This is a genomic window from Streptomyces sp. NPDC028711, assembly GCF_055565415.1.
The window spans coordinates 114195-171865 of record NZ_JBVHUJ010000010.1 but is presented as its reverse complement, the minus strand read 5'-3'; the positions used below and the strand labels follow the sequence as shown (position 1 = coordinate 171865).

Below are 57671 nucleotides of genomic sequence, written 5' to 3'. Positions count from 1 at the left end.
CTCGTCGGCAGCGGGACCCTGTCCGCCGACAACCCCCGGCTGCTCGTGAACGACCCCGCGCTTCGCGCCGGGCGCCGGGAGTCCGGCCGGCCCGAGCATCCGCTGAAGGTGACCCTCACGTCCCGGCACCGGCTCGACCCGGGCCTGCGGTTCTGGCACACGGGCGGGCGGAAGGTCGTGTACACCACCGACGCCGCACGTCCGGAGCTGAGCCGGACGCTGTGCGACCGCGCGGACGTCGTCGGGACCGGACCCGCGGTGGAGCTCGGACCGCTCCTCGACGACCTGGGCGCACGGGGTGTCCGGCGGCTCATGGTGGAGGGCGGCGGCACCGTCCACACCCGCTTCCTCGCCGAAGGCCTCGCGGACGAGGTCCACATGGCCGTCGCCCCGCTCCTCGTCGGCCACCGGTCGGCGCCCCGCTTCCTCAACCCGGCCGAGTTCCCCGGCGGCCCCGGCCGACGGCTGCGCCTCCTCGGCACCACCACGCTCGGGGACGTCGTCGTCCTCCGCTACGCCGCCAAGGAGTCTGCCCGATGACCTCTTCCGTGTCCCCCTCCTCCTCCCCGTCCCCCTCGCCGTACACCGAGGCCGATGTCCACTGGCTGCGTCGTGCCGTCGACCTCGCGTACGCCTGCCCGCCGTCGGCCACCGCCTTCTCCGTCGGCGCCGTCATCGTCGGCGCCGACGGCCGGGAGCTGGCCTCCGGCCACAGCCGGCAGCTCGCGCCCGACCTCCACGCCGAGGAGTGTGCGCTCGCCGGAGTGCCCGATACGGCTCTCCTGGCCGGCGCCACCCTCTACAGCTCCCTCGAACCCTGCTCCCGCCGAAGCTCCCGGCCCACCCCCTGCAGCGAGCTCGTCATCGCCTCCGGCATCCGGCGGGTCGTCATGGCCTGGCGCGAGCCGGACGTGTTCGTGGCCGACTGTCAGGGGGTGCGGCTGATGGCCGGGGCGGGCGTGGACGTGATCGAGATCCCCGCCCTTGCCGAGTCCGCCCGGGCGGCCAACGCCCATCTGCGCTTCTGAGAGGCCTCCGTTGAAGACAACGCCCCGCACCACCCCCCGTACGCCCGACGCCGTGGACACCGACGCCCTGATCGAGGACCTGAGGACCCTGGTCGAGGTCGAGTCGCCGTCACGGGACCTGGAGGCCCTGACCGCCTCCGCGAAGGCCGTCGCCGGTGTCGTCGAGAGCCGTCTCGGCGGGCAGGCCGTGCTCGTCGAGAGCCCGTCGGGGCCCCATGTCCGCTGGTCGGGCGGCGGCACCCCGAGGGTCCTCCTGCTCGGGCACCACGACACGGTGTTCCCGCTCGGGACCCTCGCGCGCCGCCCGTTCACCGTCGAGGACGGGCGCGCCACCGGCCCCGGGGTCTTCGACATGCTGGGCGGCATCGTGCAGGCCGTGCACGGCGTGGCGCTCCTCGACGACCCCTCGGGCGTCGAGCTCCTGGTGACCTGCGACGAGGAGGTCGGATCCCCGTCCTCCCGGGCGCTCATCGAGGAACGGGCCCTGGCCTGCGGGGCCGTGCTCGTCCTCGAGGGCGCGGCGGAGGGCGGGGCCCTGAAGACGGGCCGCAAGGGCTGCGGCACGTTCGAGGTCACCGTCAGGGGTGTCGCGTCCCACGCGGGCCTCGAACCCGAAGCGGGCGTCAACGCCCTGGTGGAGGCCGCGTACCAGGTGCTCGACATCGTGGCGCTCGGGCGGCCCGAGGCCGGCACGTCCGTCACCCCGACCGTCTCGTGGGCGGGCACCGTGGAGAACGTCGTGCCCGCCGAGGCGAGCGTCGTCGTCGACGTCCGGGTCGTCACCGCCGACGAGAAGGACCGCGTCGAGGCGGCGTTCGCGGCCCTGACGCCGCACCTCGAAGGGGCGGAGCTCTCCGTGCGGGGCGGCATCGGCCGTCCTCCGATGCCCGAGTCCGCGTCGGCGGATCTCTTCGCGCTGGCGAGGACGCTCCTGCCCGGCCTCGAAGGCAAGGCCGTCGGCGGGGGCAGCGACGGCAACTTCACGGCCGCCCTCGGGGTGCCGACCCTCGACGGTCTGGGAGCGGTCGGCGGCGGCGCGCACGCCGACCACGAGTACCTGATGGTCGAAGCCATGGCCGAGCGGGCGCACCTCGTCGCGGGCCTCATCGAGGCGGTCCGCGCCTCGTAACTCCCCCTGTCCCTCCCTCCTTCTGTCCCGGCCTCCCCGGGTGAAAGGTGACCAGCCATGAACGTCTTGTCCGTCCACGTCAAGAACAACCTGCTACCGGACCACGTCCGCACCGCCCCGGAGATCGGCCACCTCACGGTCATCACCGAGCCCGGTCACGCGCAGCGGTACGGCCCCGAGGTCGACGTCCGTCTCGTCGAGAGCGTCGAGAACCCCGAACTGCTACGCCTCGAAGTCCTGAAGCTGCTCCGGGAGCGCCGTATCGACCGGATCTTCGCCCCGTTCGAACGGGGCCAGGCGCAGGCCGGTCACGTCCGCGCGTACTTCGGCATCCCCGGCACCGGCCCCGAGGTCGCCCACGCGTTCTCCAGCAAGTACGCGATGAAGCAGCAGATGCTCACGGCCGGCCTTCCGGTCGCGGGCTTCCGCCTTGCGGCGGGCCTCGACCAGGTGGCGGAGGCCGCGGCCGAGCTCGGCTGGCCGGTCGTCGCCAAGCCCATGGTCGGCGGCGGGTCCATGGACGTCTGCGTCTTCGCCTCCGCCGAGCGGTTCGAGGAGTTCTCCGCCTCGCCCGAGGCCGACCCGATCCGGGCGCTGAACTGCCCGCTGATCGTCGAGGAGTTCGTCGACATCGAGGCCGAGTACCACTGCGACGGTGTGGTGAAGGACGGCCAGGTCGTCTTCGCCGCCTCCTCCCGCTATCTGGCGCCGGTCCTGGGCCGCGGCACGGTGTTCGGCTCGATGACGCTGCCGGCCGGTGATCCGGTACGCGCGCGCATGGAGGAGCTGCACACCGAGGCGGTCGCCGCCCTCGGTCTCGTCGACGGCGTCACGCACATGGAGTTCCTCGACACCGCCGACGGGCTCGTCGTGGGCGAGATCGCCTGCCGCGCCGCGGGTGGCGGCATCCCGCACGCCCTGGACCTGCACAGCGGTGTCGACGTGTGGCGGGCGAGCCTCCTGCTCGCGCTCGGCCTCGACCCGAAGGTGGACCCCGTCCCCGAGCGGGGCGTCACCGCGCACTGCTACCTGCCGCTCCGGCCCGGCCGGATCGTCGCCCTGTCCGGGGCCGACGAGCTGCGCGCCCTGCCGTCCGTCATCGACGTGAAGATACTCAGCCGGGTCGGTGACGTCGTGCCCGAGCGCCTCAGCTCCGGTGCCGCGAGCGCCCTGGTCTTCCTGCGGGCGGACTCCGCAGAGGAGGCCGAGGCGGCCGTGGCCCGCGTGTACGAGGCGTTCCGCATCGAGATCGAGGCCCTGTGACCATGAACTACCTGATCCTGAACCGCAGTCCGCTCGCCACCCGGCCCTACCGCGAGTGGATCGGCGAGGGGCACCGGCTCGTCCTCCTCACGGACCCCGCCCGCGCGCTGAGCACCGACGACTCCGTCCGGGCGGAGCAGCTCGCCTCCTTCGACGCGGCGGTCGCGCTCGACGACTTCCACGACAGCGTCACGGTGGAGCGGGAAGCGCTGCGTCTGCACGCCGAGTTCGGCTTCGACGAGATCATCGCGATGTCGGAGTTCGACCTGCTGCGCGCGGCCCGGCTACGGGACCTGCTCGGGCTGCGCGGGCAGTCCGAGGAGAGCGCCACGGCCTTCCGCGACAAGCTGGTGATGAAGGACCTGCTGCGGGACTCCGGTCTGCCGCTCGCGCCGTACGCGGCGGTGTCGGACGCCACCTCCCTGGTCCGCTTCACCCGGGAACACGGCTTCCCCGTCGTGGTCAAGCCACGCCGTGGGGGCGGCTCCATGGGCGTCGAAGTCCTGCGTGACGAGGACGAGCTGTGGGAGTACGCGGCCCGCTTCCACGGCCTCGGCGGAGACGACGAGTCCCCGCTCCTCGTCGAGAGGTACGTCGAACACGAGCTCTTCCACATCGACGGCCTCATGGTCGACGGTGAGATCCGCCTCATGTGGCCGTCCTCCCAGGGCACCACCACCTGCCTCGGCATGCTGGAGGGGCAGATGCTCCACAGCGCCATGCTCGACACCGACGACCCCCGCCTCGACGACCTCCGCAAGCTCACCACCACCGCCCTGGAGACACTCCCCACCCCCGAGACCACGATCTTCCACGCCGAGATCTTCGGCACCCCCCACGGCCTCGTCTTCAACGAGATCGCCTGCCGCATGGCCGGCGGCCGCATCGAAGAACAGATCCGCCTCGGCTTCGGCGTCCACCTGCCCGAGCTGTACGTCCGCGCCCTCACCGGCGGCCCCCTCCCCCGCATCCCCTCCGAACCGGCCAGAATCGGCGGACTCGCCCTCTTCCCACCCCGCCCCGGCCTCCTGCGCGCCGTCCCCGGCGCATGCCGCATCCCCGGCGTCACCGATGTCAGGGTGTCCGCGCGCGCCGGGACCGTGCTGGGTCCGGCGCACACGAGCGTGGAGAACTTCGCCTCGGCTCTGGTGGTGGGCGGGACACGGGCGGAGGCGGTACGGACGATCGGGGAGCTGAGGGCCTGGATCGAGGCGGAGACCGTCATCGAACCGCTGCCGGAGCCGGACACCGCGCCGCCCGGGGACTAAGGCATCGATGTGAAAGGGCCCCTTCCGCTCGTAGGCGGAAGGGGCCCTTTGCCGTGGGTGTTCAGACCCCGGCCGGTACGCGCAGGGAGGCGAAGGTGGTGACGTGGTCGGCGAGGTCGCCGATCCGCCGCCGCGCCGGGGCCTCCGGGCCGCCGGGCGTACCGATGTCCAGGGACCCCAGAAGCCGCTCCTCCGGGGCCAGGCCGAGGAGTTCGTACGCGGCGGGGCTCTCGCACAGCCGGCCGGTACGCCAGATGCTGCCGTACCCGCGCGCGTGGAGCAGCAGCATCAGCCCGTACGCCACGGAGCTGGCGGCGGCCATCTGCTCCCACTCGGGAACCTTGTGGCCGACGGCGGGACGGAACACGAGCGCCGCCATCAGAGGTGCCCGCAGGGTCTTCTCGGCGACGCGGTCGCGCTGCTCCGGCGGCACCTCGCTCGCCAGGCTCGCGCCGAGCGCCTCCCGGTCCTCCCCGCGCAGCAGGATCCAGCGCCACGGCCGGATGTTCCCGTGGTCGGGCGCCGCCGCCGCGCCGCCGAGGAGGTAGGCGAACTCGGCGTCGCCCGGGGCCGGTTCCCGCAGCACGTGCCGGCTGCGACGGGTCAGGACAGCGGTCATGACGTCCATGGTGAGACTCCTTGAATGATCGGTGTCATGGAGAGCCCGGGCCACCGGCGCCCCTCGCGCGCGGCGGTGCCCCCGGGCGGGAGGTCCTCAGGGGTACGGGGGTCAGAGCAGGGTCTCGCCCTCCGCGATGATGACCGCCGGTCCCCGCAGATACGTGGAGTCGGCGGCAAGGATGACCGTGAGCGCTCCGCCGGGCACGCGTACCTCCCACTCGCCGCGGTCCTCGCCCGCGGCGCGCGCGGCGGCGACGGCGGAGGCGACCACGCCGGTCCCGCACGACGACGTCGTGCCCACGCCCCGTTCGTGGACCCGCATCTCGACGGCACGGCGGCCGACCATGCGGATGACCTCGACGTTGACGCCCTCGGGGAACCGTTTCGTGTCCACCTCCGGTGCCACGCTCAGGTCGAACGCGGCCACGGGGTGCTCGACCACGCACGCCAGATGCGGGTTCCCGGTCGCCACGTGCAGGCCGGGCACCCGCCGGTCGCCGATCCCCGCGGTGGAGGTGCCGAGGACCTCGGCGGGCCCCATGTCCGCGGTCACGCTGCCTCGCCGGCCGAGCTCCACAGTCCTGAGCCCGGCCCGGGTCGCGACGTCGAACCGTCCGGGGGCGGCGAGCCCCTGGTCGACCAGATAGCGGGCGAAGACCCGCAGCCCGTTGCCACACATCTCGGCGACACTGCCGTCGGCGTTGCGGTAGTCCATGAACCACTCGGCGTCCTCGCCGCGCACCACGCGCAGCACGCCGTCCGCTCCGATCCCCGTGTACCGGTTGCACAGCGCGGCCACGCGCGCGGGCGGCAGGTCGAGCCGGCCCTCCGGATCGGGAACGATCACGAAGTCGTTCTCGGTTCCGTGTCCTTTTGAAAACTTCACCAATTTCCCCTTACGGGCAGGGCCGGCGCGGGGGCCCGCCACCCGCCGGGGGTGCGGGCCCCCCGGCCGGCGGCGGGACCGGGTCAGCGGACCCCGGCGGGACGGCGTACGGGACGTCCGGACGCGTCCGACACCTCGGACGGGTCCGCGGGCACGACGACGTCCGCACCGGCGACGACGTCCGCACCGGCCACAGCACCCCCGGCCTGCACGCCGTCAACAGCTTTCACGCCGTCCACGGCATCCGCCGCGTCCGCCGCGTCCGCCGGAGGCGCCGTCGGCTCCTCCTCGGAGCGGCCCCGGCGGATCAGGTCGAGCGCCGGCGAGGTCACGGCCGTGGTCAGCAGCGCCATCAGGACGAGGATCGAGAAGAGATCCGGACCGATCACGCCCAGGCTCAATCCGACGTTCAGGACGACCAGTTCCGTGAGCCCCCGGCAGTTCATCAGCGCGCCGATGGACAGCGCGTCGCGCCGGTTCTGGCCCGCGAGGCCGGCCGCGCCCGCGGCGCCGCCCCACTTGGCCAGGACGGCCACCGCGATGACCGCGGCCGCCCACAGCCACTGCCGGGGATCGCTCGCCAGCAGGGTCAGGTCGGTCTTCAGGCCCGTCGTCACGAAGAACAACGGCAGCAGCACCGGCACGGTGAACGCCCGGAGGCGCGCGGCCTGGCGCTCGACGACCCGGCTTCCCCGCGGTGTCACGACGCCGAAGAGGAAGGCGCCGAAGAGGGCGTGCACCCCGATCTCGTCCGTGGCGAACGCGGACAGGCACAGACCGCTGAACAGCACGATGAGCACCAGGCTCTCGGTGTACGCCCGTTCGGCCCGGCGCGCCCACCGGGCGAGGAGCGGACGCACCCCGTAGTACATCGCCAGCGTGAAGGCCAGGGCCGCGAGCGCGGTCGTCACGGCCTCGAAGGGCGAGCTGCTCTGCGCCGCGGCGACCACCACGGCGAGCAGGCACCAGGCGGTGACGTCGTCCACGGCGGCGCAGGCCATCGCGAGCGCGCCCACCCGGGTCCGGTACAGCCCCCGGTCGGTGAGGATCCGGGCAAGGACGGGGAAGGCGGTGATGCTCATCGACACCGCGATGAACATGATGAACTGTGGTTTCCCCACGCCCTCGGGCGCGAAGGAGCCGTACATGCCGAGCGCGAGCAGCGAGCCGAGGACCAGCGGCACGGCGATGCTCGCCTGGCTCACCGCCACCGCGGTCCTGCTGTGGCCGCGCAGCGAGCCGAGGTCGAGTTCGAGACCGACCAGGAACATGAAGGCCAGCAGGCCGAGGTTGCCCAGCACCCCGACGTACGGCAGCACCGATTCGGGGAACAGCCAAGCCTCGGCCTGGGGCCAGAGCCAGCCGAGGAGCGAGGGACCGAGCAGGATGCCGACCGCGATCTCGCCCACCACGGGCGGCTGGCCGATGCGGCGTACCAGCTGGGCGCCGGCCTTGCAGGCCAGGATCACGACGGGCAGGGCGATAAGGATGTCGGGAAGGGGGTCACGTAGGGCACTCGTTGCCATCGGCTCTCCAGGAGAGGAAGGGTCGGGGGATTCGGACGCGGATTCCGGGCGGTCCTGCGGCGGATCCATCGGGTTCGTCGGATTCGGCTCGAACTCGATACGGCGCGAAGGCGAATCGATGCGTTACGCCGCGCGTTGGGCTCGGCTCGGCATCTACTCGACCTCGGCTCGGTCTCGACTCAATGCGACGCCGATGGCATTGCCGTCGCACGGGAGGTTCACGACCGGAAAGGGTTCTCGTCGGGAAATGGGTTCACGACGGAAGGCGGCTCACGACGCGAAGGGGCGTCGCATGCCGAAGGCGGGCGGCCCGTTCGCGAGCCACCCGCCTTTCAGGGTCCGGAAATCCGTCCGTGGCGACGGCACGGGGATCTCCGGTGGTACGGCGGAGGCCGACCGGAGCACCGGTGGCCGTTTCCCCCTGTCCGGACAGGGGGAACGACCGGATTCCGGAACGCTGTTCCCGCACAGGCGCGCGGACGTCGGCCGCGGCGCGCCGTCCGGGGAACGCGGGGCTGCTCCGGATGGCGGGTGCCTCAGACGGCCTCGCGGGCCAGCGTGCGGGCCTCGCGGGTCTCGTCGAAGTAGGAGCTGGCGTACACCTGCTCGCCGTCGACCGAGGCGACCCGCTCGTTGTAGTCGCTGGGGACGGTGTAGTTGAAGACCGCGCGCGGGTAGGCGAGCTGCTCGACGCGGTTCTTGTCGTACTTGGCGTCGACCGCGGAGAACCGCAGCACGTAGGCGAGGCGGGACGGGATCGGCCCGTCGCCCAGCGGGACGCTGCTGTGGAGGACGTACTTGTCGAAGAGCAGGACGTCGCCCGGCTCGAAGGAGTCCTCGACCGCGAAGTGGTCCAGGAGGGACATCATCTCGGGAGAGTTGATCAGGCCGTTCTTCATGGCGCTGAAGTGCTCGTACGTGAGCTCGTGGCCGGCCTCGATCTGGTCCTTGAGGTACTCCGGCACCAGGTTGATCTGCTGGTACACGAACTCACCGGACAGCAGGTCCTTGGAGACGTACTTCATGCCGCCGCGCTGGTCGGCGGGGTCGATGCGGCACAGCGGCGTCCAGACCGTGTAGCCCATGTCCTCGCGGCGCTGGTAGCCGAAGCTCTGGCTGCCGACGTGCCAGGGGGCGCCGGTGCTCTTGTTCTTCTCCAGCTCGAAGCCGAGGCCCTGGGTGAAGAAGACCTGGTGGTCGATGAGCTGGGCCATGATCTCGGCGAAGGCCGGCTCGCCCATCAGCGAGAGAATGGTCGGGTCGTCGTTGCACATGTCGTACTTCAGCCGGCTGAAGCCCGCGCCGTAGTTGTCGGACGGCGCGCTGACCTGCGAGGTGCCCAGCTTCCGCATGTGCTCGATGAGCTCGGGCGTGAAGATGTTCCGGAGCTTCACGAAGCCGTGCTTCTTGAAGTGCTGCACATCTTCTTCAGTGACAGAGAAATTCGGGTTGATCACGTGGAATCCCAGATCGTTGCAAACTGTCGAGACAGCGCACCGCACCATCTCCTGAACATGAGGAATCAACGGGCGCGGAGCTGACTTCTGCGGCGGGAACCGGAAGTCAGCCCCACTGCGAGTCGTCCGTCAGCGCGCTCGTGGCGACGGTCCCGTCCGCAATGCCCCCACCGTTGTTCACGGAGACTCCGAGAGCCACAAGGAAAGTGACTGCGAGCGCTCCGAGAATGCGATGGAGAGTGTTCTTCTTCTGCATTTCGTCCCCCTGAACGGCTGGTCGGCCAACTCGTTTCGGCCCGTGACATGAATCATGCGCCCCGTTCCGCGCCGCACCCAGCGAGATGAAGGATCATGATCCAGCAACGCAGGGATCTGAAGGATGAACAGATGTGTAAAAAATCAGACATAGGGACAGGAACCATTGCTTCCGAAGTCTGCGAAGAGGGCCTGCTCTTCTACTCCGAGGCCTGGGCGGCGACCCCGTCCGCCGAGGAATGTCCTGAATGTCTGCTGACCCTGGGACTCCTCCAGCGGGCGCCCGACGGCACCCTCGTCCCCATCCCTCCGGGGCTCGCGGCCGACACCCTGATGCGCCCCCTGGAAGCGGTCATCGCGGAGAAGCAGCGCACCCTCGCGGCGGCCCGGGCGTCCATCCACCGGGCCGAGGAGATCTACCGCTCCGGCTACCGCACCAGCAGCGCACCGGTCCGCGAGATCATCGGCGCCTCGGTCATCAGCGCGGCCCTGGCATCGGCCGTCGGCTCCGCACAGGAGGAGCTCCTCACGGCACAGCCCGGGGGCGGCCGCCCCCGGGAACTCCTGGAGAAGGCCCTGGCCAGCGATCTGCTCGCGCTCGGCCGCGGGGTACGCCAGCGGACCATCTACCAGCACACCGTCCGCTCCCACGGCCCGACGCTGTCCTACGTCGAGCGGGTCCTGGAGGCCGGCGGTGAAGTCCGTACGCTCAACGAGGTCTTCGACCGGCTCATCGTGATCGACCGGAAGATCGCCTTCATCCCCGACCCCGCCCAGGAACGCCACACGGTCGCCCTCGCCATCGAGCACCCCGGCACGATCCGCTACCTCGTCGGTATCTTCGAGCACGCCTGGGAGCGCGCCACGGCCCTCGCCCACGCCCCCACCGAGCACCGGCCGCCGCTGCTCACCGACGAGACCCGCCGGGCGATCCTCCAGCTGATGGTGAACGGCTACACCGACGAGTCCATCGCCGCCCGCCTGGGCATGAGCACCCGGACCGTGGCGAACCACGTACGCAAGGCCTCGGAGCTCCTGGGCAGCAGGAGCCGCGCCCAACTCGCCTATCTGGTGGGCAGGACGGGGCTCCTCAACGCCGGCCCGGAGGAACCCACCGTCTGACGGTGCCGCCCGGCCTCAGGCGTCCTGCGCACTCTCGACGGCAGGTTCCTCCGCGCCGGCGGGCACGCCCGACGAGGGCAGCAGCTGCGGGATGCCGTCGACGATGGGGTAGCTCCGGCGCAGGCGCGGGTTGTGGAGAGCGTCCCCTCGTTCGTCGAGGAGCAGCGGCCCCTTGTCGAGCGGGCAGGCGAGGATCTTCAGCAGCGGGCTGTCTGGCTTCATGGCCGGGTTCCTTCGGATGTGGGGGTGTTCTCGTCGTGTCGCGGCAGGGTGAGCAGGACCGTCAGGGCGAGCACGGTGCCGCCGAGGCGCAGTAACAGCCGCAACGGGTCGTCGGGCAGCGGCTCGTCGAACGCGATCGTGCCGCTCACGATGGTGAAGACGCAGGTCACCGTCGAGCACACGGGGACGATCAGCGACGCACGGCAGCGCTGCAGGGCGGTCTGCGACAGCACGAGGCCGCTGACCCCTGTGAGCAGCAGGAGGTACGGGTACGGGGAGGCGAGCACCGCGGGCGCTGAGCCCAGGAGGTCGGCGGTGTCCAGATGCCCGGAGACGCCCTTGACCGCGAGCGAGCTGACGCCGTAGATCAGACCGACCGCGACCGCGTAGGCCACTCCGGTGGTCGGCTGCCGGTGGCGCCGGCGGGCGCGCCGCTCCGCGGCGGCGTAGAGCACGAGACCGGCCGCGAGGGTCGGCAGGCTCAGTGCGAGCAGGATGCCCGTGGGAGCCGTACGGCTGATCTCCTCGCTCGTCTCGTACAGCGAGGCCACCACCATCACGAGCGCCAGACCGATGACGGCCACCACACGCCGCTCGTGGCCGGAGGGGCGCTCGCCGAGCACCACCGACGAGAGCACGAGCAGGAGGACGAGACCGGACAGGAACAGGCCCTGCGCGGCGGCGATCGGCAGGGTGCGGTAGACGGCCAGCTGCGCGGCGAACCCCAGCGCGAGCGCCACGGCCCCGCAGATCCACAGGGGCCGGGCGGCGAGCAGGAGGAGGGCCCGGCCCGGCTGGGCGGCACTCAGCGGTGGCATGCCGGCGAGTGCCCGCTTCTCCAGGACGAAGCCGGTGCTGTACAGGACGTTCGCCACAAGCGCCGCGACCACACCCCACACCACGGGTCACACCCTTCTCGCGTGCACGAGGAGGATGGAGGCGAGCGACGGCACCCCGCAGGCCAGCCGGTCCAGGGGACGGAGCGGGCGCGGGACTCCGTGGAACGGCGCACCGGCGACCTTCACCACCTCGAACCCGGACGCCGCCACGAACTCGCGGAGCGCGCGCGCCGTGTACAGCCGCAGATGGCCCACGACCTCGCTGCCCGGTCGGCCGTGGATGCGGCGCAGGCTCACCTCGGAGAACACCGGCTGCACTCCGGCGAGCAGCAGGGCGCGGTTGTACCAGGCGGCGAGGTTCGGCGTCGAGAGCATGAGATGCCCGCCGGGTCGCAGGACCCTGCGCAGTTCGTCGAGGGCGCTGTCCGGGTCGACGAGGTGCTCGACGACCTCACTGAACAGCACGGCGTCGGCGCTTCCGGAGGCGAACGGCAGTCCGCCGCCGGTGAGTTCGCCACGGACGACCTGGCTCAGGCGCGGCGCCGCCCGGCGCAGGGCGTCCTGCGACCAGTCGATCCCCACGACGCGGTGCCCGTCGAGCACACGGGCGGCGATCGCGCCCGCCGAGCCGTCCCCGCAGCCCACGTCGAGCACGGTCGCGGCCGGGCGGCCGGGCCCCACGGGTCCGAGCGCGTCGGCCAGCATCCGGGCCTGCCGCAGGGTCCGGGCCTCCCCGGAGGCGACGGGCACGGCGGGGTTCTCGTAGAAGTCCCGCAGCCCGGGGACGCGCCGGCCGGGCGACGCCACCGCGGCCTCGGACGCCTCACCGGATACGGCCGAGCCGGTGGCTGAGCGAGTCATGAGGGCCTCTTGTGGTTGTCCTGGGTGGAGCGGGTCCCCGCCGTGGTCGTGTCGGGACGCGGTGTGCCGCGGTGGTACGTCCGGTCCGGGCGCTCGGCGACGCCCTTCCGGCTGTTCCCGGCCGAGGCCTCCCCGCCCGCACCCGGCGACGTCCTCCGCAGCGACTCCGCGAACAGGTCCGCCAGTTCCTCGCCGGCCTCGTCGCCGAGCAGCGCCCGCGACCAGCGCAGCGTCACGTGCAGTCGCCCACCCGTGGAAGCCGCCGCCACACTCAGACCGCGCGGCATCCGCGCCGGTGCGGAGAACCACACGGCCGTCGCCCGGCCGGCGTCGCCGAAGTCCAGTGCGTACGGCACGCGTCCGATGTTGGTGACCAGCACCGTCGACGTCCAGGACGCCGCCGCCCGCCGTGCGCCACGGGTGAGCACACCCCGGACACCGACCGGCAGCAGCGGTGCGGTCAGCAGACCCGCCCCGGCGCCCATGGGGGCACCCCGGGCCGACTTCAGCACGCGGGTGCGGCGTGCGGTGAGGCGCAGCAGCCGGGCCACGGCCTCCGGGTCCGGCACGTCCCCGAGCAGCAGCTCCGTGTCGCACGGGTCCTCGGAGGTCATGGCCACCTCGACGAGCCGGGTGCCGTTGCCCATCGGCATCTCCGTGCCGCGCGGACGGTCGTCCACGGGCATCGTGATCCGCACCGGACCGGCCGGCCGCCCGCGCGAGACGTTCCAGCGGCCCACCATCAGGGATGTGGCGACAAGGAGTTGGTCGTTGACGGTCCAGGCCGGCAGGTCCCCGTTCCGCGCCGCACGCACCGGAACGGGCAGGTCCGCCTGCACCATGCCGTTGCCCACGGCGCGGGCGCGTACGGGGCCGGGACGGGAGTCCGGCGCGACCCGTACGGGCCGCGACCGCAGGGTGCGGCCGGTCCCGCTCGCGGCCGGACCCGGGCTCCCCGGCCGGACCCGCCCGGCGACCGGGAGGGCCGCCGTGCCGCCGTACTCCTCTGCGGTCGTGGCGAGCACCCGCAGCCCCGACGGCGCGTCGAGCGCCGTGTGATGCGTCGTCAGGAGCAGCACGGTCCCGGTCCCGGAGGGCGTTTCCGAGGGCTCCGGTCCCGCGGTTCCCCCGTCCACCCGGACGACGTCCAGGCGCATCGGCGGTGACTGGCTGAGCGGCGGGCATTCCGTCAGGGCGCGGGCTCGGGCCCGCGCCAGGGCGTCAGGTCCCGGCGCCGCGAAGTTCACCGGGTCGGTGTCCGGCCGACCGGTCAGCTCCCAGGCGAAGGACCGCCGGTGCCCCCGGTCCGGTACCTCCCGTGCCAGCACCCTGGGGTGGGTGAGCAGCGCCCGCCCGAACGCGGCCCGGAGACGTTCCGGGTCCGGCGTTCCGGGCAGGTGGACCTCGATGTGCACGGTCTCCGGTTCGTCGTCGCTGAGGCAGTGCCGCGACACCTCGTCGACGGTCGGAAAGGGAATCCGTACCCCGCCGGGAGGGGTGGCGGATCCCCTCCCGGCGGCGGTCCGCGGCGCGGTCACGAGGGGCCACCGCCTTCCGGCTGCCAGAGGGGCGTCCCGGCCCGGTGCCCGTCGCCGGTTCCGCGCGGCCTGGCCGTGACCACAGGACCGGCTTCCGGCGCGTCGGAACCGTCGTCGGCTCCGCGCCCGTCGTCGCCTTCCCGCCCGTCGTCGTCCCCGCGCCCGGCGCCCGCGGCCGTCGGCCGTACCGCCGTCACCAGCGCGGCGGACAGGGCCACAAGGGTGAGCACCTGCGCCAGACCACCGAACGCTCCCACCCCGTCGGCGACCGGTTCCCCGGCGCCGAGGGCAGCGACAAGCCCGGCGCCGGCCATCGCCGCCGCCGCTGTCGGCATCAGCACCGCCGGCCGGAACCGCGCCGCCACGGCGAGTACGGGCACGATCAGGGCCAGCGGTCCCGCCGCCACCGCGACGACCGCGGTCAGCGCGAGGGTGCCGAGCAGCATCCCCGGGGCCGCCGGTTCGGGCAGCTCCTCCGCGGCGTCGGCGTCGTCGCGCCGGCGGCCCACGAAGGCCAGGGCGGCCAGGGCGACAAGGGCGAACGCACCGCCGATGAGGGCCGCTCGGTACGACGTGGAGGGCTCGAACTCCATGGTGACCGTGCCGGACGCGCCGGCGGGGATCACCCAGGCCTGCTGCCAGCCGTCGAGGCGCACCGGCTCGAGTTCCGTGCCGTCCAGGGTCGCCTTCCAGCCGTCGTTGGCGTTCTCGTAGGTCCGCAGGTACGCGGCCTCGCCGGCGCCCGCCGACACCGAGACGGTCCGGCTGTCGTCGGCCCACCGGGTGACGGTGGCCTCACGGCCCGCCGCTCCGTCCAGGGCCCGCGGGGTGCCGCGGACCAGCGTGACGTCGGTGATCGTCAGCGGGCCCGCCTCGGCCGCCTCCACCTCGTGGTCGCCTGACGGAAGCTCCAGGGTGCCGTCCTTCTCCTCGCCCGCGCAGAGGGTGACGGTGACGGGGCGCCGCTCGGTGAGGTCCCGGACGAGTCCGGAGGCCTTCGTCTTGTGCAGGACGCCGCCCACGGCCAGGTCCGGGCCCTCGCCGCACGGCAGCGAGAAGCGCGCGGTCGGCTTCGGCCGCGGCACGCGGAGATCGGCCAGTGCGGGAACGTGCACCTCGCTCAGTCCGACGGGCAGCTGCAACTGCGCGTTCGCCACCGGGTTGTGGACGGTGAGCGGAGCGACCCTGGTGATCGTGATGTCGAGCCGGTTCGTCTCGATCGCCGGGAAGTGGACCCGCCCGTTCTCGTCCACGTCGGCCACGGCGGCGCCGTGCGGGGAGCTGATCATCACCTGCTCGGGCCGGGAGGACACGCCGCCCGCCGCCGCGAGGATGATCTCGTCGATCTTCTTCATCCCGGGCCAGCTCAGGTGGACGACCGGCCGGTCGCCCGCGATCCACGCGGTCGTCAGATCGCCGTCGACCAGGTTGCGGGCGCCGAGCGAGGCGCCGTTGCGGCTGATGGAGTCCACGGCGGCGGTCAGCCGGTTCCTGGATCCGGGGGCCGAGCGGTCGAGCAGTTCGTCAAGCGCGCCGCCGGGCACGGCGACGGCTCGCGCCGACACCCGGTACTCGCCCGATTCCTTGGTGCTGAACTGTCGGTGGAGTCCCACCTCGGCCGAGGCGGGCGACAGGCCGCCCGCGTCGGTACCGCGGTGCAGGGAGTACACGGTCGCCGCCGCGTCGGTCTGCTCCGCGTCGGCGGGCAGCACCAGCATGCGCGTCACCTGCACGCCGGGAATCGACACCTCGGAGAAGCCCGCCCCGGAGAGACTGGGGCGCGCCTGCTGCGCGGCGAGGACGGTGATCTTCATCCAGGAGGCCTCGCCGGCGGGGGCCTTGACGGTCTGCGGCTGGCCGTTCGTCTGCAGGGGGCTGTCGGCCGAACCACGGTCGGTCTCGATCCGCACCTGTGTGGGCGCTGCGCGCATGGCGTCGCCGGGCAGGGGCGTCAGCTGGAGTGAGGCCGGGATGTCGGTCGGCCGGGAGAAGTCCACGCGGAGCCACTGTCCGACCGGCCTGCCCGGGCTGCCCTCGGCCCACGCGGTCTCCGGGTTGCCGTCGAAGGCGTTCACCGGGTCGTACTGCGGCAGGTGGAACAGCCAGTTGCCGCTGGTGGAAGCCGTCACGGCCTCGGCGCCGCGCAGCACCGCCGTCGTCTGGTGGTCGGTGCCCTCCGACGGCAGGATCTGCTTCGGCTTCTCGCCCGGGTTCTGCATGCTGCCGGAGTGGTTGCGCTCGTCGGCGGTGTAGGTGTACGAGGTGTTGTTGTTGACCAGACCGAACCGGGTGTCGGCCCTGCGCAGCCCGTCCGCGACCGCCTTCACCGGTGCGACGACGCCCTTGGGCAGCCTGTCCCCTGCCAGTACGGCCGGTCGCCCGGCCATCGAGGCGTCGGCGGACAGCTGGAGCAGCGCCTCGGGTCCGCCGCTGACCACGGCCGTGTCGGCCACGGCCGTGACACCGACCCTGCCGGGCCGCGCGCCCTGGTCCTCCGGCTCGTAGATCTCCACGGCCTGGAGCCGCGGATAGAGGCCCTGCACCTGGAGCGGGGTGTCGGCCGCGATGCGTCCGCCGGTCACCAGCGGGCCGAACCCCGTGACCTTGCGGTAGCCGGACGACTCCAGGGTCCGCTTCACCGTCTGCGGCGGGACGTAGCCGATCTGGTCGGGGTCGAGGTCGTTGCGGACGACCACCTCGTGCATGCCGGCCCGTGCGAGGTACTCCCGCAGGCCCGGTACTTCGGTGCCGGACAGCAGCGCCTGCTCGACGGCATCCGTCATTCGGCGTGCTCCGGGAGTGCCGAAGGGGACGAAGTCCCGCTGCGCCCACGGGGTTTCGGCCAGGACGTCGAAGGGCTGGTCGATGGGGGAACCCCAGGTGTAGATGCCGTGCGCCGTCGCGGGGACGACCAGTGCCCGGCTGTCCGGGGCGTTCTTCTCGAGCCAGCCGGCGGCCTGCTCCCAGTGGGTGGGCAGCTTGGTGAACGCCCCGGGCTGGAGGATCGAGCCGTTGACGTACGGGAGCGCCAGACCGGGCAGGACGAGCACCGCGGCGGTCACGGGCACCCAGCGGCGGCCGCGGAGTGCGCGCGAGCCTCTGCTCTCGGACAGGACGGCTGTCAGGTGGACAAGGCCGAGGGTGAGCGCGAGGGCAAGACCCGGCTGGAACTTGTAGATGTTGCGGAAGGGCTTCAGCGGACCGTTCAGCCAGTCCTGGACGACGCCGTGGAACGGGCCGCCGAAGGCTCCGCCGTATCCGGCCAGCGCGATCAGGACGACGGCCAGGACGGTGAGGAGCAGCCAGCGGCGCTCCGGCAGGTCCCGCCGGGCCAGGCCCGCCAGGCCGAGGGCCGCGGCGAACGCCGAGCCGAGGACGGCGACGACGGAGGTCGCGACGGTCCAGCCGGCCGGCAGCCACGCCTCGCCGAAGTTCAGATAGGCCACCCAGTTGCCGGCGCCTCGCAGCAGCTCGGTCGCGGACATGGTGGCGGTGGTGGTGTCGGCCTGCTCGACGTACGGCATGAAGTTCTCGCCGTACGCGCCGAGCAGGAGCAGCGGCACCACCCACCACACGGTGGCGAGGACGACGCCCGGTATCCACCAGCCGAGCAGCGCGCGCCGGCGCCGGCCGGGCGGGCGGCTCAGGAGGTACAGGCCGACGGGCAGCAGCGCGGCCAGTGTCGAAGCGGCGTTCACGCCGCCCATGAACGGGATGAGGAGGGCCGAGCGGGCGGCGGCCTTCCGGGGGCTGAGCGCCGTGGAGGTCAGCGGCAGCAGCACCCAGGGCAGCAGGGCGCCGGGCAGCGCGGCGGCGGAGGTCGACCCGATGACGATCGTGAAGGTGGGCCAGAGGGCGTAGACCACGGCGCCGAGGACCCGGGTCGCGGGCGTCCCCACGCGCAGCCGCTCGGCGAGGCGGAGCGCGCCCCAGAAGGCGGCGGTCACGATGACCGAGAGCCAGAGCCGTTCGGCCAGCCAGACCGGGACCTGCAGCAGGTCCATGAGCCCGTAGTAGGGCAGGGCCGGGAAGGCGTAGCCGACGTACTGGTTGGCGATGCCGCCGAGGCCGACGTTCCCGTTCCACAGCGAACCGAGATCGCCGAGGAAGCGCCAGGGGTCGAGGGCGACGCCGAGTTTGGTCTCGAACGTCATCTTCCCGGGTGACACCGCGAGGAACGCGGCGAGGACGACGGCCCAGAAGCCGAACAAGAGGCGTCGTCCGCGCGGCTCGCCGGACGCGTCCGACGGCGTCGGGCCGGGCTGCGGCACCCAGGTGGGCGCCTGGACCGTAGTGGTCATGACCGTTCCTCGCTTCGCATGCTCATGGGCTTCGCCTGAGAATCAGCAGCAGATTCCAGGTGGCGATCTCGCGGAGTCCCGGCACCCGGGTGATCGTGCTCGCGAGGAACGGCCAGTAGCGTGACCGCGCCGTCACGACCTGCACGTCGTCGCGACCGCGGACGTGCCGCAGGGTGGGACCGATGTGGACGGGGAAGAGGTTCTCGCCGACCGTGTGCTTGGCCGCGCGGCCGGTGCGCCGTTCGTACCGCGCACGCGCCCGCTCCGCCCCGAGGTAGTGCCACGGCGCGGTCTCGTGACCTCCCCAGGGCGACAGCCAGTTGGTGAACGACAGGTAGATCAGTCCGCCGGGGCGGGTGACCCGTGCCATTTCGCTGATGAACGTCTGCGGGTCCGCCACGTGCTCGAGCACGTTGGACGAGAAGCACACGTCGGCGGCGCCGTCGGCGAGCGGCAGCAGATACCCGTCGGCGAGGACCGCGTCCTCGGTGACGGTGCCACGGGCGCTCAGCTCCCGCGGGTCGGGCTCGAAGAGGTAGCTCTGCGCGCCACGGCGGCGGAACTCCTCGGTGAAGTGGCCGCTGCCGCCGCCGATGTCGACGACGATCTTGCCGGCCAGGTCGACATGGCGTGCGACCTGTGCGACCGAGTCACGGGCCAGCAGGGTGTAGCACCGCTCGGGATCGCGGGGTTCGCTCATGAACGCCCGGAAGAGGGCGGCCGATCGCCTCAGCGAGGGATCCTTGAACGCGCGGTCGGGGAGGTCGGCCGACGGATCCTCGCATCCGCGGCCGGTGATGTCGGTCGGCGGATCCTCGAATCCTGGGTCGGGGATATCGGCCGACGGATCCTTGAGGCCGCGGTCGGTGGTCTCAGCCACGGCCGTCCCTTACGCGTCCCGGGGTCGCGGCGCGGGCCGCGGCCTCGGCGGCGACCGCCCGGAACTGACGGACCGTCGCGCTCCAGCGGAAGCGCTCGGCCCGCTGGGCGGCCGCGCGCCCCATGGCCGCGCGCCGGTCGGCACTGAGGGACAGGGTGCACCAGGCCGCGGCGAACGAACTCTCGCCCCGGGCGAGCACCCCGGTCCTCCCGTCCTCGATGGAGTCACGCAGGCCGGGTATGTCGAATCCGATCGCGGGGGTGGCCCGCGCGGCCGCCTCGGTGACGACGAGCCCCCAGCCCTCGACGAGGGAGGGGTGCAGCAGCAGCCAGGCCTCGCACATCAGCCGGTGCTTCTCGGCCTCCGACACCCGGCCGGCGAACGTCACGGCGGGGCCTGCCATGGCTTCGAGCCGTTCCCTTTCGGGTCCGTCGCCCACGATGACGAGCCGGCCGCCGGTGACGGGGCGGACCCGCTCCCACAGGCGGAGGAGCAGGTCGACGCGCTTGTACTCGACCAGTCGGCCGACGGCCAGGAACAGCGGTTCCTTCGCCTCGGGCAGCAGGGGCCCGGGGTCTTCGACGCCGTTGTTGACGATCCGGATGCGGTCCGCGGCCACGCCGATGTCGCGCAGCTCGGAGGCGGTCGACTCGGAGACGGCCACCATCAGGTTGTCCCGGTGGATGCCGGTCAGTGCCCAGTGCTCCAGTCTTCGTCCGAGGCGCGCCGCCGGGCCCGGGTAGCGCATCTGCCAGAGATCCGTGTGTACGTGGTTGACCAGGCACAACGTCGCTCCGCGGTGCCACAGCGGCGCCAGGTACGGCATGCCGTTGCACACCTCGACCAGCAGGTCGCAGCTGCCGACCTCGCGGGCGAAGGTCGCCCTGGCGCGTGGGAAGTGACTCGCGTCGCCCCCGGCGGAGACCACCCGGTAGTCGCGTGTGGCGGCCGGGCCGCCGCAGAGGAGTGTGACCTCGTGGCCGTCGGCGGTCAGACCGTCGGCTATCCGGTCGATGAGCAGTTCTGAGCCGCCTGCGGCCTCGTTGGCCAGGTCGCGACGGGCGAGGAAGGTGATGCGACGCGGCGCGGGCGCCCCGAAGGGCGCGACGTGCGGGTCATGGGCGAGCGGGTCGGTGACGTGGCTGCCGGTGCGGGCTTGCGCGGGGACGGAACGGGAGTCCTTCTGGCCCGGGGCCAGAGCGGACGAGCGCTGGGGCATAGAGGTGCTCCAACTCGGCGGCTGCGGGTGGGTGACGCATGAGGGTGTGCCGGGCTTCCGGGGATGAAGCGCTGGGCTGGCTCGTACTGCGGGTGGGTCGGGCACTGCGGGGTGCCGCGGTGGCGGGCTGCCGGGGTGGCAGCCGACCAGGCGGGAAACACGGGCCTTACCGCGGGGTAACATCAGTCTTCGTTCAAGGATTCGTTCCGGCTACTCACCCGGATGACAATTTCGGGACTTTGGGCGACCCCGTATTCCTCACTCTGTTGAGTGTTCGGTCCGCCGGGAGCGGCGGATCAGCAGTACGGCGCCGGCGACGGCGAGCAGACCGCCCGCGAGGCCGCCCCAGAGCGGCGCGACCTCGCCGAGCAGCTTCAGCCGGCCGCTGTCCTCGGAGGCCAGCTCGACCTGCTCGCGCCGGGTCTCCTCGGTGAACTCCAGCCCCTCGCTGGCCAGCAGGGTGACCGCGTCCTTCGGTGAACCCGGGGCGCGCAGCGTCTTCTTGGGCGCGATCAGGGCGTTCATGATCCGCCCCGTGCGCTGGTCCACGGTCAGCTCGATCCGCGCGTTGGAGTACCACTCCTCGGCCAGCACCTGGCCGGGCTTCGAACTGCCCACCAGGACGCCGGGCACCAGCCGGGTGCCGGTCGGGGTGGCCTCGACGCTGCCGGTGAACCGGTAGCCCTCACGCCCCTCGACCCTGGTGACCTCCTGGAACTCCAGCGGCACGGTGGCACCCAGGGTGCTGTCCCACCAGGAGTAGCCGCGCTTCTCGACGTCGAACGGGAACTTCAGATAGGCCTCGCCCTCGAACGCGGGCTTCTCGTCGCAGCAACGCACCGGCAGGTTCGTCCGGCGGTCGGTCACCCAGCGCTCGGTGGTCCACTGCAGGGATTTCCGCGGGTCGCGCAGCTCCCGGGTCTTCGGCGTGTCGATCTGGGTCGACACGTCCCAGATGGCGTTTCCGCTGCGCTCACCGGCCGCGACGTCGCCCAGGACCCGGCGGGTGATCGTGATCGTCTGGCCGTCCACCGTGGAGACGGACCCGGTGTCGAAGTAGCTGCCCTGACCGGTGAAGACCGTCGTGGAGTCCACATCGGTCGGTGTCCGCTTGGCGCGCGGCTCCACGTACCAGACAAGCAGCTGGGTGAGCACCAGCAGGAAGACTCCGAAACCCAGCAGGACCAGGGACAAAGGCGAAATTGAGCGACGCATGTGGGTACTCCGATACGGGCGCGACGTGCGGGGGCTCGTGGGCCGTGTGGGAAGAGGGCACACACACGGGGTGCAGCCTGTCCGGGGGCCAGAAGGGATACCCGGCAGTAACAGTGACTGTGGACCGCGAAATTAGGCGGCCCTTGACCATCTGTCAATGCGCCTCCCATACTGGCCGCGCCGGACCGGGCCGGCGCGCTGGGTGACAGACCTCGATCAACGAGAGGCCGATCATCCTCATGTCCAGACTGCTCGCCGCCGTCCTGACCTGCGCCGCCGCCGCCCTCCTGGCCGCAGGCGCCGCCTTCGGAATCGTCACCGCTCTCGACGCCACACCCGAGCCGCAGAATGTGCCGCTCGTCACGTTCCCCCCACCGCCCACGGACGGCACGTCCGGCACGGCGGGCTCCGGAGCGGGCTAGGTTGGACATGCAGGCCGCAGCCCGAACGTGCAGGGACCGGACACCCAGGAGCGGTGCGGTGGAAGCGTCGTCAGCGTGGCACGACGTGCCACGGGAACGTGTTCAGCAGTTCGCCGACCGTGCCCTGGAGCAGGTGCCCGAACTGGCACAGGACATCCTCGCCGCGATCCGGCGGGAGTATCCGGGCCTGGTGCTGCTCCCCGACGAGTCCGGAGAGCTGAAGGCCCTGGTCGCGATCCGGCACGCGCTCGAGCTCTTCGTGGAACAGATGGCCACGGGCTCGCCCCGGCCGCCCGCCCTCCCGGAGCTCTTCCGGGACTTCGGCCGCGGCGAGGTCTCACAGGGGCGCAGCCTGGACTCCCTGCAGGGGATCTACCGGCTGGGCGTACGCCTCTCCTGGCGGCGTATGGCGGAGATCGGCCAGCAGGTCGACATCCCGCCCTCGGCCATGTACGAACTCGCCGCGTCCGCGTTCGAGTACCTCGACGTGATGGTGGCCCAGTCGGTACGCGGCTACGCCGAGGCCGTCGCCCGCCAGGCCGGGGAGCGGCTGCGCCTCCAGCGTCTCCTCGTCGACCTCCTGCTCACCGAGCACCGCTCGGATCCGACCGCCCTGCTCGCCGACCGCGCGGGTGACCTGGGCTGGCAGCTGCCCGGGAAGGTGGCGGTGGCGGTGCTGCTCCGCCCCGCCCAGGAGGCCGTCGCCCCCGCCGTCGCCGAGGAGATGCTGCTCGACATGGAGGGCGCCCAGCCGCGCCTGGTCGTACCGGAGCCGGACGCCCCCGGACGCGCCGAGCTGCTGCACCGGGCGGTGGCCGGCTGGTCAGGGGCGATCGGCCCCTCGGTTCCCCTGGCGGAGGCCGCCACGTCCCTGCGCTGGGCGGAGGCCGCCGTCCGGATGATCGAGCAGGGACTGCTGCCGCGAGGACGGCTCCTGCACTGCGGCGAGCACGTCGAAGCCCTGGTGCTGCTGCCGGCGGGTGAGCTGATCGACGATCTCGCGCGGCGGCGCCTTGCCCGCCTCGACGAGGCCGGCGGCCCGGCGCACGCCCACCGGCTCGCCGAGACCCTGCTCGCCTGGCTGGAGACACGGGGCGGCGCCCCCGAGGTGGCCGCCCGGCTCGGAGTCCACCCGCAGACCGTGCGCTACCGCCTGAGACGGCTCCGTGAGCTGTGGGGCGACGACCTGGACGACCCGGACCGCCGCTTCGAACTGGAACTGGCGCTCCGTACCCGACGCCTGCGCGGAGACCTCGTCCCACCGCCCGACTGACCCGGTCGCGGGAGCCCAGGGCGGTGTCTCAGACGTGGTTGACCGGGAGGACGTCCGGGGAGAGGACGCCCGCGTGGGCGGAGGCCGAGGTCATGCGCCGGCGGTGGTGGCGGCGGCAGAGGACCTCGTAGCCGATCTCCTCGGCCGGGCGGTTCACGTCGCCGACGACGACCTGCTCGCCCTCGACGACCATCTCGCCGCCGACCGTACGGGCGTTGTGGGTGGCGCGGGCGCCGCACCAGCACAACGCCTCGACCTGGAGCTGCTCGATCCGGTCCGCCAGCTCGATCAGCCGCTGCGAGCCGGGAAACAGCTTCGTACGGAAATCCGTCGTGATGCCGAAGGCGAAGACGTCGAGCCCGAGGTCGTCGACGACCCGCGCCAGCTGGTCGATCTGCTCCGGCGCGAGGAACTGCGCCTCGTCGACGATCACGTAGTCGGCCTTGCCGCCCTGCGAGAGCTGCGCGACGAGGTACGCGTAGACGTCCATGTCCTCCGGCGCCTCGACCGCCTCCGTCACCAGGCCGAGCCGGGAGGACAGCTTGCCCTCGCCCGCCCGGTCGTCACGGGTGAAGATCACGCCCTGGAGCCCCCGCGCGTCTCGGTTGTGGGCGATCTGGAGCGCCAGGGTGCTCTTCCCGCAGTCCATGGTTCCGGAGAAGAAGACCAGCTCGGGCATGACGGGTCGGGGACCTTTCAGGTCGTGGGGGAGGTGAGGCGGCCCTGGGGGCTCAGGAACGGACTTCGAGCAGCGGGACGAGCTGCTCGGCGGGGGTCATGGACCCGTGCATGCCGACCATCGCGGACTCGTGGGGCTCGTTGACGGAGGCGGTGATCGCCACGTCGTCGTGGGCCGCGGCGACGACGTCGCCGATCCGGCCGTACACGCGCTCGTCGATCTCGTCGCCGAACCAGCCGAGGGAGATGGCCTCGTCGCGGCTCGCGACCCAGAACTGCTCGCCGATCACCTCGCGCCAGCAGGTGAGGACGTCCGCCTGGGCGCCCGGCACCGCGTAGACATGGCGGGCCCGCCCCTCGCCGCCGAGGAGGGCGACGCCCGCGCGCAGCTCCCAGTCCTCGTCGAAGTCGATGCGGTGCTGCTCGTCGAAGGGGATGTCGACCATGCCGTGGTCCGCCGTGACGTACAGGGCGGAGCGGGGCGGCAGTTGCTCGGCGAGCCGCTGCACGAGCCGGTCGACGAACATCAGCTGGCCGCGCCAGGCGTCGGATTCGATGCCGAAGCGGTGTCCGGCGCCGTCGAGTTCGCTGTAGTACGTGTAGACGAGCGAGCGGTCACCGGCGGCGAGCTGCTCGGCGGAGAAGTCCATGCGCTCCTCGCCGGAGAGCCGCCCGTGAAACGTTCCGCCGCTGAGCGCCACCTTGGTGAGCGGGGTCTGTTCGAAGATCGGGGAGGACACCTGGGCGGTGTGGATCCCCGCCTCGTGCGCGAGCTGGAAGACGGTGGGGTACGGCTGCCAGGCGTGCGGCGACGTCCACGGCTTCCAGCGCAGCTGGTTCATGAGACCGCCGGTCGCGGGGTCGCGCACGGTGTACCCGGGCAGTCCGTGCGTACCGGGGTAGCGGCCGGTGCCGACGGAGGCGAGCGAGGTCGCCGTGGTGGCGGGGAAACCGGCGGTGACCGGGCGGCCCGTACCGCCTCGCGAGGTGCCGAGGAGCGAGGTCAGATAGGGGGCCTCGTCCGGGTGGGCGGTGATCTGCTCCCAGCCGAGCCCGTCGATCAGGAAGACGCAGTTCCGGTCGGCCGGGGACAGCTCGGCGATCCGCGGCGTGAAACCGGGCGCACCCTGGCCGGCGACGAGGGTCGGAAGCAGGTCGGCGAGGGAGCCCGAGCCGTACTCGGGGACCGGGGCGGTCTCCGGGGCGAGCGGGACCGGATCGTCGGGCCAGCCGTGGCTGACGGCGGTCGGCTGCACCATCAGCGGGTGGGGGCGGCGGTGGCCGCGATGGCTTCGGAGAGTGCCTGGGCGAAGGCGAGGGTCTGCCGGACGGTGTCCGGGCCGTCCCCGGCCTCGCTCACCCGCAGACTGAGGTCGTCGGCCGTGGCGTTGCCCGTGTAGCCGTGGTCGGCGTCGCAGTTGGAGTCACCGCAGGCGGCGGGCTCCAGGTCGATCCGGGAGACGGCGCCCCAGCCGATGGTGAGGACCACCTCGCGGGGCAGGGTGCCCGGCGTGTACGACTCCGGGTTGGCGACCACGCGGCTGAGGACGACGGACGAGATCCGGTCGAGCTTCACGGACTCGGTGGACGTCGTGGCGTACGGCGTCGGGGAGCTGGTGTCGGCGGCCTGCTCGTCGGTGTGGCTGACGATGAAGCGGTGCGGCGTCAGGACGAGGACGGTCACATGGCGGCGGACCTCGTTCGCGTCGAAGGTGGTCTCCTGGTGCACCACGTACGACGCGACGGCCTCGCCGCCGACGGCGGACTCCACCGCCTCGGCCACGAGGGCCGGGTAGTAGCCGCTGCGCTCGATCGCCGCGCGCAGCCCCTGGGTCGTCGTACCGGTCTTCGCCATGGACTCCATCCTACGGGGCGGCCGGGCCCCCTCAGGCCCTTCGGTAACTCGGCAGGCTGCGCGGCCCGAGGTCGGTCCTGGGCGGGGGCGGGGCCAGCCGGACGGTGGCGCCGAGGACGGAGAGCCCGCGCGGTGCCACGACCACCGGCTCCAGGGAGACGGCGACCACCTCGGGGTGCTCGTCGACGAGCCGGGAGACCCGGAGCAGGACCTCCTCGAGGGCCGGGGTGTCGACGGGGGCGGAGCCGCGCCAGCCGAAGAGCAGCGGGGCGGTGCGGAGGGAGCGGACGAGTTCGGCGACGTCCCGGTCCGTGGCCGGAACCAGCCGGTGGGCCGTGTCGCCGAGCAGCTCGGACGCGGCGCCCGAGAGGCCGAAGGAGAGGACGGCCCCGACGGCCGGGTCGATGGCGGAACGGACGACGGTGTCGACGCCCCGGGGCACCATGGCCTGCACGACCGGCTGGAGCTCCTCGGGCTTGCCGAGGACCCCGGTCATCTCGGCGTACGCCGTGCGCAGCTGTTCCTCGGTGGCCAGGTCGAGCCGGACGCCGCCGAGGTCGGGACGGTGGCGGAGGTGGGGCGCGGTCGTCTTGAGGGCGACCGGGTAGCCGAGCCGGCCGGCGGCCGCGACGGCGTCGTCGGGCGTCGGCGCGGGCAGGGTCGGCAGGACGGCGATCCCGTACCGCGCGAGCAGCTCACGGGCCTGCTCGGTGTCGAGGGTCACACCGCGCGGGTCGGCCTCGTCGCTGCCGAGCACCCGCGCGATGAGCGCGGCGGCCCCGGCCTCGTCGATGTCCTCGTACTCGGGCACCCGCCCGGGCTCGGCGGCCTGCCGCCGCCACTGCCCGTACCGCACGGCCTCGGCCAGAGCCCGCACGGCCCGCTCGGCGGCGGGGTAGGCGGGGATGGTGACCTCGCCCGCTGCCACCGCCGTGTCGACGACGCCCACCGGAGACACACCGGTCGGTGTCCCGGATCCAGGGACCTCGCCCGCCGCCCCGGCCCCGGCCCCGGGGACCCCACCCGGCGCACCGACGCGGGACTCGGTCGGAGTACCCGGTCCCGGTGCGGCAGCCGCCCCCGCCCGGAACTCGGCCCCGGCTCCGGGCTCCTGCCCGGTCGGCGTCTCCGGGTCCTGCCGCGGTGCTGCGCCCGGCCGGGTGGCGGGCGTCGTTCGCGGTCCCTGGCCCGGGCCGCCGGCCCGGCCCGGTGCCGGCGGCCTCGTGCTCGTCGCGATGGCGAGGGCCTCCGCGAGGCCGCCCATCTCGACGTGGACGACCACGACCGGCTTCGTCGGGGCGGGGGCCGAGGCGACGGCCTCGCGGAGGGCGGCGGCGAGGACCTCCCCGTCGCCGAACTCGGTCGCGCCGTTCTCCCCGACCCAGGGGATCGCGTTGACGACGACCGCGTCGGACGTCTCGTCCACGAGCGCCGCCGCCAGCGCGTCCCGGAAGTCCGCCGGTTCCGCCGCCGTCGTCAGGTCGAGCGGCCGCAGCGGCCGCAGCCCCTCGGTCAGGCAGGCGTCGTACGTGAGGAGTCCGAGCGACTCGGAGTTGCCGAGGATCGCGACCCGGGGCCCGGCGGGCAGCGGCTGGGCGGCGAGGAGGAGCCCGGCGTCCACGAGTTCGGTGACCGTGTCGACCCGGATCACGCCGGCCTGGCGGAGCAGCGCGGAGACCGTGGCGTGCGGGATGCGGGTGACCGGCACCCGGTGGCCGGGCGGGGCGCTGCCGCTGTGGCGGGCGCCCTTGACCACGACGACGGGCTTGACGGCGGCGGTGCGGCGGGCGAGCCGGGTGAACTTCCGGGGGTTGCCGATCGACTCCAGATAGAGGAGGACGACGTCGGTTCCGGGGTCGTCGTACCAGTGCTGGAGGAAGTCGTTGCCGGAGACGTCGGCGCGGTTGCCGGCGGAGATGAAGGAGGAGAGGCCCGCGCCCCGCCGGTGCAGCCCGGCGAGGAGGGCGATGCCGATCGCGCCGGACTGGGTGAAGAGCCCGATCCGCCCGGCGGCCGGCATCTGCGGGGCGAGGGAGGCGTTGAGCCGGACGTCGGCGGCGGTGTTGATGATCCCGAAGGCGTTGGGGCCGATGATCCGCATGCCGTACGAGCGGGCCTGCCGTACGAGCTCGCGCTGCCGCTCGCGTCCCGCCGCCCCGCTCTCGGCGTATCCGGCGGAGAGGACGACGAGCCCCCGTACGCCGTGTTCGCCGCAGTCGGCGACGGCCTCCGGCACCCGTTCGGCGGGGACGGCGACGATCGCGAGGTCCACCGGCTCGCCGATGGCGCCGACGGAGGGGTGGGCGGGGACGCCGTCGAGCTCCGTCGCCTCGCCGGCGGGGAGCGCGGCGTTCACCGCGTACACGCGTCCGGCGAAGCCTGCCCCGAGGAGGTTGCGGAGGACGGTCCGGCCGACGCCGCCGGGGAGGCGCCCGGCTCCGACGACGGCGACGGACCGGGGGGTGAGGAGGCGCTGCACGGAGCGGGCCTCGGCCCGCTGCTCCCGTGCGCGCTGGACGGCGAGGGAGCGGTCGGTGGGTTCGAGGTCGAGGTGCAGCCGTACGGCCCCGTCCTCGAAGCTGCGCTTCTGCGTGTAGCCGGCGTCCGTGAAGACCTTGATCATCTTGTTGTTGGCGGGCAGGACCTCGGCGGCGAAGCGCCGGATGTCCCGCTCCCGCGCGACCGCCGCGATGTGTTCGAGGAGCGCGGAGGCGACTCCGCGTCCCTGATGGGCGTCCTGGACGAGGAAGGCGACCTCGGCCTCGTCGGCGGGCGCGGAGGCGGGCAGTCCGCGGTCGTCGATGCGGTCGTAGCGCACGGTGGCGATGAACTCGCCGCCCACGGTCGCCGCGAGCCCCACCCGGTCCACGAAGTCGTGGTGGGTGAAGCGGTGGACGTCCTTGGCGGAGAGCCGTGGGTACGGGGCGAAGAAGCGGTAGTACTTCGACTCGTCCGAGACCTGCTCGTAGAAGCTGACGAGGCGGTCGGCGTCGTCGGCGGTGATGGGCCTGATGCGCGCGGTGCCGCCGTCGCGGAGCACCACGTCGGCTTCCCAGTGGTCGGGGTAGTCGTGGTCCGGTCGCGCCGGTGACACTGACTGTCCCGCCGCTTCCGACTGCTCCGACGCGCTCTCCATGGGGCCAGCCTAGGGGGTGTCCCGTCGTGGGGCCCTGGCCTCGTCGGCACGAGGTTGCCCGACGCCGCGACACGGGGTCGGATCGGTCGCGCGGCGGGTGTACGCCGTGCATGGTGGGGGCACCCCCGTGCACGGTGGGGGCACGCCGGGCGCGGCGCGGGAGGGCCGAAGGGCGGTCCGATCCGGGTCCGAGGTCGGCGCGAGCACCGGGCATCCCGTGAGAGACTGGTCTAGACAACCGCTTGAGACTTGAAGGGCAACACCATGGCTGAGCGCCGCGTCAACGTCGGCTGGGCCGAGGGCCTGCACGCCCGCCCCGCGTCCATCTTCGTCCGTGCCGCCACGGCTTCCGGCGTTCCGGTGACGATCGCCAAGTCCGACGGCACCCCGGTGAACGCCGCTTCCATGCTCGCGGTGCTCGGCCTGGGCGCGCAGGGCGGCGAGGAGATCGTCCTCGCTTCGGAGGCCGAGGGCGCCGAGGCCGCTCTGGACCGTCTGGCGAAGCTGGTCGCCGAGGGTCTCGACGAGCTGCCCGAGACCGTCTGAGGCTGCCTGAGGCCGTCTGGGACCGTCCGCCCCGGGTCGACCCGCTCGCACCCCGAAAGCGCTCGTACCCCGAAAAGCCGTGTCCGCCGGAATTCCGGCGGACGCGGCTTTTCACATTTCCGCGGAACTGCTTTCGGGCAGCACAGAACAGCCCCACGGAATTCCTATTCTTTGTATACGGTGTGTGCGTTAATTCCGGACACTCGCCGTGTTGACTGCATGTTGCGAAACCCTCACACGGCCGGGCTCCGGCCTTTTGAGCCGGTGCAGCGGCTGCGAGCGTTCCGCGTGCAGGGCGGTCAGCGCCCTCGCCCGCTCGGCGTCACCGCGCGCCACGGCGTCGACGATCGCACCGTGCTCGGCCCAGGCCTCCGTCGGATGGGCGGGCAGCTCGACCGCGTACATCCAGGCGATCTTGTGCCGCAGCTGGGTCAGCAGCGCCGTCAGGGCCGGGCTCCCGGAGGCCTGCGCGAGCGTCTCGTGGAACCATCCGCCGAGCGAGCGCAGATCCTCCCCCTGTCCGCGCCTGGCCCGCTCCTGCCCCAGCCTGACCAGGCCGCGCAGCACTTTGAGGTGGGCCTCGGTACGGCGCTGGGCGGCGCGCGCGGCCCCCAGCGGTTCCAGGAGCGCCCGCATGTCGAGCAGGTCGGCCGCCTCCTGCGCGGTGGGCTCGGCGACGTGGGCGCCCGCGTGGCGGCGGGTGACGACGAAGCCCTCGGACTCCAGGGTGCGCAGGGCCTCGCGGACCGGGACCCGGGAGACCCCGTACCGGCGGGCGAGCTGCTCCTCGGTCAGCCGGCTGCCCCGCTCGAAGACGCCGGAGACGATGTCGTCCCGGATCGCCGTGCATACCGAGTGCGCGGGAATGCGCATGTCCGACCTCCGCCTTGGTCTGCGCGAGACAATTCTTCGGCGCCTGTTCTGCGCCCGATGTGCGACTCTATTGCAGCGCGCCGGAATTTCCGATGCCTCAGCGGAATATGGATGCCTTTTGACCGACGAAAAGCCCCGGCTCAGCATGAGCCGGGGCTTTTGCGACGCGATACGGGGGCGGGACGGGTGGGCCCCCGTGGTGCGCGCCGGGCGTCAGACGTTGACGCCGCGGGCGCGGAGGTAGGACACCGGGTTGATGTCGGAGCCGTAGTCGGCGGTCGTACGCGCCTCGAAGTGGAGGTGCGGACCGGTCGAGTTGCCGGTCGAGCCGGAGATGCCTATCTGCTGGCCCGGCTCGACGCTCTGCCCGACGTAGACGTCGATGGAGGAGAGGTGACCGTACTGGGTGTACGTGCCGTCGTTCATCCGGATGACGATGTTGTTGCCGTACGCGCCGCCCCAGCCGGCCTCGACGACGGTGCCGGAGCCGACGGAGACGACGCTGCTGCCGTAGGAGGCGTGGAAGTCGACGCCGGAGTGGCTGCCGGAGGACCAGAGGGAGCCACCGGTCTGGTAGCCGGTGGAGACGTACGAACCGGCGACGGGGAGCTGGAAGGAGTTCAGGCGGCGGCGCTCGGCCTCACGGGCGGCGCGCTCCTCGGCCTCGCGGATCTCCTTGGCGCGGGCCTCGGCCTTGCGCTTCGCCTCGGCCTCGGCCTTCGCCTTGGCGGCGGCCTCGAAGGCCTCCTCCTCCTGGGCGGCGGCCTGGGCGCTGATCCGGTCCACGAGGGAGTCCTCGGTGATCACCTTGGTGAGACCGGTGTCCTCGGGAGAGCGGTTGTCCGACTCGGCGGCGAGCGCCGGAGAGGCGAGTGTTCCGATGACGCCGGTGGTGGCGAGCGTCGCGGCGCCGGCGATGCCCACGCTGCGGCGCGCCATCCGGCTCGGTCCACGATGCTTCCCGGTGGCACGGGTGAACGCCATGTAGGGGCTGGTCCTTTCCTTCCCTCTCGCCTACCGGGTTAGCTGACGGGTTCGGAGCAGGAAGGTCTCCTACGAGCCCCTCCGTCGAGACGAAGGCGCCCGATTCACCCCAGGGACTACGTGTGGGTCCCCGGCTCCCCAGGCTCGCGCCTGACGGGGACTCGGCGATGACTGTCCGGATGCCGCGGGTGCGGCGGGTGCAACTGCCGAACAGACGCACCGACGCTATGCGGATCGCCTGGCGATCACCAACCGGACCCGCCAGTTTGTAAGACATGCCACAGGGCATACGATCATGCTTAATATCAATACGGACAAAGCGGAGGACCCCGACGCGGTATGCCGTCGGGGTCCTCCGCTCCGGCCGCCGGGCGGCCGGAAACAGTCGGTCGAGAGCCGGAATCAGCCGGTCACGACGGTGACTTCACCGATGCCGAGCGCGCGCACCGGCTCCGCGATCTGCGCCGCGTCGCCCACGAGGACGGTGACGAGCCGGTCCACCGGGAAGGCGTTGACCACGGCGGCGGTCGCCTCGACCGTGCCGGTCTCGGCGAGCCGCGCGTACAACTGGGCCTGGTAGTCGTCCGGGAGGTGCTGCTCGACCTGGTCGGCGAGCGTCCCGGCGACGGAGGCGGCCGTCTCGTACTTGAGCGGCGCGACACCCACCAGGTTCTGCACCGCGGTCTCCCGCTCGGCGTCCGTGAGGCCCTCGGCCGCCAGCGTGCGCAGCACCTTCCACAGGTCCTCAAGGGCCGGGCCGGTGTTCGGGGTGTCGATGGAACCGCTGATGGCGAGCATCGAAGCGCCGTTCCCCTGACCGTCGGAGCGGAGCACCTGCCCGAAAGCCCGCACCCCGTAGGTGTAGCCCTTCTCCTCGCGCAGGACCCGGTCGAGCCGCGAGGTGAGGGTGCCGCCGAGGCAGTACGTGCCGAGGACCTGGGCCGGCCAGACGCGGTCGTGCCGGTCGGCACCGATCCGGCCGATCAGGAGCTGCGTCTGGACGGCGCCGGGCCGGTCCACGATGACGACCCGTCCGGTGTCGTCGGCGTTGATCGGCGGCATCGGGAGCGGCTCGGCCGGCTCCCCGGTCCAGGCGCCCAGTGTCTCGGCGAGCACCTTGTCCAGGTCGACGCCGGTCAGGTCGCCGACGACCACGGCGGTGGCGGTGGCGGGCCGGACGTACGCCTCGTAGAAGGCGCGGACCGCGGCCGCGTCGATCGCCGCGACGGTCTCCTCGGTGCCCTGGCGCGGCCGGGACATCCGCGACCCGTCCGGGAAGAGCTCCTTGGAGAGCTGCTTGGCGGCGCGACGGGACGGGTTGGCCGACTCGTGCGGGATCTCGTCGAGCCGGTTCTGCACCAGGCGCTCGACCTCGGTCTCCAGGAACGCCGGGGCGATCAGGGCCTCGGAGAGCAGCCCGAGCGCCTTGGGCAGCCGGGAGACGGGCACCTCAAGGGAGACCCGTACGCCCGGGTGGTCGGCGTGCGCGTCGAGCGTGGCGCCGCAGCGCTCGAGCTCGGCCGCGAACTCCTCGGCGCTCCGCCGGTCCGTGCCCTCGGTGAGCGCGCGGGCCATGATGGTGGCGACGCCGTCGAGACCGGCGGGCTCGGCGTCCAGCGGCGCCGGCAGGAAGAGCTCCACGGCCACGACCTGCTGGCCGGGACGGTGGCAGGTCAGCAGCGTCAGGCCGTTGTCCAGCTTGCCGCGGTCCGGGGCGGGGAAGGCCCAGGGCCTGGCGGCACCGGGCGCCGGCTGCGGGTGGAAGTCCATGCTCGTCAAAGACACGGCGGCGTCGGTCACTGGTCCGCTCCCTCTTCGTGTGCGTCGCCGTCGGCGTCGTCGCTCTGCTCGGTCGCCAGGGGCTCGTAGACGAGCACCGCGCGGTTGTCCGGGCGCAGTCTGGCCGCGGCGGCCTCCCGCACCTCGTCGGCGGTGATGTCCAGGACCCGGTCGACGGCCGTGAGGGCGAGCTGCGGGTCGCCGAACAGCACGGCGTACCGGCACAGTTCGTCGGCGCGGCCCGCGACGGTGCCGAGGCGGTCGAGCCACTCGCGCTCCAACTGGGCCTGCGCGCGCTCCATCTCCTCGGGCGTGGGGCCTTCGGCGGCGAAGCGGGCGAGCTCCTCGTCGACGGCCGCCTCGATCTGCGGGACCTCGACGCCTCCGGAGGTCTTCACGTCCAGCCAGCCGAGCGAGGGCGCGCCGGCGAGCCGCAGCAGGCCGAAGCCGGCGGCGACGGCCGTACGGTCGCGGCGGACCAGACGGTTGTGCAGCCGGGAGGACTCTCCGCCGCCGAGCACCGTCAGGGCCAGGTCGGCGGCGTCGCACTCACGCGTGCCGTCGTGCGGCAGCCGGTAGGCGGCCATCAGCGCGCGGGCCGGGACCTCCTCCTCGACGACCTCGCGGAGCTGCTCGCCGATGACCTCGGGCAGGTCGCCGGGGCGCGGTGCGGGCTTGCCGTCGTGGCCGGGGATGGAGCCGAAGTACTTCTCGACCCAGGCGAGGGTCTGCTCCGGGTCGATGTCGCCGACGACCGAGAGCACCGCGTTGTTCGGCGCGTAGTACGTGCGGAAGAAGTTCCGCGCGTCCTCGAGGGTGGCCGCGTCCAGGTCGGCCATGGAGCCGATCGGCGTGTGGTGGTAGGGGTGGCCCGCCGGGTAGGCGAGGGCGGTCAGCTTCTCGAAGGCCGTGCCGTACGGCACGTTGTCGTAGCGCTGACGGCGCTCGTTCTTGACGACGTCCCGCTGGTTCTCCATGGACTCGTCGTCCAGGGCGGCGAGCAGCGAGCCCATGCGGTCGGCCTCCAGCCAGAGCGCGAGCTCCAGCTGGTGCGTGGGCATGGTCTCGAAGTAGTTGGTGCGCTCGAAGCTCGTCGTGCCGTTGAGCGAGCCGCCCGCGCCCTGCACGAGCTCGAAGTGCCCGTTGCCGTGGACCTGCTTCGAGCCCTGGAACATCAGGTGCTCGAAGAGGTGGGCGAGGCCCGTGCGGCCCGGAACCTCGTGGCGCGAGCCGACGTCGTACCAGAGGCAGACCGCGGCGACCGGGGTCAGGTGGTCCTCCGAGAGCACCACGCGCAGGCCGTTCGCCAACCGGTGCTCGGTCGCTGTCAGGCCGCCGGAGCCGGCCTCGGCCGTGGCCGTGTGACCCATGGGCATGTACGTCCCTTCGATCGCGATGTGAAAAAGTCCTGCCACTGTATGCAAGCGCGCCGACACCTGGCGAAGTTCCCGCCCCCGCGAGATGTCCCTCTTCCGGGTCGCGGTCGGCGTTGTCGGTGGCACGGTCCACAATGGTCCGCGTCAGATCAACCTTGTTGGTGAAGGAGCCGCAGCCGCGATGGCCCGCCGCAGCACGAAGACACCGCCGCCGGACGACGCGTTCGAGGAGCGAATCCTCGACATCGACGTCGTCGACGAGATGCAGGGCTCCTTCCTCGAGTACGCGTACTCGGTGATCTACTCGCGCGCTCTCCCGGACGCCCGGGACGGCATGAAGCCCGTCCAGCGCCGCATCGTCTACCAGATGGGCGAGATGGGGCTCCGGCCCGACCGCGGCTTCGTCAAGTGCGCCCGCGTCGTCGGCGAGGTGATGGGCAAGCTCCACCCGCACGGCGACGCGTCCATCTACGACGCGATGGTGCGCATGGCGCAGCCGTTCTCCATGCGCCTGCCCCTCGTCGACGGCCACGGGAACTTCGGCTCCCTCGGCAACGACGACCCGCCGGCCGCCATGCGGTACACCGAGTCGCGGATGGCCCCGGCCGCGCTGCTCATGACCGAGTCCATCGACGAGGACACGGTCGACTTCAACCCGAACTACGACGGCCAGGAGCGGGAGCCGGTGGCCCTGCCCGCCGCCTACCCGAACCTGCTGGTCAACGGCGCGTCGGGCATCGCGGTCGGCATGGCGACCAACATGCCTCCGCACAACCTCGGCGAGGTCATCGCCGCCGCCCGTCATCTGATCCGCCACCCGGGCGCCGACCTCGAGACGCTGATGCGCTTCGTGCCCGGCCCCGACCTGCCGACCGGCGGCCGGATCGTCGGCCTCTCCGGGATCAAGGACGCGTACGAATCGGGCCGCGGCTCGTTCAAGATCCGTGCCACGACGAGCGTGGAGACGGTGACGGCGCGCCGCAAGGGCATCGTCGTGACCGAGCTGCCCTTCACGGTGGGCCCCGAGAAGGTCATCTCCAAGATCAAGGACCTGGTCGGCGCCAAGAAGCTCCAGGGCATCGCCGACGTCAAGGACCTCACCGACCGCAACCACGGGCTGCGCCTGGTCATCGAGATCAAGAACGGCTTCGTGCCGGAGGCGGTCCTCGAGCAGCTCTACAAGCTGACGCCGATGGAGGAGTCCTTCGGCATCAACAACGTGGCGCTTGTCGACGGCCAGCCGCTCACCCTCGGCCTCAAGGAGCTCCTGGAGGTCTACCTCGACCACCGCTTCGAGGTGGTCCGGCGCCGCTCCGAGTTCCGCAGGACCAAGAAGCGCGACCGGCTCCACCTCGTGCTCGGCCTGCTCATCGCGCTGCTCGACATCGACGAGGTGATCCGCCTCATCCGGGAGAGCGACAACTCCGCGCAGGCCAAGGAGCACCTGATGGAGCGCTTCTCGCTGAGCGAGATCCAGACGCAGTACATCCTGGACACCCCGCTGCGCCGCCTCACCAAGTTCGACCGCCTGGAACTGGAGAGCGAGCGCGACCGCCTCAACGGCGAGATCGACGAGCTCACCGGGATCCTGGACTCCGACGCGGAGCTGCGCAAGCTGGTCTCGGCGGAACTGGCCGCGGTCGCCAAGAAGTTCGCCACGGACCGGCGGACGGTCCTGCTCGAATCGGCGGGCGCGCCCGTCGCGGCCGTGTCCCTCGAGGTCGCGGACGACCCGTGCCGGGTCCTGCTGTCCTCCACGGGCCTCCTCGCCCGGACGGCGACGGCGGAGCTGCCCGAGGCCGACCCGGACGCGAAGCGCGTCAAGCACGACGTGATCCTTTCGGCGGTGGCCGCCACCCAGCGCGGTGACGTCGGGGCGGTGACCTCGGGCGGCCGGCTGCTGCGGATCGCGGTGATCGACCTGCCGCAGCTCCCGGACACCGCGAGCGCCCCGAACCTCGCGGGTGGCGCGCCCCTGTCCGAGTTCCTGTCCCTGGAGCCCGACGAGACGGTGGTCTGCCTCACGACGCTCGACGAGTCCTCTCCGGGGCTCGCCCTCGGCACGCTCCAGGGCGTGGTGAAGCGTGTGGTGCCGGACTATCCGGCGAACAAGGACGAGCTGGAGGTCATCACCCTCAAGGACGGTGACCGGATCGTCGGCGCGACCGAACTGCGGACGGGCGAGGAGGACCTGGTCTTCATCACCTCCGACGCCCAGCTGCTGCGCTATCCGGCCTCGCAGGTGCGGCCCCAGGGCCGTCCGGCCGGCGGCATGGCGGGCGTCAAGCTGTCGGCGGGCGCCGAGGTGCTGTCGTTCACGGCCGTCGACCCGGCGGCCGACGCCGTCGTCTTCACCGTCGCGGGCTCCACGGGCACCCTGGACTCCTCGACGGGTACGTCGGCGAAGCTGACGCCCTTCGACCAGTACCCGCGCAAGGGCCGCGCGACCGGCGGCGTCCGCTGCCAGCGCTTCCTGAAGGGCGAGGACGTCCTGATCCTGGCCTGGGCGGGCACCACCCCGGCCCGCGCCGCGACGAAGAACGGCACCCCGGTGGAGCTCCCCGAGATGGACCCGCGCCGCGACGGCTCGGGCGTCCCGCTCCCCCAGCCGGTGGACGTGGTGGCGAGCCCGCCGTCCTGACCGGACGGACGACGCGACGGGACCCCGCCCGCCAGGCGAACCGCCTGGCGGGCGGGGTCTCGTCTCGCGGGACCGCCGGACGGGCTCTGCGACTGCCGGGTAGCCTCGGCCCGGTGACCGGCCGGGGGGCTGCTCCGGCACGTCTGACGCCCGAGTGAAGGATGGCCGCGTTGACGGACGAAGCATTCAGCATCGACAAGCGCCCGCTCCGCGACCTGCTCCGGCAGGTCGCGGAGGGAAGGGCGCAGCTCCCCGAGTTCCAGCGGGGCTGGGTGTGGCCCCATCCGAACATCACCGCGCTGCTCGCGTCCGTATCGCAGGGTTTCCCGGTCGGCACGGTCATGACGCTGCAGTCCGGCGGGGACGTCCGGTTCAAGCACCGGCCGATCGAGGGGGCGACGCCGCCGCCGGGCACCGAGCCGGAGACGCTGGTGCTCGACGGCCAGCAGCGGCTCACCTCGCTCTACCAGTCGATCAAGCTGGGCGAGCCGGTGGTCACCAAGGACTTGCGGAAGCAGCGGGTGACCGGCTGGTTCTACGCCGACATGCAGGCGGTCACGGACGGTCATACCGACCGTGAGGACGCCATCCACTTCCTGCCGAAGGACAAGATCGTCCGGAACTTCCGCGGCGAGGTGACCACGGACTGCTCAACCCGCGAGAAGGAGTACGCATCTCAGTACTTCCCGCTGAACGCCCTTCTCGATCCGTACGACTGGCGGACGGGGTTCGAGGAGTACTGGTGGGACCGCGACAAGGAGATCCTCCGCCACTGGCGACGATTCGAGGAGGCCTTTGTCAGGCAGTTCGACCTCTACCAGGTGCCCGTCATCTCCCTCGGCCGGAAGACAGCCCGTCAGGCCGTCTGCCAGGTCTTCGAGAACGTCAACACGGGCGGTGTCTCCCTGACCGTCTTCGAGCTGCTCACGGCCACGTTCGCGGCGGACGAGTTCAATCTGAGGGACCACTGGGAGCAGCAGGTGAGGGCGGCCTGGGACGCGCCGGAGTACCGCATCCTCAAGGACGTGTCGAACACGGACTTCCTCCAGTCCGTGACCCTGCTCGCCACGGCCGCCCGGCATGAGGACGCCGTCGCGCGCGGGGTGGCGGAGGAGCGTCTGCCGCGCGTCGGCTGCAAGCGCAAGGACATGCTGGAGCTCCGGCTCGACGAGTACGAGCGGTTCGCGCCCCTGGTCGTCCAGGGCTTCAAACAGGCGGCGAAGTTCCTGCACCAGCAGTTCGTCTTCGACACCAGGTTCCTGCCGTACGGCACCCAGCTCATCCCGCTCGCGGCGATCCTGACCCTCGCCGGTGAGGACGCGCAGAGCGCCGGGGCCCAGCACAAGCTCGCCCGCTGGTACTGGTGCGGAGTCTTCGGCGAGCTGTACGGCGGCTCGACCGAGACGCGCTTCAGCCATGACCTGCCGGACGTCGTCGGCTGGATCCGCGGGACCTCGGGCGAACCGCGCACGGTCGAGGCGGCGGAGTTCGCGCCCAGCCGTCTCCTGACGCTGCGGACCCGTAACAGCGCCGCGTACAAGGGCATCTACGCACTCCTGCTCAAGGCCGGGGCCATGGACTGGCGTACCGGCGAGAAGGCGGAGATCACCGCGTACTTCGACGAGTCGATCGACATCCACCACATCTTCCCGAAGGCGTGGTGCCAGGGGGCGGGGAAGGACCCGGGGCGTTACAACTCGATCATCAACAAGACCCCGCTGACCGCCCGTACCAACCGGATCATCGGGGGCAGCGCGCCCTCCGACTACCTGGTGAAGCTGGCGAAGAGCGCGGAGTCGACGCCCGAGGTGGTCCACGGACACATCCGGTCCCACCTCGTCGCACCGGAGCTGATGGCGCTCGACGACTTCACGTCGTTCTTCGCCGCCCGGAAGGCCGCGCTGCTCGCGCAGGTCTCCTCCGAGATGGGCAAGGTCATCGTGGACGACGGTGCGGACCCCGCCCCCGTACTCGACGAGTCCGACGTCGAGGCCGACATCGAGTCCGAGGAGGCGGCGGAACTCGCGGAGGTCTGATGACGCGGGCGGGCCGGCCGGGTCGGGCCGGGGCCGGACCGAGGCCAGACGACGGTCAGACCGGCTCCTCCTCCGCCTCCGTCCGCCGCACGTACCGCAGGACCCCCCACATGCTGTGCTCGTCGGGGGTGTCCTGCGGACCGTTCCGCTCGCACTCCGCCAGCTCCTTGCGCAGGCCCGCCGCGTCGATACCGGAGCCGATGAGCACGAGCTGGGTGAGCCGTTCCTCGCCCTCGGGCCACCGCTCCGGGTAGAAGCGCAGGAAACGGCCGACCGCGTGCACGGTGTAGCGGTTGTCCGGGTCGGCGGCGCCGAAGTCGACGAAGCCCTTGATCCGGTAGAGGCCCTCGGGCCGCGCGTCGAGGAAGGCCATCAGGCGGCGCGGGTGGAGCGGGTTCGCCGCGGTCAGGGACACGGTCTCGTACCCCGTGTGCGGGTGGGCGTGCGCCTCGTCCTCGCCGTACAGGATGTCCTCGATGGACATCTGCCCCTCGATCTCCCCCTCGGGCACCATCCGGTCGAAGAGCAGCTCGGGGTCGATCCGCCCGTGGGTGGCGTCGACCACCACGGCCTTCCCGGCCAGCTCCCCCACCGTCTCGCGGACGACGAGCAGCTCGTCCCCCGAGACCCGGTCCGCCTTGTTCACGACCACGAGGTCGGCGATCGGCAGGTGCCGGTCGGTCTCGGGGTGCCGCTGCCGGGTGGCGGAGAACTCGGCCGCGTCGACGACCTGGACGAGCCCTCCGTACACGATCCGCTCGTTCTCGCTGGCGAGCACCATGCGGACGAGTTCCTGCGGCTCTGCGAGACCGCTCGCCTCGATCACGATCACGTCGAGCCGCGACTCGGGGCGGGTGAGGACCTCCAGGTACTCGTCGAGCTCGCTCGCGTCGACGGCGCAGCACAGACAGCCGTTGCCGAGGGAGACGGTGGAGCCGACCTGTCCTGCGACGCTCATGGCGTCGATGCCGATGTCGCCGAAGTCGTTGACCATGACCCCGATACGGGTGCCCCGGGCGCTGCGCAGCAGATGGTTGAGGAGCGTGGTCTTCCCCGCCCCGAGAAACCCGGCCAGGACGACGACGGGGATCTGCTGCGTGGTCACGGGACGTGCCTCCGGTTCCTTCGGGCCCACGGTCGTGGGGACCGCGGCAGGGGGACCCCAGGATAGGCACCCCTCCGCCCGCCGTTTCGGTCGCCATTTCCGGTCCCGGGGCACGGCCGCTTACCGTTTCCGGCATGAGCCCCGCACAGACCAGCCCCCCGCGCCCCCTCGCGCGCCGTCGGCGGTTCGGGTGGCCCCAGCGGGTGTTCTCGCAGGTCCTGCTGATGCAGCTGGCCATCGCGACCGGTGTGACCGTCCTCGCCACGGGGCTCTTCCTCGCCCCGCTCAGCGCCCAGCTCGACGACCAGGCCATGCGGCGGGCCCTGGCCATCGCCGGGACGACCGCGTCGCCCCGGCTCGCCGCGGACCTCACCCGTACGCCGCCGTCGGCGCGGGGCCCGGTGCAGACGGAGGCCGAGCGGATCCGGGTCTCCACGGGCGCCGAGTACGTCGTGGTCATGGACACCCGCGGGGTGCGCTGGTCGCACACCGACCCGGCCGAGATCGGCAGGCGCGTCTCCACGGACCCGAGCACCGCCCTCGCCGGGCGCGAGGTGATGGAGATCGACAGCGGCACCCTGGGCCGCTCGGCGCGCGGCAAGACGCCGCTGCGGGACGCGGACGGGCGGATCGTCGGCGCGGTCTCGGTCGGCATCGAGTACGACAGCGTCCGCGACCGGCTCCTGGCCGCGATCCCGGGGCTCCTCGCCTACGCGGGCGGGGCGCTCGCGGCCGGGGCGCTGGCCGCGTACCTGATCTCCCGGCGCCTCCAGCGGCAGACCCACGACCTGGCCTTCTCCGACATCTCCGCGCTGCTCGCGGAGCGCGAGGCCATGCTGCACGGCATCCGCGAGGGGGTCGTGGCCCTTGACCGCGACGGCTGTGTGCGGCTCATGAACGACGAGGCGCAGCGGCTTCTCGGTCTCGGTCCCGAGGCGACGGGCCGGCCGCTCGACGAGGTCCTCGGCCGGGGCCGTACGGCCGACGTCCTCGCGGGCCGGGTGACCGGCGACGACCTGGTCACCGTACGGGGGCACCGGGTGCTCATCGCCAACCGGATGCCGACCGACGACGGCGGCGCCGTGGCGACCCTCCGCGACCGCACCGAGCTGGAGCGGCTCGGGCGCGAGCTGGACTCGACCCGCGGGCTGATCGACGCCCTCCGTGCCCAGGACCATGAGCACGCCAACCGGATGCACACCCTCCTCGGCCTTCTGGAGCTGGAGATGCACGAGGAGGCGGCCGAGTTCGTCACCGAGGTGGTCGGCGTGCACCGGGCGACCGCCGAGCAGGTCACGGAGAAGGTCCACGACCCGCTGCTCGCCGCGCTCCTCGTCGGCAAGGCCAGCGTCGCCGCCGAGCGGGGCGTCTCGCTGCGGATCGCCCCCGGCTCGCTGCTGCCGGACCGGCTCGTCGACCCCCGGGAACTGGTCACGGTCGTCGGGAACCTGGTCGACAACGCCCTGGACGCCGTCGCGGGCACCCCCGGCGCCCGGATCGACGTCTCCTTCCACGCCGAGGGCCGTACGGTCGTGCTGCGGGTCACGGACGGCGGTCCCGGGGTTCCGGAGGAGAGCCGCGAACTGATCTTCACCGAGGGGTGGTCGACGAAGGCGCTGCCGTCCCACGGCAAGCGCGGGCTCGGTCTCGCGCTCGTACGCCGGCTCGCCGAGCGCCGCGGCGGCACCGCCCGCGTGGCCGGGGGTCCGGAGGGAGGCGCCGAGTTCACCGTCGTCCTCCCGGACGCCCTGACCGATCCGGAGCCCGAGCCCGGCACGCTCTTCGGGGAGCAGTCGCGGGAGCCTGCGGAGGAGGCGCGATGATCGACGTCCTCGTCGTGGACGACGACGTGCGGGTGGCCCGGATCAACGCCGCCTATGTCGCCAAGGTGCCCGGCTTCCGGGTCGCCGCCGTCGCCCACTCGACCGCCGAGGCGCTCGCCGCCCTGGACGAGCACCCGGTGGACCTGATCCTCCTCGACCACTATCTGCCGGACCGGAACGGGCTCGCGGCCGTACGGGAGCTCCGGGCGCGCGGCCACCAGTGCGACGTGATCATGGTGACGGCGGCCCGCGACGTGGCCACCGTGCAGGCGGCGATGCGGCACGGGGCCCTCCAGTACCTGGTCAAGCCGTTCAACTTCGCCGGCCTCCGCCAGAAACTGGAGGCGTACGCGACGCTCCGCCGCACTCTGGAGAGCGGCGGCGAGGCGGAGCAGGCCGAGGTGGACCGCATCTTCGGGGCCCTGTCGGCGGGCTCGATCGCCCCGGACCTGCCGAAGGGGCACTCCCCCACCACGGCCGAGCTGGTCCGGCAGGTCCTGCTCGCCGCCGGTGGGCCGCTCTCCGCGCAGGAGATCGCCGAGCGGGCCGGAGTCAGCCGGCAGACGGCCCAGCGCTATCTCAAGCTCCTCGAACGCACCGGCCGCGTGACCCTCTCTCTCCGGTACGGCGAGACGGGCCGCCCCGAGCACCGCTACGCCTGGGCGGCCTCGCCGTCCGGCGGCTGAGCCGCCCTGCCACGACCGAGCCTCTGAAGGCCACAGCCGGACAGGACGGGGGCGCTGGAGACAGCCCGCAGACCCGTCAGACGGTCCCGCAGCCCCGTCAGACGGCTCCCGCACCGGTCAGCGCCCGGACCTCGGTCTCGGCGTGCCTGGCCTCGTCGGCAGGTTCGGTCGAGGTGACCGTCCCGATCCAGCCCGCGAGGAAGCCGAGCGGGATGGAGACCACTCCCGGGTTCTGCAGCGGGAAGAGGTGGAAGTCGACGCCGGGGAACAGCGCTTCTGGACTGCCGGAGACGACCGGCGAGAGCAGCACCAGCAGCACCGCGGGAATCAGCCCGCCGTACACCGACCAGACCGCGCCCCGGGTGGTGAACTTCCGCCAGAACAGCGAGTAGAGCAGCACCGGCAGGTTGGCGGAGGCCGCGACCGCGAAGGCCAGGCCGACGAGGAACGCCACATTGAGGTCGCGGGCGAGCAGCCCGAGGCCGATGGCGGCCGCGCCGATCACCGCCGCGGCGATCCGGGCCACGGTCACCTCGCTGTACCGCTTCGCGTGCGGGCGGCGCAGCGAGGAGTACAGGTCGTGGGCGACGGAGGCCGAGGAGGCGAGGGTGATGCCCGCGACGACGGCGAGGATGGTCGCGAACGCGACGGCGGCGACGACGGCGAAGAGCACGGTGCCGCCGGTGGAGCCCGCGCCGCCGCCGAGATCGAGGGCGAGCAGGGGCACGGCGGTGTTCCCTGAGGCGTTGGAGGCGCGGACCGCGTCGGGACCGATGAGCGCAGCCGCGCCGAAGCCGAGCACGATGGTCATCAGATAGAAGCTGCCGATGAGTCCGATGGACCAGACGACGGAGCGGCGGGCGGCCCGGGCGGTCGGCACGGTGTAGAAGCGCGACAGGATGTGGGGCAGGCCGGCCGTGCCCAGGACGAGGGCGAGGCCGAGGCTGATGAAGTCGAGGCGGGCCGTCCAGTCTCCGCCGTAGCGGAGTCCGGGGGCGAGGAAGTCCAGGCCGTGGCCGCTGCGTTCGGCGGCGGTGGAGAGCAGGTTGTTCACATCGCCGTGGAACCTGAGCAGGACGAGCACGGTGAGCGCGATCGTGCCCACCATGAGCAGGACCGCCTTGACGATCTGGATCCAGGTGGTGGCCCGCATGCCGCCGAGCGACACGTAGATCACCATCAGCGCGCCCACGCCGATCACGGTCCACGAGCGGGCCGCCTCGCTGGTGCCGCCGAGCAGCAGGGCGACGAGGCTCCCGGCGCCCACCATCTGGGCCACGAGGTAGAGCACGGAGACGGCCACCGAGGACGTTCCCGCCGCGATCCGTACCGGACGCTCGGCCATCCGCGCGGCGACGACGTCGGCAAGCGTGAACCGGCCGCAGTTGCGGACCAGTTCGGCCACGAGCAGCAGCACGACCAGCCAGGCGACGAGGAACCCGACGGAGTACAGCATGCCGTCGTAGCCGTAGAGCGCGATCAGCCCGGAGATGCCGAGGAAGGAGGCCGCGGACATGTAGTCACCGGCGATGGCGAAACCGTTCTCCAGGGGCGAGAACAGCCTGCCCCCGGCGTAGAACTCCTCCGCCGAACCGTGCCGGTTGCGGCTCACCCAGGTGGTGATTCCGAGGGTGACGGCGATGAAGACGCTGAACAGCAGCAGCGCGAGCGTCTGATGGTCTCCGGTCACGGCCGCGCCACCCCTCGGGTCATCTCCTGTGTGTCCCAGCGCAGGTCCAGTGCGGCCCGGTCCCTGCGCAGCCGCGCATGACGCGCGTAGGCCCAGGTCAGCAGGAAGGTGGTGAGGAACTGCCCGAGCCCCGCGACCATCGCCACGTTCACCGCTCCGGCGACGGGCCTGGCCATGAGCCCGGGTGCGGCGGTCGCCGCCACGACATAGGCGAGGTACCAGAGCAGGAACGCGAGGGCGGCCGGGAAGGCGAACCGGCGATAGCGGCGGCGCACCTCCTGGAAGGCGGGGCTCCGCTGCACTTCCAGATAGATCTCCGCCGTGCCGTGGACCCGCTGTCGCGGCACCGCGTCGGAGCGACCGTCACCGGGCGCCCGGGAGCCCGAACCGCCGTGGCCGGAGGCCGTCGCGTCGTACCAGGGGTCGTCGACCGGCATCGCCGAAGCGTCGAGCCCCTCCTGCTTGTCCACCTGCTCCACCGGCCAACTCTCCTTGTCAAGCGAACCGTTTCGGCCGCGTGCACAAGGATGGACAGAGCGGGAAGATCCCGGACTCTTCTCCTCCCTCTCTTCACCCCATCAGGTGACTCTTCTCCCGGCTGCCCTGACCAGACCGTGCCGATATGCGTACCGCACGGCCTGGTCCCGGCCGGGCCGTCACCACCCACGGGGGGCGGTTCAGGCGTCGATGCGCGAGCGGTCGAGCGTCGCCGCCGAGCCGGTGATGAACTCCTTGCGGGGAGCCACGTCGTTGCCCATCAGAAGGTCGAAGACCTGCTCCGCCGCGTCCAGGTCACCGATGTTGATGCGACGCAGGGTGCGGTGACGCGGGTCCATCGTGGTCTCCGCGAGCTGGTCGGCGTCCATCTCGCCCAGACCCTTGTAGCGCTGGATGGAGTCCTTGTAGCGGACCCCCTTGCGCTGGTACTCCAGCAGGGTCTGCCGCAGCTCGTTGTCCGAGTACGTGTAGACGTACTTGTCCTGGCCCTTCTTGGGTTGGACGAGCTCGATCCGGTGCAGCGGGGGCACGGCCGCGAAGACCCGCCCGGCCTCCACCATGGGCCGCATGTAGCGCTGGAAGAGCGTGAGCAGCAGACAGCGGATGTGGGCGCCGTCGACATCGGCGTCGACCAGGAGGACGATCTTCCCGTAACGGGCCGCGTCGATGTCGAAGGTGCGGCCCGAGCCCGCTCCTATGACCTGGATGATCGCCCCGCACTCGGCGTTCTTCAGCATGTCCGACACGGACGACTTCTGGACGTTGAGGATCTTGCCGCGGATGGGCAGCAGCGCCTGGAACTCGCTGTTCCGCGCGAGCTTGGCCGTACCGAGGGCCGAGTCGCCCTCGACGATGAAGAGCTCGCTGCGCTCCACGTCGTCGCTGCGGCAGTCGGCCAGCTTGGCCGGCAGCGAGGAGGACTCGAGCGCGGTCTTCCGGCGCTGCGCCTCCTTGTGCTGCCGGGCCGCGATCCGGGTGCGGGCCGCGGCGACGGCCTTCTCCAGGACGGCGCGCGCCTGCGCCTTGTCGTCCCGCTTGGTGGAGGTGAGGAAGGCCTTGAGCTCCTTGGCCACCACGTTCGCCACGATGCGGCGGGCGGCGGACGTGCCGAGGACCTCCTTGGTCTGCCCCTCGAACTGCGGCTCGGCGAGGCGCACCGTGACGACGGCCGTGAGCCCTTCCAGGGCGTCGTCCTTCACGATGTCGTCCTCGGCGACGCGCAGCATCTTCGCCGAGCGCAGCACCTCGTTCACCGTCTTGGTGACGGCCTGCTCGAAGCCCGAGACGTGGGTGCCGCCCTTCGGCGTGGCGATGATGTTGACGAAGGACTTGACCGTGGCGTCGTATCCGGTGCCCCAGCGCAGGGCGACGTCGACGGCGAGCTCGCGGGTGACCTCGGTCGGCGTCATGTGGCCGCGCTCGTCGAGGACCGGGACGGTCTCCTTGAAGGTGCCCTGACCGGTGAGGCGCTGGATGTCGCAGACGGCCTTGTCCTGCGCGAGGTACTCGCAGAACTCGCTGATGCCGCCGTCGAAGCGGAACGTCTCCTCGCTCTTGCCGATCCCGGCGAGGTCCCGCTCGTCGCGGACGACGATGGTGAGGCCGGGCACGAGGAAGGCGGTCTGCCGGGCACGCTGGTGCAGCGTCTCCAGGGAGAGCTTGGCGTCCTTGAGGAAGATCTGGCGGTCCGCCCAGTAGCGGACGCGGGTCCCGGTGCGGTTCTTCGGGACGCGCTTGCCCTTGAGCAGGCCGTTGGCCGGGTCGAAGGGGCTGTCGGGGCCCTGCTCGGTGAAGATGCCCGGGACACCCCGGCGGAAGCTGATCGAGTGCGTGGCGCTGTTCCGGTCGACCTCGACGTCGAGGCGTGCCGACAGGGCGTTGACCACGGAGGCGCCGACGCCGTGCAGACCGCCGGACGCCGCGTACGAGCCGCCGCCGAACTTTCCGCCGGCGTGCAGCTTCGTCATGACGACCTCGACCCCGGAGAGTCCGGTCTTCGGCTCGACGTCGACGGGGATGCCACGGCCGTTGTCCCGGACCTCCACGGACCCGTCGTCGTGGAGGATCACCTCGATGTGGTCGCAGTAGCCACCGAGAGCCTCGTCGACCGAATTGTCGATGATCTCCCAGATGCAGTGCATCAGGCCGCGGCTGTCGGTGGACCCGATGTACATACCGGGGCGCTTGCGGACCGCTTCGAGCCCTTCGAGTACGAGCAGGTGCCGCGCGGTGTAGTTGGAAGCGTCACGGTCTGCGGTCAGCAGCGCACTGGACGGCACGGACGTTTCGGCGGTCACGCGGTTCGCTCCTCGCTGAATTTGAAATCTGGCCCGATGGGGTAAGGCCCGGCGTCGGTCACCGGTCAGAGGGTACCGATGCCTGGTAGAGCCGTTGTCACGCCACCCACCCCGATTCCTCATGCTAGTCCAGCGTCGCATGGATGTTCGATCCCTCGATGGGGTGACGCGCACATCACGTTCCCTTCCAGGCATGAACCATTTAGGCTCCGGGCACGTCCTCATCAACAACCGGCAACCACGCCGGGAGGGCCGACCCACACAAGCAACGCGAAATCCGTAGAGCGAAGCAATACGGCTCATTCGCCGCCAACCGGCAGCAGACAGCCACCTTGGGAAGAAGTTTCAAGGAAAAGCCACGAGCGGGAACGTTTTCGGCCTGGTTGGATGTTGACCCTGGTACGACAGCTCGTCGAGCTAGAGAAGAGGCGACGTGACTACTGTTCTGACCCCCGCGAGCCCCCTGACGGCCGCTGACCGCTGCGACCGCTGCGGCGCCCAGGCATACCTGCGTGTCGTCCTGACCAGCGGAGGTGACTTGCTCTTCTGCGCCCACCACGGACGTAAGTTCGAGCCGGAACTCAAGAAGATCGCCGTTGAGATACAGGATGAGACGGACCGGCTGACGGACGTGCCGGCCCGCACTGTGGGCGACGAGCACTGACGCTTCGCAACCACGACGAGCTCAGATCCGGCCATTTTCGACCGGACGACGGGCGGCCACCCCGCGTTCCAGGGGGGTGACCGCCCGTTCTCGTATCGCGTCACGCATCCGGTGTCGGACAGGCGTCAGAGGCGTGCCGGAAGCACCGTGGAGACGCGTGTGTAGACACCGGGGTTCTCCGCCTGGCCACAGCCGCTGCCCCAGGACACCAGGCCGATGAGAAGCCCCTTGGCCACCAGCGGGCCTCCGCTGTCGCCCTGGCACGCATCCCTGCCGCCCTCAGGGTCGCCCGCGCACAGCATCGTGTCGCCCCGGTACGCGACACCGCCGGATCCGCCCGCGTACGCCTGCGCGCACGCGTCGTCCGGCAGCACCCGCACGGGCGCCGTCCGCAGCGTGGAGGCATAGGCCCCGTTGCCGGTCGTATCGCCCCACCCGTAGACGTGCGCCTCCGTCCCGGGCGTCTGCGCCGCGTCGTCCGCGCGGGCGACGCCGATCACGTACGACTGCGGCAGCGCGCTCACCAGTGTCAGCACCGCGAGATCGCCGGAGTTGGTCGTCGGGTCGTAATCGGGGTTCACCCAGGTGTCCGAGATGCGCACCTCCTGCCCGCCCTGACCGCGCAGCGCGGCGCGGCCGGCGATGACCACGAAGTCCCGCACCTCCCACGGCTCGCCGCCGAGCACCTCCCGCCCCAGGCAGTGGGCCGCCGTGAGGACCTTCGTGGGCGCGACGACCACGCCCCCGCAGAACTGCCCCGCGCGCGTACCCCCGAACCGGTCACGGCTGGACAGCGCCACGACCCAGGGTGCGTCCGCGATCTGGGCCGGACGCCCGCCCACCACGACGCTGTCGGCGGCCACGGGGGCGGCGGTGGTGGCCTGCCCCGCCGCTACGGCGATCAGGCCCAGAGCACCCGTCAATGCTCGGGTGAGGGAACCACGCATGGAGCCTCCTGACTCTCCGGTGATGTCGGTTCACCCAGCGTCCAGCACGAGCACGCGCCGTGCACCCCCGCACGCCGGAGGGCCCGGCTCCCTCTCGGGGAACCGGGCCCTTCCGTCTACCGCTCCGTGCCGCGTGTCCGCAGCGCGTACGGATCAGTCGAGGTAGTCGCGCAGTACCTGCGAACGCGACGGGTGACGCAGCTTCGACATCGTCTTCGACTCGATCTGACGGATCCGCTCACGGGTCACGCCGTAGACCTTGCCGATCTCGTCCAGCGTCTTCGGCTGACCGTCGGTGAGGCCGAAACGCATCGAGACGACGCCCGCCTCACGCTCGGAGAGCGTGTCGAGGACGGAGTGCAGCTGCTCCTGGAGGAGCGTGAAGCTCACCGCGTCGGCCGGGACGACCGCCTCGGAGTCCTCGATCAGGTCGCCGAACTCGCTGTCGCCGTCCTCACCCAGCGGGGTGTGGAGGGAGATCGGCTCACGGCCGTACTTCTGGACCTCGATGACCTTCTCAGGGGTCATGTCGAGCTCCTTGGCCAGCTCCTCCGGGGTGGGCTCACGGCCCAGGTCCTGGAGCATCTGACGCTGCACGCGCGCGAGCTTGTTGATGACCTCGACCATGTGCACCGGGATACGGATGGTGCGGGCCTGGTCGGCCATGGCGCGGGTGATCGCCTGACGGATCCACCAGGTGGCGTACGTGGAGAACTTGTAGCCCTTGGTGTAGTCGAACTTCTCGACCGCGCGGATCAGACCCAGGTTGCCCTCCTGGATCAGGTCCAGGAAGAGCATGCCGCGGCCGGTGTAGCGCTTGGCCAGGGAGACCACCAGACGGAGGTTGGCCTCCAGGAGGTGGTTCTTGGCCCGGCGGCCGTCCTCGGCGATGATCTCCAGCTCGCGCTTGAGCTTCGGCGCGAGCTTGTCCGAGTTCGCGAGCTTGTCCTCGGCGAACAGGCCGGCCTCGATGCGCTTGGCGAGCTCGACCTCCTGCTCGGCGTTGAGCAGCGGGACCTTGCCGATCTGCTTCAGGTAGTCCTTGACCGGGTCGGCGGTGGCACCGGCGACGGCGACCTGCTGCGCCGGAGCGTCGTCCTCGTCCTCGTCGGACAGGACGAAGCCCTTGCTCTCGCCCTCGGTCTCCTCTTCCTCGCCCTTGCCGGGCGCGACGTCCTCGAGCAGCTCTTCGCCCTCGACGATTTCGTCGGCGTCCTTCTTGGACGCGGTCTTCTTGGCCGCCGTCTTCTTGGCGACGGTCTTCTTGGCCACCGCCTTCTTGGCGACGGTCTTCTTCGCGGCCGCCTTCTTGGCGGCGACTCCGGCCTCGTCGGCCGGGTCGGCGCCCTCTGCCGCGGCGGCCGGGTCGGCCGTGACGCTGGACTTCGTCACGGTCGTCCTGGCGGTGACGGTCTTGGTGGCGGTGCGCTTGGCCGGGCTCTTCGCTGCGACGCTCTTGCGGGCGCGCTTCGGCGACTCCGCTGCACTGACCATCAGCGTCACACCCTCTTCCTCGAGGATCTGATTGAGGCTGCGCAGAACATTCTTCCACTGGGTTGGCGGAATCTGGTCAGCCTCGAAGGCCCGACGCACGTCATCGCCGGCGATCTGCCCATCAGCCTTTCCCCGCTCGATGAGCGCCATCACAGACTCGGACTCGGCGATCTCCGGCGGGAGCGTACGGGATGTGCTGGCCGACACGAACAACCTCTCGGAACGATGGAAACGGCTTCCGGCCCCGCCCTGGAGGGGGCTGGAGCCGACGACCGTCGACGGGGAATGTGCCGACGGCGCGGGCTGGACCGGGGAACTGGACAGCGCCTCCTTCGGCGGCTGTATTCCTTCCTCGGCTGTCACCTCTTAGGTCATCGCACGGCTCGGAGGAGTGTTACGCCCAATCTTCGTGGCCCCAGTCACACCTCATGTGCGACATAACGACACAGAGCGGTAGATCAGCGTACATCCGTACCGCCGGAACCCTGGCGCCACCCGGGCAATCCCTGCCGGGCCCCCGGTGCCGCTCGGACCCGGCGGCACCCGACGCCCGCCCTTCCGCGCTCCCGGCCACGGCCCGCGCGTCAGTGTTCGCGCGGGGCGGGGACGACGCGCTCCACCTCGGGGTGGACCATGAGCAGCTGCCGCATGGCCGTCTCGGCACCCAGGGCGTCCCCCGCCGCGAGCGCGTCCACGATCCGGGCGTGGTGCGAGAGGCAGGCCTCGCTCGGGCGGTCGCAGCCCGTGACGGGGCCACCGGACACCTGGAGCGCGGCGCCGACGATGCCGGAGAGGTGTTCCAGCATCCGGTTCCCGGCGAGCTGGATGAGAAGCGAGTGGAACTCGGTGTCGGCACGGGAGAAGGTGATGCCGTCCCCCTGCGCGAACGCGTGCCCCATGATCTCGACCATGTCGGCGAGACGCTGCTGGACGTCCTCCCGGCCGTGTCCGGCGGCGAGGCGGGCGGCCAGGGGCTCGATCGTCCAGCGAAGCTCGTTCAGCTCGCGGCGCTGGTCGTCGCGCTGCGGGCCGAAGGCGCGCCACTCGATGATGTCGGGGTCGAGGAGGTTCCAGTCGCTGACGGGCCTGACGCGCGTGCCGACGTTCGGGCGGGCGCTGACGAGACCCTTGGCCTCCAGCACGCGCAGTGACTCACGGACGACGGTGCGCGAGACCTCGAACCGCTGGCCGATCTCCTCGGGGACGAGCGGACGGTCGGCCCCGAGGTCGCCGGAGACGATCATCTGGCCGAGCTGCTGGACGAGCTGCCCGTGCAGCCCTCGGCCCCGGTTTCCGGTGCTCCGGCGGCCGACGCGGCCCAGGTCGGTGTCCACGCCCTCCCAGGAGGACGGGCCCACGCGGCCGGCGGCGGGCGCCTCCGCGTAGGGGTAGCGGTCGAGATCGCCCGTGGCGCCGAGGCCGGAGTCGACGGAGCGGGCGGCGGTCATCATGGTGTGCGCAAGGGTACTCACGCATCCTTTGTCGGCGTTGCCTCCGTGACCCTTGAGGTCTTTGGTGAAAAGCACACGAAAGGGTGATCGGCACCCCCTGCGCAATTGACGATTTATCGGACATACGGGGCGGCGATCAAGGGAGTTGGCAGCGAACCGGAACGTTTCAGCCAGCGAGTGATCACCAACGGGCCTTACGACGCAGGCCGGTGAGCACATAGGCACACAGCAACCCGGTCAACGTCAGCGTCAGCGCCACCCCCGCGGGCTGTCCGAGCACCCGCAGCCCCCCGGCCAGCCAGCGATCGACCGCCGGGGCCCACTGCGGACCGGCGAACTCACGCAGGCGCGCGGGGAGTCCCGCGGCCGACCGCACCTGCGGCCCCGTCAGCACTTTCTGCAACAGCGGGACGAAGGCGACCGGTACCGCGAGGACCGCGGCCACCCCGGCCGCCGCCGCCCGGAACACGCCGGCACCGAGCACCCCCGCCCAGGCGCAGCCGACAAGCAGTCCCAGCCAACTGGCGGAGAGCGTCGGCCAGTTCTTCGGGACGGTGATCAAGTCGGCGCCGTAGACGAACCTCAGGGCCTCCAGATCGGCCACCACGACGACCACCCCGAGCCCGAGGGCCACGCCCGCCGCCACGGCGAGCTTCGCCAGCAACAGACCCGGCCTGCGGGGCACGACCCCCCGGCCCGTCGTGAGCGCGGGGTAGCGGTACTCCTCACCGAACGAGAAGGCGCCGAGGAGTCCGGCCCCGAGAGCGGCGGGCGGCAGCGGGGAGATCGCGGGCCAGCCGGCCAGGACGGCGGGCAGCGCGGTGCCACCACCCCGCCCGAGGAGCAGGGCGAGCGTCACGGAACAGAGCAGGACGGCCGCCACGACGAGCGGCGTGGACGGCACACCCAGGAGCCGGTGGATCTCGTACCGGAGGGGACGCAGGGGCGAACGGGCCGGCCTGCGGGCACCGTCCGGCCCTCCGTCCGAGGCATTCCGCACCGCACCCACGGGCTGCGGCTTCGCGTCGGCGAACGCCTCACCGGCCGCCCGCTCCCCCGAGGCGCTCCCCGCCGCCCGCGGCACGGGACCGCTGTCGCCGGTCTCGGCGGCGAGCCGGTGGATCGGCACACCGTGGCGGAACGCCGTATCCCCGACGGCCGCGCAGTCACTCCCGTAGACGGACAGGCGATTGCCGTCCTCGGCGACCACCTCGACCGGGCGGCGCGCCGCTCTCGCCTCCTGGGCCACCACCGCGGCGAGCCTCGCGGCCTGGGGGGTACGGACGGCGACCCGCGGCCGCAGCCGGGTACGGGCGAACTCGGCGACGTCCTGGTCGGCGACGAGCCGTCCGCCGTGGAGCGTGACGACCCGGTCGGCGTTGCGGGCCGCGTCCTTCGGGTCCTCCGTGGTGTAGAGCACGGTTCCCCCGTCGGCCGCGTGCGCACGCAGCAGCTCGAACAGCCCCGCGCTCTCGGGTACGGAGAGGCCGGCGCCCGGCTCGTCGAGCAGCAGGGTGTGGGGGGCGCCCAACAGGGCGCACGCGAGGCCGAGTCGCCGGTCCGCTCCGATCGGGAGGGTGCCGATCCGCCGGCGCTCGAGACCGGTGAGGCCCACGGCCCGCGTGAGCGCGGCGGCCCGCGAGGCAGGGACCCCCGCGGCGGCGGAGAGCATCCGCAACTGGCCTTTGAGCGTGCGGGAGGGGTGTCCGGGGATGTCACCGAGGAGCACCCCGACCTCTCGCGGAGGATGGGCGATGCGGTGCAGCGGCCGGCCACGGAAGTAGGTGATCCCCCGGCCGGGCTCGAGTTCGAGCATGAGCCGGAGTGCGGTGGTCTTGCCGGAGCCGGACGGGCCGAGGAGGGCGGTCACGGCACCCGGCCGGGCCTCGAAGGTCAGATCGTCCACGGCGGGCGGGCGATCGCGGCGGGGAGTGCTGGTCAGTCCGATTGCCTGGAGCATCGCTTCTCTCGCGGTAGATGACACCGCTCCGCGGCAGGGCGGCGCTACCGCAGCAAGATAACGCTACATTTCGGACTTTCAGCGCAGGGTTGGGGCCCTGGGGTGCCGGATGCGCCGGCCCGTCAGACTTCGGGACGCAGCATCGGCGGGTTGAGGAGAGTGGCCCCACCTGCCCGGAAGAGCTGGGCGGGACGCCCGCCCTGACGGGTCGTGGTGCCCCCGGCCGGGACCAGGAAGCCGGGCGTGCCGGTCACCTTCCGGTGGAAGTTCCGCGGGTCCAGGGACACGCCCCAGACGGCCTCGTAGACGCGCCGCAGCTCTCCGACCGTGAACTCCGGCGGGCAGAAGGCCGTGGCAAGGGAGGAGTACTCGATCTTGGAGCGGGCGCGCTCCACGCCGTCGGCGAGGATCCGGGCGTGATCGAAGGCGAGCGCCTCGGGGCCCCCGTCCTTCTCTCCGCCGTCACCGGCGTCGGCCGCTCCGGCCGGATCTGCGCTCCCGACCGTCCCGGCGATCACGTCCTCGCCGAGCAGTTCCTCGACCGGGGCCCAGCGGGCGCTGTTCGCGTCGCCGCCGGCTCTCGGCGCGGGCAGGTCCGGGGCCAGCGCCAGGTGGGCGACGCTGACCACGCGCATGCGCGGGTCACGGTCGGGCGCCCCGTAGGTCGCCAGCTGCTCGAGGTGCGCGCCGTTGCTGGGTACGGGCGGCGGGGCGGCGGGATCATGGGCGCAGAGGCCGGTCTCCTCGACCAGCTCACGCGCGGCCGCGGCACCGAGGTCCTCGTCCTCGCGCACGAAGCCGCCGGGCAGCGCCCAACGCCCCTGGAACGGCGCTTCTCCCCGCCGTACGACCAAGGTGCAGAGCGCGTGGCGGCGCACCGTGAGCACGACCAGATCGACGGTGACGGCGAAGGGCGGAAAGGCCGACGGGTCGTAGGGAGGCATGCCGCGATCATAGTCGTCTTCCTGACGATAAACACGCCCCTCGGAAGCATCGGCGACGACTTCCTCACCCGGCCGCATGGCTTCCCTCGTGTCTGTGCCCGGCATCCCGTCACACCCCCAGCTGAAGGCCCTCGGCGGCCTCCTCGACCATACCGAGACCGAGCCTGCCGACCCGTACCGCGAACGGCTCGCCCGCGACCACGAGCCCCGAGAACCGGATCGCCCCCAGGGGGGCCGACCGCAGGGGGTACGTCGACACGGAGCGGCCCGGAGCGTCGGGCCGGATCCCGGCGAGGGCCAGGAGGGCGTGGACGGCTCCGGCGGCCGCGACGGCTGCCGGCCGGCATGCTGCCGGGTGCGGCACCGGGCGCCCGCCCGCCGTGCGCTGCTCCCCCGCGAACATCTCGGGCAGCCGGTAGGTGAAGGCCTCCGACGCGTCGAGCAGCCCGCGCAGCAGGGCGGCGGCTTCCTTCTCGTGGCCGGCCGCGGCGAGCCCGGAGATCGCGACCGCCGTCTCGTGGACCCGTACCGCGCCCGCCCGGTGGCCGAAGGGGTTGTGTCCCGGCTCCTTGGCGCCGAGGCCGCGCAGCCCCCAGCCGGAGTCCAGGGCCGGGGTGCCGAGCAGCCTCGCCACCTGTTCGGTCTCCACCCTGTCCAGCAGACCCTGCGCGTAGCGGCCGCCGCCGAGCAGTCCTGTGTCGAGCAGGTGCGCGGCCCAGCCGCCCAGGTGGGACAGGCTCCGGCCGTCCCTCGCCCGGCTGACGGCAGGGCGGCCCCCCGCCCGGTCGTCGAGCCAGAACTCCCGCCGGAAGCGCTCGCGGAGCGTCCTCGCCAGTTCCCGCAGTGCGTCTCCCCCTGGTCTCCCGCAGCCGTCGAGCAGGTCCGCCCCGAGCAGGGCCGCGCGGTGCGCGTGCGCCTGCGTCTCGGTCCGCCAGGGCCCGGCGGGCCCGGGGTCCGCCACGAGTCCGTCCCCTCCGGTCGCCCGGCGGAGCCAGCCGAGGCAGCGTTCCGCGACGGGAAGCAGTTCCTCGAGGTCCGCCGCCGGCAGCCCCCAGCGGCGGGCCTCGGCGAGAACGACAGGAATGGCGAGGGTGGACTCGATGCCCGTGCAGCGGGGCGGCAGATGCGGTCCCGCGTCCCTGAGGTGTCCTGGGATACGGCCGGACTCGGGCCCGCCGCCGGTGAGTTGGGTGCGGCCGAGGGCGCGCAGGGTGGTGACGGCGAGGCGGGTGCCGAGGGGAAGGGCCATCCGGGCCGCCCAGAGCGCCTCGGCGGTGACCGGTCCGCAGCGCCAGGGGACACCGGCCGCGAGATGGACGTCCGCGGGATGCGCGGGGTCGCGCTGGAGCAGGGCCCGCAGGTCCTCGACGGACGCGCGCAGCAGTTCCCCCGGGCGGGGGTCGTCGCCCTCGGCCCGGGCGTCGGCGAGAAGGTGGCCGCCTGGCCGTCCGGCGGCCGCGCCCGAGGCGGCGGAGAAGCGGGCGGTCGAGTCGTCGCGTACCCGCAGCTGGACGGTGAAGGCGCCGCCGGGCGCGACGTCGGCCTCCCAGCGGAGCACTCCGGCCGCCGCCAGGGAGTCCATCGGCGGCGGGTCCGCCGTGACGGCGACGGCCCTGCCTTCCCCGGTCCAGCGGAGACCGGTGCCGTGGACGCTCGCGGTGAGCTCGGGGACGGACCGGCCGGACGCCACCGCGCCCAGGTCCGCGAGATCCGTGCCCAGAGCGATTTCCACGGGGAGCCGGAGCGGCCGGGCGACGGCGCTGCGCAGGGTGATCCGCTCGGTTCCGTCGGCGCTCCGGGTGCGTTCGACGGTGAGACCGGGGTCGGGCCCCGTGTCTCCCGGCACACGGAGGACGCCGAGGAAGACCGCCCGGTCGGGGGCCGCCATACGGCCCTGGAGGGGGACCGGCTCGCGTCCCGCCACCCGGAGGACACAGCGGGAGAGGAGCCGGCGGCCCGCCGCGTAGACACCTTCGGGTCCTTCGCCGGTGAGCTGACCGTGCTCGGGGCAGACTGCGAGGGCCGGAAGGGCCACGCAGAGAAGCGCGCCGTGCACCGAGGGAAGCTCCATCGGGCGCGCCGCCCGTGGAGGCACGGCGCCGGTGCCGGACGGGCGTCCCGGCGCGTGACCGGTCGGGGATCCGGTGGGCCGGCCGGGGGCCGGGACGGGGCTGAGGGCCATGGCGGATACGGGGTGCTCTCTGTGCGAACCGGGCGGCCGGCGGAGTGTCGGCGGGACGGCTCGGACGACTCCGCCAGAGAGCTGAACGCGGCTGCGGGCAGCCGGGTCACGGTCGTCATCGGCCACTCCTGCTGCCGCGCTGTCCGCCGTGCCGCGGTGACCCGCTCCCCGGCTTCCCCGTGGCGGGTCCGCCGGGCCGGACACCGGCCGTCGTCCGGCGCTCCGCACCACCGGTCTGGCGACCGGGTTTCCGGAGGGTCTGCCGGGGGCTCTGCGGGCGGGTCGTGCGCATCCGGACGCGTCGGGAGTCGGCGGGAACGGACGGTTCCACAGCGGCTCGGGTGTCCCGCTCGCTCCGCAGGCAGGAGCGGAGCGACTCGGGGTCGAGCCCTTCGTTGCACGCCTGGTGCAGCAGGCGGGCGAACACGTACTCGGGATCGGCGTCGAGTGCGAGCCCGAGGGCAACCCGGGCGGTCGGCTCGTCGCCGGTGGACCAGGCGACCCATCCCGCGAGGGTGAGGGGGGCGGCCGCGTGCTCCTGGTAGGGGCTGACACAGCGCCTGGCAAGGACCCGCCAGAGCCGCAGGGCCGCGGTGCCCTCCCAGCCCTCCATCCATTCGGCGGCGCGGTCGCGGGTGACCCGGTCCTGGAGTCCGATGATCAGCGCGGCCGCTTCGTCGATCCCGACCAGGGCGTCGTCC

45 protein-coding genes and 1 riboswitch (2 of these 46 cut by a window edge) are annotated in these 57671 nt (G+C 72.2%); of the genes, 14 read left to right on the top strand and 31 right to left on the bottom strand.

From position 1 onward, the window contains the following. The 5 genes in view from ACZ4VK_RS27930 to ACZ4VK_RS27910 are tightly spaced (at most 57 nt apart) and all read left to right on the top strand, a layout consistent with a single transcriptional unit that may run on beyond the window. A protein-coding gene (locus tag ACZ4VK_RS27930) for a RibD family protein (protein ID WP_468357638.1) crosses the window boundary here: on the top strand, positions 1-540 show its 3' portion. 144 nt of this gene lie to the left of the window's left edge; only the last 540 of its 684 coding nucleotides appear in the window; its start codon lies beyond the left edge, outside the window; its stop codon occupies positions 538-540. Next, positions 537-1028, top strand: coding sequence for a cytidine/deoxycytidylate deaminase family protein (locus ACZ4VK_RS27925; RefSeq protein WP_468357635.1), 492 nt, complete (start codon positions 537-539; stop codon positions 1026-1028). The genes ACZ4VK_RS27930 and ACZ4VK_RS27925 overlap by 4 nt, the downstream gene beginning before the upstream one ends. A gap of 10 nt (positions 1029-1038) precedes the next feature. Further along, positions 1039-2157: a M20 family metallopeptidase gene (locus ACZ4VK_RS27920; protein WP_468357632.1), complete on the top strand. Its 1119-nt coding sequence runs from the start codon at positions 1039-1041 to the stop codon at positions 2155-2157. Between the two features lie 57 nt (positions 2158-2214). After that, complete coding sequence (locus ACZ4VK_RS27915) at positions 2215-3420, top strand: ATP-grasp domain-containing protein (RefSeq protein ID WP_468357629.1); 1206 nt, start codon at positions 2215-2217, stop codon at positions 3418-3420. A 2-nt stretch (positions 3421-3422) separates the two neighbouring features. After that, positions 3423-4688: an ATP-grasp domain-containing protein gene (locus ACZ4VK_RS27910; RefSeq protein WP_468357626.1), complete on the top strand. Its 1266-nt coding sequence runs from the start codon at positions 3423-3425 to the stop codon at positions 4686-4688. A gap of 61 nt (positions 4689-4749) precedes the next feature. On the opposite strand, the gene ACZ4VK_RS27905 is transcribed toward ACZ4VK_RS27910, so the two are convergent. The 4 genes from ACZ4VK_RS27905 to ACZ4VK_RS27890 form a co-directional block, all read right to left on the bottom strand. Then, positions 4750-5307 (bottom strand): nitroreductase family protein, encoded by a 558-nt coding sequence (locus ACZ4VK_RS27905; RefSeq protein ID WP_468357623.1) that lies wholly within the window; start codon positions 5305-5307, stop codon positions 4750-4752. Positions 5308-5418: 111 nt separating this feature from the next. After that, a complete protein-coding gene (gene dapF / locus ACZ4VK_RS27900) occupies positions 5419-6195 on the bottom strand; it encodes a diaminopimelate epimerase (RefSeq protein WP_468357620.1) in 777 nt (258 codons plus the stop codon). A gap of 83 nt (positions 6196-6278) precedes the next feature. Beyond that, complete coding sequence (locus ACZ4VK_RS27895; protein ID WP_468357617.1) at positions 6279-7721, bottom strand: cation:proton antiporter; 1443 nt, start codon at positions 7719-7721, stop codon at positions 6279-6281. A gap of 536 nt (positions 7722-8257) precedes the next feature. After that, the gene (locus tag ACZ4VK_RS27890; protein ID WP_468357614.1) at positions 8258-9142 is read right to left on the bottom strand and encodes a phytanoyl-CoA dioxygenase family protein; all 885 of its coding nucleotides are present in this window, start codon (positions 9140-9142) and stop codon (positions 8258-8260) included. 423 nt (positions 9143-9565) lie between these two features. Here ACZ4VK_RS27890 and ACZ4VK_RS27885 point away from each other — a divergent pair, with 423 nt between their 5' ends. Further along, positions 9566-10555 (top strand): LuxR C-terminal-related transcriptional regulator, encoded by a 990-nt coding sequence (locus tag ACZ4VK_RS27885; protein ID WP_468357611.1) that lies wholly within the window; start codon positions 9566-9568, stop codon positions 10553-10555. Between the two features lie 15 nt (positions 10556-10570). Here ACZ4VK_RS27885 and ACZ4VK_RS27880 read toward each other — a convergent pair whose 3' ends face one another. From ACZ4VK_RS27880 to pgfA, 8 genes are all read right to left on the bottom strand, one after another. Continuing rightward, positions 10571-10777 (bottom strand): Trm112 family protein, encoded by a 207-nt coding sequence (locus tag ACZ4VK_RS27880; protein ID WP_468357608.1) that lies wholly within the window; start codon positions 10775-10777, stop codon positions 10571-10573. Next, a complete protein-coding gene (locus tag ACZ4VK_RS27875; protein ID WP_468357605.1) occupies positions 10774-11679 on the bottom strand; it encodes a DMT family transporter in 906 nt (301 codons plus the stop codon). The genes ACZ4VK_RS27880 and ACZ4VK_RS27875 overlap by 4 nt, the downstream gene beginning before the upstream one ends. Before the next feature lie 3 nt (positions 11680-11682). Beyond that, entirely contained in the window at positions 11683-12477 is a 795-nt protein-coding gene (locus ACZ4VK_RS27870) for a class I SAM-dependent methyltransferase (RefSeq protein ID WP_468357602.1), read from the bottom strand. Further along, positions 12474-14015: a condensation protein gene (locus ACZ4VK_RS27865; protein WP_468357599.1), complete on the bottom strand. Its 1542-nt coding sequence runs from the start codon at positions 14013-14015 to the stop codon at positions 12474-12476. The genes ACZ4VK_RS27870 and ACZ4VK_RS27865 overlap by 4 nt, the downstream gene beginning before the upstream one ends. Beyond that, positions 14012-18316 carry an alpha-(1->3)-arabinofuranosyltransferase domain-containing protein gene (locus tag ACZ4VK_RS27860; RefSeq protein WP_468357596.1) on the bottom strand — a complete coding sequence of 1435 codons (4305 nt, stop codon included), beginning with the start codon at positions 18314-18316 and terminating at the stop codon, positions 14012-14014. The genes ACZ4VK_RS27865 and ACZ4VK_RS27860 overlap by 4 nt, the downstream gene beginning before the upstream one ends. A gap of 22 nt (positions 18317-18338) precedes the next feature. After that, positions 18339-19016, bottom strand: coding sequence for a class I SAM-dependent methyltransferase (locus ACZ4VK_RS27855; protein ID WP_468358024.1), 678 nt, complete (start codon positions 19014-19016; stop codon positions 18339-18341). A gap of 172 nt (positions 19017-19188) precedes the next feature. After that, the gene (locus ACZ4VK_RS27850; RefSeq protein WP_468357593.1) at positions 19189-20415 is read right to left on the bottom strand and encodes a glycosyltransferase family 4 protein; all 1227 of its coding nucleotides are present in this window, start codon (positions 20413-20415) and stop codon (positions 19189-19191) included. Between the two features lie 258 nt (positions 20416-20673). After that, positions 20674-21630, bottom strand: coding sequence for a cell envelope lipid trafficking protein PgfA (gene pgfA, locus ACZ4VK_RS27845; RefSeq protein WP_468357590.1), 957 nt, complete (start codon positions 21628-21630; stop codon positions 20674-20676). A 239-nt stretch (positions 21631-21869) separates the two neighbouring features. On the opposite strand from pgfA, the gene ACZ4VK_RS27840 reads away from it, so the two are divergent. Together ACZ4VK_RS27840 and ACZ4VK_RS27835 are read left to right on the top strand one after the other, a co-directional pair. Next, positions 21870-22052, top strand: a complete 183-nt coding sequence (locus tag ACZ4VK_RS27840; RefSeq protein ID WP_468357587.1) for a hypothetical protein — start codon at positions 21870-21872, stop codon at positions 22050-22052. 7 nt (positions 22053-22059) lie between these two features. Continuing rightward, positions 22060-23325 carry a PucR-like N-terminal domain-containing protein gene (locus ACZ4VK_RS27835; RefSeq protein WP_468357584.1) on the top strand — a complete coding sequence of 422 codons (1266 nt, stop codon included), beginning with the start codon at positions 22060-22062 and terminating at the stop codon, positions 23323-23325. 28 nt (positions 23326-23353) lie between these two features. Here the strand turns inward: ACZ4VK_RS27835 and ACZ4VK_RS27830 are convergent, their stop codons facing one another. The 4 genes from ACZ4VK_RS27830 to ACZ4VK_RS27815 are packed head-to-tail and all read right to left on the bottom strand — an operon-like array spanning position 23354 to position 28994. Then, positions 23354-24004, bottom strand: coding sequence for a thymidine kinase (locus ACZ4VK_RS27830; protein WP_468357581.1), 651 nt, complete (start codon positions 24002-24004; stop codon positions 23354-23356). A gap of 52 nt (positions 24005-24056) precedes the next feature. After that, positions 24057-25262 carry an alkaline phosphatase family protein gene (locus ACZ4VK_RS27825; RefSeq protein ID WP_468357578.1) on the bottom strand — a complete coding sequence of 402 codons (1206 nt, stop codon included), beginning with the start codon at positions 25260-25262 and terminating at the stop codon, positions 24057-24059. Next, positions 25262-25858, bottom strand: coding sequence for a DUF5998 family protein (locus tag ACZ4VK_RS27820; RefSeq protein WP_384525791.1), 597 nt, complete (start codon positions 25856-25858; stop codon positions 25262-25264). Before ACZ4VK_RS27820 ends, ACZ4VK_RS27825 begins: the two co-directional genes overlap by 1 nt. Before the next feature lie 31 nt (positions 25859-25889). Continuing rightward, positions 25890-28994 (bottom strand): bifunctional acetate--CoA ligase family protein/GNAT family N-acetyltransferase, encoded by a 3105-nt coding sequence (locus ACZ4VK_RS27815; RefSeq protein ID WP_468357574.1) that lies wholly within the window; start codon positions 28992-28994, stop codon positions 25890-25892. A gap of 264 nt (positions 28995-29258) precedes the next feature. On the opposite strand from ACZ4VK_RS27815, the gene ACZ4VK_RS27810 reads away from it, so the two are divergent. Then, complete coding sequence (locus tag ACZ4VK_RS27810) at positions 29259-29540, top strand: HPr family phosphocarrier protein (protein WP_030211756.1); 282 nt, start codon at positions 29259-29261, stop codon at positions 29538-29540. Between the two features lie 189 nt (positions 29541-29729). Here ACZ4VK_RS27810 and ACZ4VK_RS27805 read toward each other — a convergent pair whose 3' ends face one another. The 4 genes from ACZ4VK_RS27805 to ACZ4VK_RS27790 form a co-directional block, all read right to left on the bottom strand. Continuing rightward, entirely contained in the window at positions 29730-30413 is a 684-nt protein-coding gene (locus tag ACZ4VK_RS27805) for a GntR family transcriptional regulator (protein ID WP_468357571.1), read from the bottom strand. Between the two features lie 213 nt (positions 30414-30626). Then, a complete protein-coding gene (locus ACZ4VK_RS27800) occupies positions 30627-31397 on the bottom strand; it encodes a M23 family metallopeptidase (protein WP_468357569.1) in 771 nt (256 codons plus the stop codon). A 12-nt stretch (positions 31398-31409) separates the two neighbouring features. Next, a riboswitch (cyclic di-AMP (ydaO/yuaA leader) is annotated at positions 31410-31574 on the bottom strand. A 225-nt stretch (positions 31575-31799) separates the two neighbouring features. After that, positions 31800-33197: a M16 family metallopeptidase gene (locus ACZ4VK_RS27795; protein WP_468357566.1), complete on the bottom strand. Its 1398-nt coding sequence runs from the start codon at positions 33195-33197 to the stop codon at positions 31800-31802. Next, on the bottom strand, positions 33194-34552 hold the full coding sequence (locus ACZ4VK_RS27790) for a M16 family metallopeptidase (RefSeq protein ID WP_468357563.1): 1359 nt from the start codon (positions 34550-34552) through the stop codon (positions 33194-33196). Before ACZ4VK_RS27790 ends, ACZ4VK_RS27795 begins: the two co-directional genes overlap by 4 nt. Before the next feature lie 181 nt (positions 34553-34733). Here ACZ4VK_RS27790 and ACZ4VK_RS27785 point away from each other — a divergent pair, with 181 nt between their 5' ends. Together ACZ4VK_RS27785 and ACZ4VK_RS27780 are read left to right on the top strand one after the other, a co-directional pair. Beyond that, positions 34734-37193: a DNA gyrase/topoisomerase IV subunit A gene (locus tag ACZ4VK_RS27785; protein ID WP_468357560.1), complete on the top strand. Its 2460-nt coding sequence runs from the start codon at positions 34734-34736 to the stop codon at positions 37191-37193. A 170-nt stretch (positions 37194-37363) separates the two neighbouring features. Next, positions 37364-39229 (top strand): GmrSD restriction endonuclease domain-containing protein, encoded by a 1866-nt coding sequence (locus tag ACZ4VK_RS27780; RefSeq protein ID WP_468357557.1) that lies wholly within the window; start codon positions 37364-37366, stop codon positions 39227-39229. Positions 39230-39284: 55 nt separating this feature from the next. Here the strand turns inward: ACZ4VK_RS27780 and ACZ4VK_RS27775 are convergent, their stop codons facing one another. Beyond that, positions 39285-40334 carry a CobW family GTP-binding protein gene (locus tag ACZ4VK_RS27775; RefSeq protein WP_468357554.1) on the bottom strand — a complete coding sequence of 350 codons (1050 nt, stop codon included), beginning with the start codon at positions 40332-40334 and terminating at the stop codon, positions 39285-39287. A gap of 134 nt (positions 40335-40468) precedes the next feature. Here ACZ4VK_RS27775 and ACZ4VK_RS27770 point away from each other — a divergent pair, with 134 nt between their 5' ends. Next, positions 40469-42157 (top strand): sensor histidine kinase, encoded by a 1689-nt coding sequence (locus ACZ4VK_RS27770; RefSeq protein WP_468357551.1) that lies wholly within the window; start codon positions 40469-40471, stop codon positions 42155-42157. Beyond that, positions 42154-42843, top strand: coding sequence for a DUF7342 family protein (locus tag ACZ4VK_RS27765; RefSeq protein WP_468357548.1), 690 nt, complete (start codon positions 42154-42156; stop codon positions 42841-42843). Before ACZ4VK_RS27770 ends, ACZ4VK_RS27765 begins: the two co-directional genes overlap by 4 nt. A gap of 97 nt (positions 42844-42940) precedes the next feature. Here ACZ4VK_RS27765 and ACZ4VK_RS27760 read toward each other — a convergent pair whose 3' ends face one another. The 3 genes from ACZ4VK_RS27760 to ACZ4VK_RS27750 all read right to left on the bottom strand — a co-directional run bounded on the left by ACZ4VK_RS27760 (position 42941) and on the right by ACZ4VK_RS27750 (position 47328). After that, a complete protein-coding gene (locus ACZ4VK_RS27760; protein ID WP_468357545.1) occupies positions 42941-44533 on the bottom strand; it encodes a solute symporter family protein in 1593 nt (530 codons plus the stop codon). Beyond that, on the bottom strand, positions 44530-44970 hold the full coding sequence (locus ACZ4VK_RS27755; RefSeq protein ID WP_468358021.1) for a DUF485 domain-containing protein: 441 nt from the start codon (positions 44968-44970) through the stop codon (positions 44530-44532). Before ACZ4VK_RS27755 ends, ACZ4VK_RS27760 begins: the two co-directional genes overlap by 4 nt. Before the next feature lie 240 nt (positions 44971-45210). Next, positions 45211-47328, bottom strand: coding sequence for a DNA gyrase/topoisomerase IV subunit B (locus ACZ4VK_RS27750; protein WP_468357542.1), 2118 nt, complete (start codon positions 47326-47328; stop codon positions 45211-45213). Positions 47329-47761: 433 nt separating this feature from the next. Between ACZ4VK_RS27750 and ACZ4VK_RS27745 the strand changes: the two genes are divergently transcribed. Further along, positions 47762-47992 carry a DUF7455 domain-containing protein gene (locus tag ACZ4VK_RS27745; RefSeq protein WP_030211728.1) on the top strand — a complete coding sequence of 77 codons (231 nt, stop codon included), beginning with the start codon at positions 47762-47764 and terminating at the stop codon, positions 47990-47992. 125 nt (positions 47993-48117) lie between these two features. Here ACZ4VK_RS27745 and ACZ4VK_RS27740 read toward each other — a convergent pair whose 3' ends face one another. From ACZ4VK_RS27740 to ACZ4VK_RS27710, 7 genes are all read right to left on the bottom strand, one after another. After that, entirely contained in the window at positions 48118-48939 is an 822-nt protein-coding gene (locus tag ACZ4VK_RS27740; RefSeq protein ID WP_468357539.1) for a serine protease, read from the bottom strand. A gap of 153 nt (positions 48940-49092) precedes the next feature. After that, a complete protein-coding gene (locus ACZ4VK_RS27735) occupies positions 49093-50640 on the bottom strand; it encodes an RNA polymerase sigma factor (protein ID WP_468357536.1) in 1548 nt (515 codons plus the stop codon). A gap of 377 nt (positions 50641-51017) precedes the next feature. Further along, positions 51018-51905, bottom strand: a complete 888-nt coding sequence (locus tag ACZ4VK_RS27730; RefSeq protein WP_468357533.1) for a FadR/GntR family transcriptional regulator — start codon at positions 51903-51905, stop codon at positions 51018-51020. A gap of 160 nt (positions 51906-52065) precedes the next feature. Further along, positions 52066-53844, bottom strand: coding sequence for an ATP-binding cassette domain-containing protein (locus ACZ4VK_RS27725; protein ID WP_468357530.1), 1779 nt, complete (start codon positions 53842-53844; stop codon positions 52066-52068). Positions 53845-53966: 122 nt separating this feature from the next. Next, entirely contained in the window at positions 53967-54788 is an 822-nt protein-coding gene (locus ACZ4VK_RS27720) for an NUDIX hydrolase (protein WP_468357527.1), read from the bottom strand. A 109-nt stretch (positions 54789-54897) separates the two neighbouring features. Next, positions 54898-56970, bottom strand: coding sequence for a glycogen debranching N-terminal domain-containing protein (locus ACZ4VK_RS27715; RefSeq protein WP_468357524.1), 2073 nt, complete (start codon positions 56968-56970; stop codon positions 54898-54900). A gap of 115 nt (positions 56971-57085) precedes the next feature. Beyond that, a protein-coding gene (locus ACZ4VK_RS27710; RefSeq protein ID WP_468357521.1) for a DUF4192 domain-containing protein crosses the window boundary here: on the bottom strand, positions 57086-57671 show its 3' end. It continues 869 nt past the right edge of the window; only the last 586 of its 1455 coding nucleotides appear in the window; the start codon falls outside the window, past its right edge; its stop codon occupies positions 57086-57088.

What these genes read in the sequence shown, in the direction of transcription:
- ACZ4VK_RS27925 (WP_468357635.1), top strand. Translation starts at nt 537, where the DNA reads ATGACCTCTTCCGTGTCCCCCTCCTCCTCCCCGTCCCCCTCGCCGTAC.
- ACZ4VK_RS27915 (WP_468357629.1), top strand. Translation starts at nt 2,215, where the DNA reads ATGAACGTCTTGTCCGTCCACGTCAAGAACAACCTGCTACCGGACCAC.
- ACZ4VK_RS27910 (WP_468357626.1), top strand. Translation starts at nt 3,423, where the DNA reads ATGAACTACCTGATCCTGAACCGCAGTCCGCTCGCCACCCGGCCCTAC.
- ACZ4VK_RS27905 (WP_468357623.1), bottom strand. Translation starts at nt 5,307, where the DNA reads ATGACCGCTGTCCTGACCCGTCGCAGCCGGCACGTGCTGCGGGAACCG.
- ACZ4VK_RS27895 (WP_468357617.1), bottom strand. Translation starts at nt 7,721, where the DNA reads ATGGCAACGAGTGCCCTACGTGACCCCCTTCCCGACATCCTTATCGCC.
- ACZ4VK_RS27885 (WP_468357611.1), top strand. Translation starts at nt 9,566, where the DNA reads ATGTGTAAAAAATCAGACATAGGGACAGGAACCATTGCTTCCGAAGTC.
- ACZ4VK_RS27880 (WP_468357608.1), bottom strand. Translation starts at nt 10,777, where the DNA reads ATGAAGCCAGACAGCCCGCTGCTGAAGATCCTCGCCTGCCCGCTCGAC.
- ACZ4VK_RS27870 (WP_468357602.1), bottom strand. Translation starts at nt 12,477, where the DNA reads ATGACTCGCTCAGCCACCGGCTCGGCCGTATCCGGTGAGGCGTCCGAG.
- ACZ4VK_RS27860 (WP_468357596.1), bottom strand. Translation starts at nt 18,316, where the DNA reads ATGACCACTACGGTCCAGGCGCCCACCTGGGTGCCGCAGCCCGGCCCG.
- ACZ4VK_RS27855 (WP_468358024.1), bottom strand. Translation starts at nt 19,016, where the DNA reads ATGAGCGAACCCCGCGATCCCGAGCGGTGCTACACCCTGCTGGCCCGT.
- ACZ4VK_RS27850 (WP_468357593.1), bottom strand. Translation starts at nt 20,415, where the DNA reads ATGCCCCAGCGCTCGTCCGCTCTGGCCCCGGGCCAGAAGGACTCCCGT.
- pgfA (WP_468357590.1), bottom strand. Translation starts at nt 21,630, where the DNA reads ATGCGTCGCTCAATTTCGCCTTTGTCCCTGGTCCTGCTGGGTTTCGGA.
- ACZ4VK_RS27840 (WP_468357587.1), top strand. Translation starts at nt 21,870, where the DNA reads ATGTCCAGACTGCTCGCCGCCGTCCTGACCTGCGCCGCCGCCGCCCTC.
- ACZ4VK_RS27835 (WP_468357584.1), top strand. Translation starts at nt 22,060, where the DNA reads ATGCAGGCCGCAGCCCGAACGTGCAGGGACCGGACACCCAGGAGCGGT.
- ACZ4VK_RS27830 (WP_468357581.1), bottom strand. Translation starts at nt 24,004, where the DNA reads ATGCCCGAGCTGGTCTTCTTCTCCGGAACCATGGACTGCGGGAAGAGC.
- ACZ4VK_RS27825 (WP_468357578.1), bottom strand. Translation starts at nt 25,262, where the DNA reads ATGGTGCAGCCGACCGCCGTCAGCCACGGCTGGCCCGACGATCCGGTC.
- ACZ4VK_RS27820 (WP_384525791.1), bottom strand. Translation starts at nt 25,858, where the DNA reads ATGGCGAAGACCGGTACGACGACCCAGGGGCTGCGCGCGGCGATCGAG.
- ACZ4VK_RS27815 (WP_468357574.1), bottom strand. Translation starts at nt 28,994, where the DNA reads ATGGAGAGCGCGTCGGAGCAGTCGGAAGCGGCGGGACAGTCAGTGTCA.
- ACZ4VK_RS27810 (WP_030211756.1), top strand. Translation starts at nt 29,259, where the DNA reads ATGGCTGAGCGCCGCGTCAACGTCGGCTGGGCCGAGGGCCTGCACGCC.
- ACZ4VK_RS27805 (WP_468357571.1), bottom strand. Translation starts at nt 30,413, where the DNA reads ATGCGCATTCCCGCGCACTCGGTATGCACGGCGATCCGGGACGACATC.
- ACZ4VK_RS27800 (WP_468357569.1), bottom strand. Translation starts at nt 31,397, where the DNA reads ATGGCGTTCACCCGTGCCACCGGGAAGCATCGTGGACCGAGCCGGATG.
- ACZ4VK_RS27790 (WP_468357563.1), bottom strand. Translation starts at nt 34,552, where the DNA reads ATGCCCATGGGTCACACGGCCACGGCCGAGGCCGGCTCCGGCGGCCTG.
- ACZ4VK_RS27785 (WP_468357560.1), top strand. Translation starts at nt 34,734, where the DNA reads ATGGCCCGCCGCAGCACGAAGACACCGCCGCCGGACGACGCGTTCGAG.
- ACZ4VK_RS27770 (WP_468357551.1), top strand. Translation starts at nt 40,469, where the DNA reads ATGAGCCCCGCACAGACCAGCCCCCCGCGCCCCCTCGCGCGCCGTCGG.
- ACZ4VK_RS27765 (WP_468357548.1), top strand. Translation starts at nt 42,154, where the DNA reads ATGATCGACGTCCTCGTCGTGGACGACGACGTGCGGGTGGCCCGGATC.
- ACZ4VK_RS27755 (WP_468358021.1), bottom strand. Translation starts at nt 44,970, where the DNA reads ATGCCGGTCGACGACCCCTGGTACGACGCGACGGCCTCCGGCCACGGC.
- ACZ4VK_RS27740 (WP_468357539.1), bottom strand. Translation starts at nt 48,939, where the DNA reads ATGCGTGGTTCCCTCACCCGAGCATTGACGGGTGCTCTGGGCCTGATC.
- ACZ4VK_RS27725 (WP_468357530.1), bottom strand. Translation starts at nt 53,844, where the DNA reads ATGCTCCAGGCAATCGGACTGACCAGCACTCCCCGCCGCGATCGCCCG.
- ACZ4VK_RS27720 (WP_468357527.1), bottom strand. Translation starts at nt 54,788, where the DNA reads ATGCCTCCCTACGACCCGTCGGCCTTTCCGCCCTTCGCCGTCACCGTC.
- ACZ4VK_RS27715 (WP_468357524.1), bottom strand. Translation starts at nt 56,970, where the DNA reads ATGGCCCTCAGCCCCGTCCCGGCCCCCGGCCGGCCCACCGGATCCCCG.